The 54,737-nt window shown below is 74.9% G+C and carries 56 protein-coding genes (2 of these 56 only partly in view); 31 read left to right on the top strand and 25 right to left on the bottom strand.

The features are described from left to right. The 4 genes from ACQPYX_RS06905 to ACQPYX_RS06890 all read right to left on the bottom strand — a co-directional run. A protein-coding gene (locus tag ACQPYX_RS06905; RefSeq protein ID WP_433802163.1) for a 3-keto-5-aminohexanoate cleavage protein crosses the window boundary here: on the bottom strand, positions 1–386 show its 5' portion. The gene continues 397 nt to the left of window position 1, outside the view; only the first 386 of its 783 coding nucleotides appear in the window; it begins with the start codon at positions 384–386; its stop codon lies off the left edge, out of view. A 155-nt stretch (positions 387–541) separates the two neighbouring features. Continuing rightward, positions 542–2,239 carry an HD domain-containing protein gene (locus ACQPYX_RS06900; RefSeq protein ID WP_433802162.1) on the bottom strand — a complete coding sequence of 566 codons (1,698 nt, stop codon included), beginning with the start codon at positions 2,237–2,239 and terminating at the stop codon, positions 542–544. 94 nt (positions 2,240–2,333) lie between these two features. Beyond that, positions 2,334–2,672, bottom strand: a complete 339-nt coding sequence (locus tag ACQPYX_RS06895; RefSeq protein ID WP_433802161.1) for a P-II family nitrogen regulator — start codon at positions 2,670–2,672, stop codon at positions 2,334–2,336. A gap of 7 nt (positions 2,673–2,679) precedes the next feature. Next, positions 2,680–3,966, bottom strand: coding sequence for an ammonium transporter (locus ACQPYX_RS06890; protein ID WP_433803686.1), 1,287 nt, complete (start codon positions 3,964–3,966; stop codon positions 2,680–2,682). Positions 3,967–4,182: 216 nt separating this feature from the next. On the opposite strand from ACQPYX_RS06890, the gene ACQPYX_RS06885 reads away from it, so the two are divergent. Both ACQPYX_RS06885 and ilvD read left to right on the top strand, forming a co-directional pair. After that, positions 4,183–4,902, top strand: a complete 720-nt coding sequence (locus tag ACQPYX_RS06885) for a DUF1990 family protein (RefSeq protein ID WP_433802160.1) — start codon at positions 4,183–4,185, stop codon at positions 4,900–4,902. A gap of 19 nt (positions 4,903–4,921) precedes the next feature. Beyond that, a complete protein-coding gene (ilvD, locus tag ACQPYX_RS06880; protein ID WP_433802159.1) occupies positions 4,922–6,655 on the top strand; it encodes a dihydroxy-acid dehydratase in 1,734 nt (577 codons plus the stop codon). Between the two features lie 196 nt (positions 6,656–6,851). Here the strand turns inward: ilvD and ACQPYX_RS06875 are convergent, their stop codons facing one another. Beyond that, positions 6,852–7,160 carry a hypothetical protein gene (locus ACQPYX_RS06875; protein WP_433802158.1) on the bottom strand — a complete coding sequence of 103 codons (309 nt, stop codon included), beginning with the start codon at positions 7,158–7,160 and terminating at the stop codon, positions 6,852–6,854. A gap of 22 nt (positions 7,161–7,182) precedes the next feature. Continuing rightward, on the bottom strand, positions 7,183–8,304 hold the full coding sequence (locus ACQPYX_RS06870) for a hypothetical protein (protein WP_433802157.1): 1,122 nt from the start codon (positions 8,302–8,304) through the stop codon (positions 7,183–7,185). A 213-nt stretch (positions 8,305–8,517) separates the two neighbouring features. Between ACQPYX_RS06870 and ACQPYX_RS06865 the strand changes: the two genes are divergently transcribed. Next, a complete protein-coding gene (locus ACQPYX_RS06865) occupies positions 8,518–8,820 on the top strand; it encodes a hypothetical protein (protein ID WP_433802156.1) in 303 nt (100 codons plus the stop codon). 125 nt (positions 8,821–8,945) lie between these two features. On the opposite strand, the gene ACQPYX_RS06860 is transcribed toward ACQPYX_RS06865, so the two are convergent. Further along, on the bottom strand, positions 8,946–9,116 hold the full coding sequence (locus tag ACQPYX_RS06860) for a hypothetical protein (RefSeq protein WP_433802155.1): 171 nt from the start codon (positions 9,114–9,116) through the stop codon (positions 8,946–8,948). A gap of 127 nt (positions 9,117–9,243) precedes the next feature. Between ACQPYX_RS06860 and ACQPYX_RS06855 the strand changes: the two genes are divergently transcribed. Continuing rightward, complete coding sequence (locus tag ACQPYX_RS06855; RefSeq protein ID WP_433802154.1) at positions 9,244–9,807, top strand: hypothetical protein; 564 nt, start codon at positions 9,244–9,246, stop codon at positions 9,805–9,807. On the opposite strand, the gene ACQPYX_RS06850 is transcribed toward ACQPYX_RS06855, so the two are convergent. Further along, positions 9,779–11,215 carry an alpha,alpha-trehalose-phosphate synthase (UDP-forming) gene (locus tag ACQPYX_RS06850; protein WP_433802153.1) on the bottom strand — a complete coding sequence of 479 codons (1,437 nt, stop codon included), beginning with the start codon at positions 11,213–11,215 and terminating at the stop codon, positions 9,779–9,781. The genes ACQPYX_RS06855 and ACQPYX_RS06850 overlap by 29 nt on opposite strands. Positions 11,216–11,333: 118 nt before the next feature. Between ACQPYX_RS06850 and ACQPYX_RS06845 the strand changes: the two genes are divergently transcribed. From ACQPYX_RS06845 to ACQPYX_RS06815, 7 genes are all read left to right on the top strand, one after another. Beyond that, on the top strand, positions 11,334–11,969 hold the full coding sequence (locus ACQPYX_RS06845; RefSeq protein ID WP_433802152.1) for a protein-L-isoaspartate(D-aspartate) O-methyltransferase: 636 nt from the start codon (positions 11,334–11,336) through the stop codon (positions 11,967–11,969). Continuing rightward, positions 11,966–12,778 carry an MBL fold metallo-hydrolase gene (locus tag ACQPYX_RS06840; RefSeq protein WP_433802151.1) on the top strand — a complete coding sequence of 271 codons (813 nt, stop codon included), beginning with the start codon at positions 11,966–11,968 and terminating at the stop codon, positions 12,776–12,778. The genes ACQPYX_RS06845 and ACQPYX_RS06840 overlap by 4 nt, the downstream gene beginning before the upstream one ends. Before the next feature lie 42 nt (positions 12,779–12,820). Next, positions 12,821–13,996, top strand: a complete 1,176-nt coding sequence (locus ACQPYX_RS06835) for a zinc-dependent alcohol dehydrogenase (protein WP_433802150.1) — start codon at positions 12,821–12,823, stop codon at positions 13,994–13,996. 94 nt (positions 13,997–14,090) lie between these two features. After that, positions 14,091–15,044, top strand: coding sequence for an acyl-CoA dehydrogenase family protein (locus ACQPYX_RS06830; protein ID WP_433802149.1), 954 nt, complete (start codon positions 14,091–14,093; stop codon positions 15,042–15,044). Continuing rightward, positions 15,041–15,772, top strand: coding sequence for a PIG-L deacetylase family protein (locus ACQPYX_RS06825; RefSeq protein ID WP_433802148.1), 732 nt, complete (start codon positions 15,041–15,043; stop codon positions 15,770–15,772). The genes ACQPYX_RS06830 and ACQPYX_RS06825 overlap by 4 nt, the downstream gene beginning before the upstream one ends. A gap of 5 nt (positions 15,773–15,777) precedes the next feature. Then, on the top strand, positions 15,778–16,383 hold the full coding sequence (locus tag ACQPYX_RS06820; RefSeq protein ID WP_433802147.1) for a class I SAM-dependent DNA methyltransferase: 606 nt from the start codon (positions 15,778–15,780) through the stop codon (positions 16,381–16,383). Then, positions 16,380–17,054, top strand: a complete 675-nt coding sequence (locus ACQPYX_RS06815) for a glycosyltransferase (RefSeq protein ID WP_433802146.1) — start codon at positions 16,380–16,382, stop codon at positions 17,052–17,054. Before ACQPYX_RS06820 ends, ACQPYX_RS06815 begins: the two co-directional genes overlap by 4 nt. A gap of 118 nt (positions 17,055–17,172) precedes the next feature. Here the strand turns inward: ACQPYX_RS06815 and ACQPYX_RS06810 are convergent, their stop codons facing one another. Beyond that, complete coding sequence (locus ACQPYX_RS06810) at positions 17,173–17,661, bottom strand: nuclear transport factor 2 family protein (protein ID WP_433802145.1); 489 nt, start codon at positions 17,659–17,661, stop codon at positions 17,173–17,175. Positions 17,662–17,813: 152 nt separating this feature from the next. On the opposite strand from ACQPYX_RS06810, the gene ACQPYX_RS06805 reads away from it, so the two are divergent. Beyond that, complete coding sequence (locus ACQPYX_RS06805; protein WP_433802144.1) at positions 17,814–18,848, top strand: NAD-dependent formate dehydrogenase; 1,035 nt, start codon at positions 17,814–17,816, stop codon at positions 18,846–18,848. 50 nt (positions 18,849–18,898) lie between these two features. Here ACQPYX_RS06805 and ACQPYX_RS06800 read toward each other — a convergent pair whose 3' ends face one another. After that, the gene (locus ACQPYX_RS06800; protein WP_433802143.1) at positions 18,899–19,648 is read right to left on the bottom strand and encodes an SDR family oxidoreductase; all 750 of its coding nucleotides are present in this window, start codon (positions 19,646–19,648) and stop codon (positions 18,899–18,901) included. Between the two features lie 67 nt (positions 19,649–19,715). Here ACQPYX_RS06800 and ACQPYX_RS06795 point away from each other — a divergent pair, with 67 nt between their 5' ends. Continuing rightward, the gene (locus ACQPYX_RS06795) at positions 19,716–20,144 is read left to right on the top strand and encodes an AAA family ATPase (protein ID WP_433802142.1); all 429 of its coding nucleotides are present in this window, start codon (positions 19,716–19,718) and stop codon (positions 20,142–20,144) included. A 1,108-nt stretch (positions 20,145–21,252) separates the two neighbouring features. Here ACQPYX_RS06795 and ACQPYX_RS06790 read toward each other — a convergent pair. After that, entirely contained in the window at positions 21,253–22,092 is an 840-nt protein-coding gene (locus tag ACQPYX_RS06790; protein ID WP_433802141.1) for a manganese catalase family protein, read from the bottom strand. Positions 22,093–22,294: 202 nt separating this feature from the next. On the opposite strand from ACQPYX_RS06790, the gene ACQPYX_RS06785 reads away from it, so the two are divergent. The 5 genes from ACQPYX_RS06785 to ACQPYX_RS06765 all read left to right on the top strand — a co-directional run bounded on the left by ACQPYX_RS06785 (position 22,295) and on the right by ACQPYX_RS06765 (position 27,125). After that, entirely contained in the window at positions 22,295–23,038 is a 744-nt protein-coding gene (locus ACQPYX_RS06785) for an AfsR/SARP family transcriptional regulator (RefSeq protein WP_433802140.1), read from the top strand. A gap of 44 nt (positions 23,039–23,082) precedes the next feature. Next, the gene (locus ACQPYX_RS06780) at positions 23,083–23,316 is read left to right on the top strand and encodes an acyl carrier protein (RefSeq protein ID WP_433802139.1); all 234 of its coding nucleotides are present in this window, start codon (positions 23,083–23,085) and stop codon (positions 23,314–23,316) included. Next, positions 23,313–24,713 carry a cytochrome P450 gene (locus ACQPYX_RS06775; RefSeq protein WP_433802138.1) on the top strand — a complete coding sequence of 467 codons (1,401 nt, stop codon included), beginning with the start codon at positions 23,313–23,315 and terminating at the stop codon, positions 24,711–24,713. Before ACQPYX_RS06780 ends, ACQPYX_RS06775 begins: the two co-directional genes overlap by 4 nt. Further along, positions 24,710–26,344 (top strand): phytoene desaturase family protein, encoded by a 1,635-nt coding sequence (locus ACQPYX_RS06770; protein WP_433802137.1) that lies wholly within the window; start codon positions 24,710–24,712, stop codon positions 26,342–26,344. The genes ACQPYX_RS06775 and ACQPYX_RS06770 overlap by 4 nt, the downstream gene beginning before the upstream one ends. Positions 26,345–26,531: 187 nt before the next feature. Continuing rightward, a complete protein-coding gene (locus ACQPYX_RS06765) occupies positions 26,532–27,125 on the top strand; it encodes a hypothetical protein (protein WP_433802136.1) in 594 nt (197 codons plus the stop codon). Between the two features lie 89 nt (positions 27,126–27,214). Here ACQPYX_RS06765 and ACQPYX_RS06760 read toward each other — a convergent pair whose 3' ends face one another. Continuing rightward, complete coding sequence (locus tag ACQPYX_RS06760; protein ID WP_433802135.1) at positions 27,215–28,159, bottom strand: SDR family NAD(P)-dependent oxidoreductase; 945 nt, start codon at positions 28,157–28,159, stop codon at positions 27,215–27,217. A 130-nt stretch (positions 28,160–28,289) separates the two neighbouring features. On the opposite strand from ACQPYX_RS06760, the gene ACQPYX_RS06755 reads away from it, so the two are divergent. Continuing rightward, the gene (locus tag ACQPYX_RS06755; protein WP_433802134.1) at positions 28,290–29,063 is read left to right on the top strand and encodes an esterase/lipase family protein; all 774 of its coding nucleotides are present in this window, start codon (positions 28,290–28,292) and stop codon (positions 29,061–29,063) included. Here ACQPYX_RS06755 and ACQPYX_RS06750 read toward each other — a convergent pair. The 4 genes from ACQPYX_RS06750 to fdh all read right to left on the bottom strand — a co-directional run bounded on the left by ACQPYX_RS06750 (position 29,030) and on the right by fdh (position 34,581). Beyond that, entirely contained in the window at positions 29,030–29,683 is a 654-nt protein-coding gene (locus ACQPYX_RS06750) for a hypothetical protein (protein ID WP_433802133.1), read from the bottom strand. The genes ACQPYX_RS06755 and ACQPYX_RS06750 overlap by 34 nt on opposite strands. A 12-nt stretch (positions 29,684–29,695) precedes the next feature. Continuing rightward, the gene (locus ACQPYX_RS06745; protein ID WP_433802132.1) at positions 29,696–30,577 is read right to left on the bottom strand and encodes a Rieske 2Fe-2S domain-containing protein; all 882 of its coding nucleotides are present in this window, start codon (positions 30,575–30,577) and stop codon (positions 29,696–29,698) included. 75 nt (positions 30,578–30,652) lie between these two features. Further along, complete coding sequence (locus ACQPYX_RS06740) at positions 30,653–31,273, bottom strand: DUF4383 domain-containing protein (RefSeq protein WP_433802131.1); 621 nt, start codon at positions 31,271–31,273, stop codon at positions 30,653–30,655. Positions 31,274–31,314: 41 nt separating this feature from the next. After that, positions 31,315–34,581, bottom strand: coding sequence for a formate dehydrogenase (fdh, locus tag ACQPYX_RS06735; RefSeq protein ID WP_433802130.1), 3,267 nt, complete (start codon positions 34,579–34,581; stop codon positions 31,315–31,317). A 209-nt stretch (positions 34,582–34,790) separates the two neighbouring features. Between fdh and ACQPYX_RS06730 the strand changes: the two genes are divergently transcribed. Then, on the top strand, positions 34,791–35,153 hold the full coding sequence (locus ACQPYX_RS06730; protein ID WP_433802129.1) for an STAS domain-containing protein: 363 nt from the start codon (positions 34,791–34,793) through the stop codon (positions 35,151–35,153). On the opposite strand, the gene ACQPYX_RS06725 is transcribed toward ACQPYX_RS06730, so the two are convergent. After that, positions 35,080–35,904, bottom strand: a complete 825-nt coding sequence (locus ACQPYX_RS06725; RefSeq protein ID WP_433802128.1) for an LLM class flavin-dependent oxidoreductase — start codon at positions 35,902–35,904, stop codon at positions 35,080–35,082. The genes ACQPYX_RS06730 and ACQPYX_RS06725 overlap by 74 nt on opposite strands. Positions 35,905–36,049: 145 nt before the next feature. On the opposite strand from ACQPYX_RS06725, the gene ACQPYX_RS06720 reads away from it, so the two are divergent. Continuing rightward, positions 36,050–36,409 carry a hypothetical protein gene (locus ACQPYX_RS06720; RefSeq protein ID WP_433802127.1) on the top strand — a complete coding sequence of 120 codons (360 nt, stop codon included), beginning with the start codon at positions 36,050–36,052 and terminating at the stop codon, positions 36,407–36,409. Positions 36,410–36,480: 71 nt separating this feature from the next. On the opposite strand, the gene ACQPYX_RS06715 is transcribed toward ACQPYX_RS06720, so the two are convergent. The 3 genes from ACQPYX_RS06715 to ACQPYX_RS06705 are packed head-to-tail and all read right to left on the bottom strand — an operon-like array spanning position 36,481 to position 39,116. Further along, positions 36,481–37,254, bottom strand: a complete 774-nt coding sequence (locus ACQPYX_RS06715; RefSeq protein WP_433802126.1) for an ABC transporter permease — start codon at positions 37,252–37,254, stop codon at positions 36,481–36,483. After that, entirely contained in the window at positions 37,251–37,925 is a 675-nt protein-coding gene (locus ACQPYX_RS06710) for an ABC transporter ATP-binding protein (protein ID WP_433802125.1), read from the bottom strand. The genes ACQPYX_RS06715 and ACQPYX_RS06710 overlap by 4 nt, the downstream gene beginning before the upstream one ends. Positions 37,926–37,934: 9 nt before the next feature. Further along, positions 37,935–39,116: an MFS transporter gene (locus ACQPYX_RS06705; RefSeq protein ID WP_433802124.1), complete on the bottom strand. Its 1,182-nt coding sequence runs from the start codon at positions 39,114–39,116 to the stop codon at positions 37,935–37,937. 97 nt (positions 39,117–39,213) lie between these two features. Between ACQPYX_RS06705 and ACQPYX_RS06700 the strand changes: the two genes are divergently transcribed. Next, complete coding sequence (locus ACQPYX_RS06700; RefSeq protein WP_433802123.1) at positions 39,214–40,863, top strand: Na+/H+ antiporter; 1,650 nt, start codon at positions 39,214–39,216, stop codon at positions 40,861–40,863. Positions 40,864–40,896: 33 nt separating this feature from the next. Here ACQPYX_RS06700 and treS read toward each other — a convergent pair whose 3' ends face one another. Then, positions 40,897–43,143: a maltose alpha-D-glucosyltransferase gene (treS, locus tag ACQPYX_RS06695; protein WP_433802122.1), complete on the bottom strand. Its 2,247-nt coding sequence runs from the start codon at positions 43,141–43,143 to the stop codon at positions 40,897–40,899. 219 nt (positions 43,144–43,362) lie between these two features. Here treS and ACQPYX_RS06690 point away from each other — a divergent pair, with 219 nt between their 5' ends. Next, positions 43,363–44,982: an adenylate/guanylate cyclase domain-containing protein gene (locus ACQPYX_RS06690; RefSeq protein WP_433802120.1), complete on the top strand. Its 1,620-nt coding sequence runs from the start codon at positions 43,363–43,365 to the stop codon at positions 44,980–44,982. 206 nt (positions 44,983–45,188) lie between these two features. Continuing rightward, on the top strand, positions 45,189–45,983 hold the full coding sequence (locus ACQPYX_RS06685; protein WP_433802119.1) for an enoyl-CoA hydratase-related protein: 795 nt from the start codon (positions 45,189–45,191) through the stop codon (positions 45,981–45,983). A 3-nt stretch (positions 45,984–45,986) separates the two neighbouring features. Here ACQPYX_RS06685 and ACQPYX_RS06680 read toward each other — a convergent pair whose 3' ends face one another. From ACQPYX_RS06680 to ACQPYX_RS06670, 3 genes are read right to left on the bottom strand one after another with little or no spacing between them, the layout of a single operon-like run. Further along, a complete protein-coding gene (locus tag ACQPYX_RS06680; RefSeq protein ID WP_433802118.1) occupies positions 45,987–47,369 on the bottom strand; it encodes an ABC transporter substrate-binding protein in 1,383 nt (460 codons plus the stop codon). A 10-nt stretch (positions 47,370–47,379) separates the two neighbouring features. Next, the gene (locus ACQPYX_RS06675) at positions 47,380–48,213 is read right to left on the bottom strand and encodes a carbohydrate ABC transporter permease (RefSeq protein ID WP_433802117.1); all 834 of its coding nucleotides are present in this window, start codon (positions 48,211–48,213) and stop codon (positions 47,380–47,382) included. Beyond that, positions 48,210–49,154: a carbohydrate ABC transporter permease gene (locus ACQPYX_RS06670; protein ID WP_433802116.1), complete on the bottom strand. Its 945-nt coding sequence runs from the start codon at positions 49,152–49,154 to the stop codon at positions 48,210–48,212. The genes ACQPYX_RS06675 and ACQPYX_RS06670 overlap by 4 nt, the downstream gene beginning before the upstream one ends. Before the next feature lie 160 nt (positions 49,155–49,314). Between ACQPYX_RS06670 and ACQPYX_RS06665 the strand changes: the two genes are divergently transcribed. Further along, positions 49,315–50,361: an ABC transporter ATP-binding protein gene (locus tag ACQPYX_RS06665; RefSeq protein ID WP_433802115.1), complete on the top strand. Its 1,047-nt coding sequence runs from the start codon at positions 49,315–49,317 to the stop codon at positions 50,359–50,361. Here ACQPYX_RS06665 and ACQPYX_RS06660 read toward each other — a convergent pair. Further along, positions 50,354–50,797, bottom strand: coding sequence for an ATP-binding protein (locus ACQPYX_RS06660; RefSeq protein WP_433802114.1), 444 nt, complete (start codon positions 50,795–50,797; stop codon positions 50,354–50,356). The two genes, ACQPYX_RS06665 and ACQPYX_RS06660, sit on opposite strands and share 8 nt — an antisense overlap. Positions 50,798–50,983: 186 nt before the next feature. Between ACQPYX_RS06660 and ACQPYX_RS06655 the strand changes: the two genes are divergently transcribed. The 6 genes from ACQPYX_RS06655 to ACQPYX_RS06630 all read left to right on the top strand — a co-directional run. Beyond that, positions 50,984–51,688, top strand: coding sequence for an RraA family protein (locus tag ACQPYX_RS06655; RefSeq protein ID WP_433802113.1), 705 nt, complete (start codon positions 50,984–50,986; stop codon positions 51,686–51,688). A gap of 41 nt (positions 51,689–51,729) precedes the next feature. Further along, on the top strand, positions 51,730–52,032 hold the full coding sequence (locus ACQPYX_RS06650) for a hypothetical protein (RefSeq protein WP_433802112.1): 303 nt from the start codon (positions 51,730–51,732) through the stop codon (positions 52,030–52,032). A 91-nt stretch (positions 52,033–52,123) separates the two neighbouring features. Further along, positions 52,124–52,600, top strand: a complete 477-nt coding sequence (locus tag ACQPYX_RS06645; protein ID WP_433802111.1) for a hypothetical protein — start codon at positions 52,124–52,126, stop codon at positions 52,598–52,600. A gap of 43 nt (positions 52,601–52,643) precedes the next feature. Then, on the top strand, positions 52,644–54,110 hold the full coding sequence (locus ACQPYX_RS06640) for a class I SAM-dependent methyltransferase (protein ID WP_433802110.1): 1,467 nt from the start codon (positions 52,644–52,646) through the stop codon (positions 54,108–54,110). 111 nt (positions 54,111–54,221) lie between these two features. Beyond that, positions 54,222–54,629, top strand: coding sequence for a DUF6153 family protein (locus ACQPYX_RS06635; RefSeq protein WP_433802109.1), 408 nt, complete (start codon positions 54,222–54,224; stop codon positions 54,627–54,629). Between the two features lie 47 nt (positions 54,630–54,676). After that, positions 54,677–54,737: the beginning of a DUF305 domain-containing protein gene (locus ACQPYX_RS06630; RefSeq protein WP_433802108.1), read on the top strand. The gene runs 491 nt beyond the window's last position; the window shows 61 of its 552 coding nt (coding positions 1–61); the start codon lies at positions 54,677–54,679; its stop codon lies off the right edge, out of view.

The following is a 54,737-nucleotide window of genomic DNA, read 5'->3' as shown; positions in this document are numbered from 1 at the left end:
ACCGCGTCACCGGTGGTCCACACGCCCAGCTCGATCCCCAGCCCGACGGAGGCCACCGCCTCGCACACGGTCTCCCACCCGCGCTCGTGCACGCTGACGGCCAGGACGTCCGGCCGCCGGTCGCGCGGGAGCTGCGCCCACTCCTGGGCGATCTCGGTGCGGCGGAACGCGTTCGGCTCCACCCACCGCGCCAGCGGGACGCCGATCTCGAGCGACGGGGCCGCCCGGCGGACGACCCCGACGGTCTCGGCGACCACCCGCGGGTCGAGGCTCTCGCGGCCCTGCTCGTCGCGCGGGTGGACGTGGAAGCTCCGGACGCCGAGTGCGGCCACCGCCGCGGCGTCGCGGGCGAGGTCCTCGGGGGTGGCGGGCAGGGCCGGCGTCACGCCCCCCGGGCGCGCCCCGTTGGGGCAGCACTGCAGCACCTCGACCCCCCTCCACGGTCGTCCCGGCCCATCGTGGCACCGCGCGGACGCATGTGCCGATGCACGACGCGAGCGGTTCGTCCGGATCGGTGACAGGTGCCCCGGGCCGGGATCGATCAGCGCCGCGCGGTCGCCCCGTCGGGCAGCGCCGCCCGGCACCGCGCGACGAGGTCGCCGAGCAGGCGCGCCCGCCACGGGGTCCACACGTCCGGGCCGGTCCCCCGCGCGTCCGCCTCGGCGAAGGCGTGGAGGAGCTCGAGCAGCCGCGGGTCGCCGTCGAGTACGACGAGGACCTGCCGGGCGGTGTCCGGGTCCTCCGGATCCCGGCAGCGGGCGGTGCGGGGCAGCAGGTCCTGGTGGCGCACCGCCGCCGCCAGGAGCCCGACGTCGTCGTCGGGCAGGCCGAGGCGCCGTCCGACGTGTACGGCCAGCGCCGCCGAGACCTCGGTGGGGTCGTCGGCGCGCCCCCGGCCGAGGTCGTGGACGAGCGCCGCGAGCAGCAGCAGGTCGGGCCGCGTGACCCGCCCGGCGAGGCGGGCCGCGTGCCGGGTGACCTCGAGCAGGTGGCGGCCGACGGTCCAGGCGTGCCGGGGTCCCGCCGACCGGAGGTCGCGGACCGCACCCCACTCCGGCAGCAGCCGTCCCCACAGGCCTGCGCGGTCGAGGGCCTCCACGACCTCGACCAGTCCGTCGGCCGCGAGCAGGTCGACCAGCGCGACGCGGGCCGCGTCGGGCCACGGCGACCGCAGCTCCGGCGCGGCGTCGGCCAGGCGACGCAGTGCGGACGGCGCCATCGGGAGCCCGGTGCGGGCCGCGGCGACGGCCAGGCCCAGCACGAGCAGCGGGTCGCGCGCGACGCCCGCCCGGCGCGCGAGCGTCAGCTCGCCGCCGTGGACGACGACGCCCGGGCCGAGGGCGCCGGCCCCGATGTCGCGGGGTCGCGCCCGGGGCCGGAGCGGACGCAGCGCGGCCCCGCTCGCGGCGGCCACGGCGCGGGCGGCACCACCGAGCCGCCGGAGCAGGTCGTGCGGGTCGGGCACGTCGTCGGGCCGCAGGACGTCCTGCGCCCGGCCGGCGTGCCGGTGCAGGTCGGTCCGCAGGTCGAGCAGCACCGGCCGGGCCGCGCGGACCTCCGGCGACGGCCGGTCCGCGGTCCCTGCCGTGACGAGGGCGTCGAGGAGCGTGAGGTCGCGCAACCCACCCCGTCCCGCCACGAGGTCGGGCTCGGCGCGGTGGGCCACGTCCCCCGCGCGACGCCAGCGCGCGTGGGTCAGGGCGACGAGGTCGTCGCCCCGGGTCGCGAGCCCGGCCCGCCAGGCGCGGCGGGCGGTCGCGACGAGCCGGTCCGCCAGCTCGGCGTCGCCGGCGACGAGGCGGGCGTCGAGGAGAGCCAACGCGGACGGGAGGTCGTGCAGCGACGCCTCCACCACCTCGCCGACCGTGCGGACGACGGGGTCGGTCCCCGCCCCCGGGGCCCGCAGCGCGGCGGCGACCCGGGCGAGGTCGAGTGCCGTCGACCGGGTGCCGTCGTGCACCAGGAGCAGGTCGGGCGCGGAGTACGGGGCGAGCTCGCGGCGGCCGAGGGAGCCGATCGCGACGAGGGCCGTCCCCGGCCCCAGGCCCGCGGCCGTCGCGCGGGTCGCGAGCCACAGGTCGTGGAGGTCGACGAGGGCGGCGCGCAGGGCGGGCGGGGCGAGGCGGCGGGCGCCGGGCGGCGGGGCGAGGAGGGAGGCGCGGGCCCGGTACAGGTCGGCCGCGTGGTCCTGGGGGTGGTCGTACGGGTGGTCCTGCGGGACGGGGCCGGCTCCGGCCATCCGGTCCTCTCGTCGGCGTGCCTGCGGGAGGTCGAGCCCCGCGGCCCGGGCCCGTCGTCGGGACGTCCCGACGACGGGCCCGGGGCCGGGCGACTCAGAGCGCGTCGACGCCGCGCTCGCCGGTGCGCACGCGCACCACGGTCTCGATCGGGGTCACCCAGACCTTGCCGTCACCGATCTTGCCGGTGCGGGCGGTCTCGGCGATCACGTCGAGGACCTTCTCCGCGGTCGGGTCGTCGGCGACGACCTCGACGCGGACCTTGGGCACGAAGTCCACCGAGTACTCCGCACCGCGGTAGACCTCGGTGTGGCCCTTCTGGCGGCCGTAGCCCTGGACCTCGCTCACGGTCATCCCGAGGACGCCGAGCTGCTCGAGCGCGGCCTTCACGTCCTCCAGGACGAACGGCTTGACGATCGCCGTCACCATCTTCACGGCGGGCTCAGCGCTCCGCCGGCGCGCTCGCGGGCACCTGCGCGGTGTCCGCCCCGACGCCGACGGGTGAGGACGTGCGGCTCATGAAGCCGGAGTAGTCGTACCCCGACTCCGCGTGCTCGGACTCGTCGATGCCGACGGCCTCCGCCTCGGTCTCGATCCGCAGGCCCATCACCGCCTTGACGATCAGGGCGATGATCGCGGTGACGATGCCGCAGTAGGCCATGACCGCGACCGCCGCGAGCGCCTGGACCCCGAGCTGGCCCCAGCCACCGCCGTAGAACACGCCCCCGGCGCCGGCCGGCGCGCCGTCCCAGGCGAAGAAGCCGATCAGCAGCGTCCCGACCAGGCCACCGACGAGGTGCACGCCGACCACGTCGAACGCGTCGTCGAAGCCGAAGCGGTACTTCAGGCCGACCCCGAAGGCGCAGGCCAGACCGGAGATGAACCCGATGGCCATGGCGCCCAGCGGCGTGACCGCGGCACACGCGGGGGTGATCGCGACGAGGCCCGCGACGATGCCGGACGCGGCGCCCAGCGAGGTGGGCTTGCCGTCCCGGACCTGCTCGATGATCAGCCAGCCGCAGATCGCGGTGCAGGTGGCGACGACGGTGTTGAGGAAGGCGTACGAGGCGGCGTAGCCGGCGACGGCCGCCGAGCCGGCGTTGAACCCGAACCAGCCGAACCACAGCATCCCGGCGCCGAGCATGACCATGGTCAGGTTGTGCGGCCGCGACGTGTCGTTCGGCCAGCCCTTGCGCTTGCCCAGGATGAGGGCGAGCACGAGCGCGGCCATGCCGGCGTTGATGTGGACGGCCGTCCCGCCCGCGAAGTCGACCGCGCCGATGCCGCTGGCGATCCAGCCGGCGTCCAGGTCGAAGACCCAGTGGGCGATCGGGAAGTAGACCAGCAGCGCCCAGAGCAGCGAGAAGACCATCCAGGAGTTGAACTTCATCCGGTTGGCCACCGCGCCGGCGATCAGGCCGACGGTGAGGATCGCGAACATCGCCTGGAAGGCGGCGAACGCGACGTCGGGCAGGCCGTCGGTCTGCACGGTCTCGGACAGCAGGCTCGAGAGCATGAAGTACTGGGCCGGGTTGCCGAACCACCCGCCGACGGTGTTGTCCCCGAAGGCGAGCGAGTAGCCGATGATCACCCACAGGACGCCGACCGTGGCGAACGTTGAGAAGACCATCATCATCATGTTGAGGACGCTCTTGGAGTGCGCCTGCCCGCCGTAGAACAGGGCCAGGCCCGGCACCATGAGCAGGACCAGCGCGGCGCTGGTCAACATCCAGGCGATCGTTCCGCTGTCGAGTTCCACGACCGGCGGCTTCCCTTCCCTAGCCGGACAATTCGGTCGGAACGGTCTCTGTGGGATGTTTCGGATGGTCGTGCCGGCGGAGTCGGGAGTGTTACGTCGTCCCCGGGTGGGTGACGACCTGATGACGCGCGGACCGACGCCCGGACTGCGGGTGTCGACCGGGGCCGTCGTCGGGAAGTCCGGGCCGTGCCTCCGACCCATCCCGACAGCCTCGACGGTCCCCGCCGCGTCCTGCGGTGGGCGGCCGGCATGGGCCTGATGACCGTCAGCTACCTGCGCGACCGCCACCTCGTCGTCCGCTCCGAGGAGCCCGGCGGCGACGCGGACCTCCCGACGTCCGTACCGACCGACCTGAGCGACGACCGCCTGCAGCCGCAGGAGCACGGCCGCGGCCCGCTCTTCCACCGCCGGTTCACGGTGCTGGTCGACGGCGCGACGACCGACGCCGAGGGGCTCATGACGGTGGTGCGGGGCGACCTGGAGAAGCTCCTGCCGAAGGAGGTCGCGGCGGTGACGCCGCACGGCGACGGGACGCCGCCGAAGCCGGGCGACGAGTTCGTCGTGCGGATGCCGGGCCCGTGGGACGGGCCGGTGCGCGTGATCGCCAGCGACGACACGCACCTGCGGCTGACGACGCTCGACGGGCACCTCGAGGCCGGGCAGATCGAGTTCCGCGCCGACGACACCGCGGACGGGCTCCGGTTCACCATCGAGACCTGGGCGCGCCCGGCGACGTGGCTGGTCGACCTGCTGTTCACGCACCTGCGGGTGGCCAAGGAGATGCAGCTGTTCATGTGGGTGCGGGCGTGCCTGGCCGCGACGCGGATCGCGGGGCGCGGGCCGGCCGGCCACGTGTACGCGCACACCCGGCGGGTGCGGGCGTCGGAGGGTCGCGGGGCGGCGTGAGGGACTAGCGTCCGGGGGCATGACGACGGAGACGCAGCGCAGCGGAGCTCGACCCTCCGGCGGCGCCACCACCGAGCACGACGTCAAGCCGCGCAGCCGGGACGTCACCGACGGTCTCGAGCGGGCCGCGGCGCGCGGCATGCTCCGCGCGGTCGGCATGACCGACGACGACTTCTCCAAGCCGCAGATCGGCGTCGCCTCGTCCTGGAACGAGATCACGCCGTGCAACCTGTCGCTGGACCGCCTCGCGGACGCCTCCAAGCAGGGCGTGCACGCGGCGGGCGGGTTCCCGATGGAGTTCGGCACCATCTCGGTGTCCGACGGCATCTCCATGGGCCACGAGGGGATGCACTACTCCCTGGTCTCGCGGGAGATCATCGCCGACTCGGTGGAGACCGTGGTCCAGGCCGAGCGGCTCGACGGGACGATCCTGCTGGCCGGCTGCGACAAGTCGCTGCCCGGGATGCTCATGGCCGCGGCGCGGCTCGACCTCGCGTCGGTCTTCATCTACGCCGGCTCGATCATGCCGGGCCACGTGGACGGCAAGGAGGTGTCGATCATCGACGCCTTCGAGGCCGTCGGGGCGTGCGCCCGCGGGCTGATCACCCGCGAGAAGGTCGACGAGATCGAGCGCGCGATCTGCCCCGGCGAGGGCGCCTGCGGCGGCATGTACACCGCGAACACGATGGCGTCGGCCGCGGAGGCGATGGGCATGTCGCTGCCCGGGTCCGCGTCGCCGCCGTCGGCCGATCGACGGCGCGACGGGTTCGCGCGGGCGTCCGGCGAGGCGGTCGTCGGGATGTTGCAGCGCGGCCACACCGCCCGCGACATCATCACGCGGGAGTCGCTGGAGAACGCGATCGCCGTGGTCATGGCGTTCGGCGGGTCGACGAACGCCGTGCTGCACCTGCTCGCGATCGCCCGCGAGGCCGAGGTGCCGTTGACCCTCGACGACTTCAACCGGATCGGCGACCGGGTCCCGCACCTCGCCGACGTGAAGCCGTTCGGCCGCTGGATGATGAACACGGTCGACCGGGTCGGCGGCGTGCCCGTCGTCATGAAGGCGCTGCTCGACGCCGGGCTGATCCACGGTGACTGCCTGACGGTGACCGGGCGGACGGTGGCCGAGAACCTCGAGGCGCTGGAGCCGGCCGGGCTCGACGGGGAGATCCTGCGGCCGTTGTCGGACCCGATCCACCCGACCGGCGGGCTGACGATCCTGCGCGGGTCGCTCGCACCCGACGGGGCGGTGGTGAAGTCGGCGGGCTTCGACTCGGCGTCGTTCGAGGGCGTCGCGCGCGTGTTCGACGGCGAGGCGGGCGCGATGGAGGCGGTGTCGACGAACGCGCTGAACCCGGGCGACGTGGTGGTGATCCGGCAGGAGGGTCCGCGCGGCGGGCCGGGCATGCGCGAGATGCTCGCGGTCACCGGCGCGATCAAGGGCGCCGGGCTCGGCAAGGACGTCCTGCTGCTGACCGACGGGCGCTTCTCGGGCGGCACGACGGGGCTCTGCGTGGGCCACGTGGCGCCGGAGGCCGACCACGGCGGGCCGATCGCGTTCGTCCGCGAGGGCGACCGGATCCGGCTCGACCTCGCGGCGCGCACGCTGGACCTGCTGGTGTCCGACGAGGAGATGGCGTCCCGCCGCGAGGGCTGGACCGCTCCCCCGCCCAAGCACCGCACGGGTGTGCTCGGCAAGTACTCGCGCCTCGTCGGCTCGGCCGCCGAGGGTGCGGTGGTCGGCTTCGACTGAGCCGTCGGGTCAGGTCGCGCCGGCGGCCGGACGCGTCGGCGCGAGGTGCACGGAGGGCAGGTTCGGCGGCCGCCGGACCTGTCCCACGTGCCCCTCGCCGATGCGTGCGGCGCTCCTGCGTTCGCGAGGGACACACAGCGCAGGGTCCCCGGCCACCGGGGCTGCCTGATGTGCACCTCGCCGCAGAGGTGAGCCCTCAGGTCGCGCCGGCGGGCGGACCGGGCGTGTTCGGGCGGGCCACGGCCCGGGCAGCATCGGCGCCGGCCGTGAGGTGGCGGGCCACGGCGTGCATGCCGTGCTCGACGCTGCCGGTGGGCACGGACTCCAGGTCGACCTGGCGCAGGAGGTCGACCAGGGCGTCGAGCAGGCGGCCGACCTCCCCGGCGACCAGCGGGAGCCCGTCGTCGGGAACGCCTCCGGAGAGTCCCTCGGCGCGTCCCCCGATGCGCAGCGCCTCGCCTGCCTCGCGCAGGGCGGTGACCGCCGTGGTCTGCGTGTCGCTCATACGGTCCGAGTGTCCCACGGCGTCAAGTCCGCTCCTCGGCGTGGGCGTTGGGCTCCTCGTCGTCGATGAGCGCACGCCGCTGCTGCTCCCGCGTGCTGTACGCGGCCTGACGGACCGCCTCCGGGCTGGTCAGGCCGGACCCGAGCGCCCCCGCGACGATGCCCATCGACCCGGAGAGCACCCCCAGCCGCACGTAGATCGGCAGCACCTCGGGAAAGCCGTCCGCGCCGGGCAGCAGCGAGGGCGGGATCACGAGGAGCGCGGCCAGCGTGGTCATCAGGATCAGCAGCGCGGCCATGCACGCCACCCCGAGTCCGATGGTCGCGGCGGTCGCGGCGTTGAACAACGTGGCCTCGGGCCGGTACCGCCGGGCGGCGGCGCGCTCCCACAACCCGTTGTCGACGACGAGCCACGCGGCCATGGCCGTCACGGCCAGGACGGCGACGACGCTGAGGCGCGGCACGGAGAGCGACGCCGCGAGCTGCCAGATGTTGGAGTAGAAGACGCCGAACGCGGCTCCGGCGGAGGCGGCGGCGAGGGCCGGGGAGAGCGACGGCACGAGCCGCCAGGGCCGGTTCGCACGCACGAGCCCGCCGAGCAGACGCACCGTGCCGCGCGTCCCCTGCAGCGCCAGGTGCGAGTCGATCCCGGGCTCCTCGGAGACGACCCGGACGACGGGTGGGGTCAGCCGCAGGTGGCGGGCCGCGCTCACGGGTGGCGCCGTCGGCTGCCCGACGAGCCCCTCGACGAGATCGACCACCGCGCGCCGCAACCGGACCCGCAGCCGGATCGCCCCGAGCGCCGGGAGGGACACGAGCGCGACGCACTCGTCGGAGCCGTAGTCCGAGACGAGCGGTTGGGTGCCCGCGCGGCGCGGCAGGTCCGTGACGAGGACGACCACGTCCCAGCCGTGGTCCCGGCGCAGCGCCGCACCGCGCCGCAGCATCGGCAGCAGCCCCTCGGAATCGAGCCCGACGGGGCCGCGGGCGGTCTCCACCCGCCACCGGTGGTCGGGCAGCGCCGCACCGAGGTCGCCGGGCAGGTCGCCGGCGACGCGGTCGACGAGGTCCGTGGCGAGGCCGGGATCGGCGAGGAGGCCGACGACGAGCTCCGTGGTGTCGGCATCGTCGGAGGAAGTGGTCACGCAGGGCTCCGGAGGGACGCTGGTCCGAAGGACGGCCCGCAGCGTTCTCGACGGGTGGGACCCGACGGGGTCCGGCGCGGGGTGTGCCCTGCGCCCGGGGCGCCGCACACGTCGTGATCCGGCGTGTGAGGCGGCGCACCGCCCGGGTAGGTCCGCGTGTCGGTTGACATCACCCAGCCGTCGGAGAGCGAGACCCGACGACGGGAGTCACCCATGTCGACCGACCACGTCACCGTGCCCCGCGCACATGGCTCCGGCCCGGCGCGCCGCGCGATCGTCCATGCGAGCGACACCGCCGTGCACCTGCTGACCACCGGTCACCCGGGCGAGGTCGGCGAGGACCGAACCCTGCTGGCGGCGCTGTCGCACGCCCGGGCGGCGGCGGAGTCCGGCGAGGACGGCACGGACGGGCACGCCGCCGCGGTGCTGCGCACGGCCAGCGCGCACGTCGCGGCGGGCCAGGTCGAGGAGGCCTTCCTCGCGCTGGACCACGTGCGGAGCCTGTTCCCCCGCTGATCACGGTCGGCCCCCACGGCTGGTGTTCGTCAACCGCGGGAACCTCCGGCGGCGACGCTCCCGGGACCGTCGCCGCCGTAGGCGCAGATACCCGTCGTCCGACGGGCCGCACACGGCCGATCGGCTCACGACGACGTGCAGCGCCGTTCGGTCCGAGCCCGGACGATCTCGTTCCAGGCGTCCGCGTCGACGGGTCCGCCGGCGCGGACCGGGCGGCGGCAGACCGCCTCGCGCCAGTCCTCGGGCGGCGGGACGACCACGTCGACCGTGGGACGGGACTGCTGCTCGGACGCCATGGGACCTCCCGGACGATCACGTCGGGTCGGCGTCAGGGCGTGAGCCGGGTACGGATCCACGGCACCAGAGGACGGTGGCCGGGGTCAACCCCGATTCCGCGACCCGGGAGGTGGGGTACCGGCCCGCATGGACGAGAGGACGGCCCGGCGGGAGGCGCTCAAGCAGGTCGCCGCCGCCCTACGCCGCGGCGCCGTGCCGTTCGCCCTGGCCGGCGGCTACGCCGCCTGGGTCCACGGCGCCCCGGAGCCGGAGCACGACGTGGACCTGATCGTCGCGGCCGCCGACCGGGACGCCGCGCTCGCCGCCGTCGCCGCGGCCGGCCTCGTCGCCGACGAGCCGCCGGAGGACTGGCTGGTCAAGGTGCCGTTCGAGGGTGCCGTGGTCGACGTCCTGCACCGGTTGGCCGGGCACGACATCGGACCCGAGCAGCTCGCGCGGGCCACCGAGCGGGAGGTCCTGTCGGTGCGGATGCCGGTCAGCGACATCACCGACGTCCTGATCGGGAAGCTCTGCGCGCTCACCGAGCAGCGCTGCGACCTCGGCACCGTGCTGCCCGCCGCGCGGGCGGTGCGCGAGCAGATCGACTGGGACCGGGTGGTGGCGGAGACCGCCGGGAACGACGTGGCCGCCGCGTGCCTGTTCCTGCTGGCGCGGCTCGGCGTCATGCCGGCGGACGCCCCAGCGCCCTGAGGAACGCGGTCGACCAGCGCGCCACGTCGTACTCGGCGACCTGCGCGGCGAGCTCCGCCACCCGTCGTCGGGATTCGGACGACCCGAGCCCGGCCACCGCGTCGGCGATGGCCGCGGCGACACCGTCGAGGTCGTGCGGATTGACCAGGCGCGCCGCGGTCAGCTCCTCGGCGGCACCCGTGAACTCGGAGAGCACGAGATCGCCCGAGTCGTCGGCGCGGGTGGCGACGAACTCCTTCGCGACGAGGTTCATGCCGTCGCGCAGCGGGGTCACCAGCGCCACGTCGGCCGCGAGGTAGAGCGCCGCGAGCTCGTCGGGCGGCAGCGAGCGGTGCACGTAGTGGACCGCGGGGCGGCCGATGTCCCCGTGGTCGCCGTTGATCCGCCCGACCGTGCGCTCGACCCGGTCGCGGGTACGGCGGTAGGCGTCGACGCGTTCACGGCTCGGTGTCGCCACCTGCACCAGCACGGTGGTCGACGCGTCGAGGCGGCCGGAGTCGAGCAGTTCGCCGTACGCGTCGAGCCGCACCTCGATGCCCTTGGTGTAGTCGAGGCGGTCGACCCCGAGGAGCACCGTCGCCGGGTCGCCCAGCTCGGCGCGCAGGGCGCGGGCCCGCTCGGCGTTGGCGGGGTCGGCGCCGCGGCGGGCGAAGGCGGCGCTGTCGATGGAGATCGGGAACGCCCCGACGCGGGTGGTGCGGCCGTCGAGGCGGATCTCGCCCGCCGCCGTCCGCAGCCCGATCGGGGCGTCGTCGACCTCGGCGCCGCGGAGGCGCTGCGCGAGCCACCGGAAGTTCGCCGCCCCGCCCGGGGTGTGGAACCCGACGAGGTCGGCGCCGAGCAGGCCGTCGACCACCTCGCGCCGCCACGGGAGCTGCAGGAACAGCTCGACCGGCGGGAACGGGATGTGCAGGAAGAAGCCGATGCACAGGTCCGGGCGCAGCTCGCGCAGCATCCGGGGCACGAGCTGGAGTTGGTAGTCCTGCACCCAGACGGTCGCGCCCTCGGCCGCCACCGCCGCCGCGGCGTCCGCGAACCGCCGGTTGACCGCGCGGTGGGTCTCCCACCAGTCGCGGTCGTAGACCGGGGCCACGACGAGGTCGTGGTAGAGCGGCCAGAGCGTCGCGTTCGCGGCCCCCTCGTAGTGCGCGGCGATCTCGTCGGCGTCGAGCCGGACCGGGTACAGCGTCACGTCCTCGCCCACGGCCTCGTCGGCGAACGGCTCCGGCTCGGCGTCCGGGACCCCGGGCCACCCGACCCAGGCGGCGTGCCGCCCGTCCAGCGTCGGCGCCAGCGCGCTCACCAGCCCGCCCGGGGACGCCTGCCAGCGCTGTCCGCCGTCGTCGTCGGTCACCAGGTCGACGGGCAGGCGGTTGGCGACGACGACGAACTCGACCGGCTCTCCCATGGCGCGCGTCTACCCGTCCCCCGTCCGTGCGGACACGTGTGCACCTCGGGGTCCGGCGGGCACTCCCCGACCGGTTGACCTCGCAGCCGCCTCGTTCCGGACGACGGGTGGTGCTGCGATGTCGAGAGCCGAGGCCCGACGACGACGGATGGTGGACCGCCTGCGCTCGCGCGGCATCACCGACGAGCGCGTGCTCGCCGCCCTGAGGACGGTCCCGCGGGAGCGGTTCCTGCCGTCCGAGTTCGCCGACGTCGCCTACGACGACCACGCGCTGCCCATCGGCGCCGGCCAGACGATCTCCGCCCCGGAGATCGTCGCGCGCATGGCGAGCGCACTGGGGCTGACCGGCGGGGAGCGTGTCCTCGAGATCGGCACCGGCCACGGCTACGCCGCCGCGGTCCTCGCGACCTGCGGGGCGGAGGTGGTGAGCATCGAGTACGACGCCGAGCTCGCCGACGCGGCCCGCCGCTGCCTGCTCGCCGTCGGGGTCGTCGGCGTCGAGGTCCGGCACGGCGACGGCTGGTTCGGGGCACCCGACCGCGCTCCCTTCGACGCCGTGACGATCGCGGCGATGAGCCCGGACGTGCCGCCGGCGGTCCTCGAGCAGCTCCGGCCGGACGGCGTGGTGGTCGCCCCCGTCGGCCACGACACCGACGGCGTCCTCGAGCGGCACCACCGCGGCCGCGTCGAGAACCTGGGCGCGGTGCGGTTCGTGCGGCTGCGCGGCGGCGAACCCGCCCGGCGGGCCTCGTGACCGGCCCCGCCCCGTCGTCGGGAACGCTCTCCTTCGTCGGCACCGCGACCGTGCTGCTCGAGTGCGCGGGCATGCGCGTGCTCACCGACCCGAACTTCCTGCACCGCGGGCAGCGGGCCTGGCTCGGCCACGGCCTCACCTCGAAGCGGCTGACCGAGCCCGCGTGGACGCCGGAGCAGCTGGCGCCGGTCGACGCGGTGGTGCTCTCCCACCTGCACGGCGACCACTGGGACCGCGAGACGCGCCGCCGGTTGCCGCGGAGCACGCCGATCGTCACCACCCGGCACGCGTCGCGACGGCTGCAGACCCGGCACGGGTTCCCGCGGGCGATCGGGCTGGCGACCTGGGAGTCGCACGTGCTCGCCGGGCCCGACGGCGCGACGTGCACCGTCACCGCGCTCCCCGGCCGGCACGCGCCCGGGCCCGTGCAGCGGCTGCTGCCGCCGGTGATGGGCAGCCTGCTGGAGTTCCGCGCACCCGGCGGGCGGCTGGTGCAGACGACGTACCTCTCGGGCGACACGCTGGTGTTCGACGGGCTCCACGCGATCCGCGAGCAGGTCGGGGAGGTGGACCGCGCCGTGCTCCACCTCGGCGGGACCACGCTGCCGGGCGGGATCGTGGTGACGATGGACAGCCGGCAGGGCGCCGACGCGCTGGAGATCGTCGCGCCGCGCCGGGCCACGCCGGTGCACTACGACGACTACACCGTCTTCCGGTCGCCGCTCTCGGACTTCGTCGCCGAGGTCGAGCGGCGCGGCTGGGCGGACCGCGTCGACCTCGTGGCGCGCGGCGACACCATCCCGCTGTAGCCGCCCGTTTCCGGTCGCGGCGCGATCGGGGAGCCGAACGCCATGAAGGCAGTCACCTGGCAGGGCCCGCAGGACGTGCGCGTGGAGCAGGTCCCGGACCCGACGATCCAGCAGCCCACCGACGCGATCGTCCGGATGACCAGCACCGCGATCTGCGGCTCCGACCTGCACCTCTACGAGGTCCTCGGCCCGTTCCTGGACAAGGGCGACATCCTCGGCCACGAGCCGATGGGCGTCGTCGAGGAGGTCGGCTCGGAGACCGGCGACCTGAAGGTCGGCGACCGCGTCGTCATCCCGTTCAACATCTCCTGCGGCCACTGCTGGATGTGCTCGCGCGGGCTCTACGCGCAGTGCGAGACGACGCAGAACCGCGACCAGGGGTGCGGCGCCTCCCTGTTCGGCTACACCAAGCTGTACGGGCAGGTCCCCGGCGGACAGGCCGAGTACCTCCGCGTGCCGCAGGCCCAGTTCGGGCCGATCGTGGTCCCGGAGGGCCCGCCCGACGAGCGCTTCCTCTACCTCTCCGACGTCCTGCCGACGGCCTGGCAGGCGGTGGCGTTCGCCGACGTGCCGGAGGGCGGCAGCGTCGCGGTGTTCGGGCTCGGGCCGATCGGTCAGATGTGCGCGCGGATCGCCAGGCACCTGGGCTTCCGACCGATCGCGGTCGACTCCGTGCCGGAGCGGCTCGCGATGGCGCAGCGCCACGGCATCGAGACGATCAACGGCGCCAACACCGACGTCACCGCGGCGATCCGGGACCGGACGGACGGGCGCGGCACCGACTCGGCGATCGACGCGGTCGGCATGGAGGCCCACGGGTCGCCGATCCCGCAGGCCGTGCAGAAGGTCGCCTCGAAGCTGCCCGACGCGATCTCCGGGCCGCTGATGTCGGTGGCCGGCGTCGACCGGACCGCGGCCCTCGTCGGGTGCATCGATGCGGTGCGCCGCGCCGGCACGGTGTCGCTCTCCGGGGTGTACGGCGGCATGGCCGACCCGCTGCCGATGCTGCGGATGTTCGACAAGGGCATCCGGCTCGCGATGGGGCAGGCGCACGTCAAGCAGTGGGTGCCGGACATCCTGCCGCTGCTCACCGACGACGACCCGCTCGGCGTGCACGACCTGGAGACCCACGCCCTGCCCCTCGACGAGGCCGCGCACGGGTACTCGATCTTCCAGAAGAAGCAGGACGGGGCGATCAAGGTCGTGCTGAAGCCGTAGAGGGGTGGCTCCGCCCCGTGAGTACTCATCCGTGCCCTGACACGGATTAGTACTCACAGGCGCGCAGCGCACCTCAGGCGTTTACGCACCTCCGGTGATCGCCCACCCGTCGGCCGTGCTCGAGGTCCACAGCGTGCCGGTCGGACTGTCCGAGGTGCTCGACGATCTCGCGGCGGCGCCGGACACGCTGGGGACCTGGCGGACCCTCGCCGGGATCGGAGCGCGCGACCTGGTCGCCGCCCGGCTCGCCGAGGCGCACGCCGACGCGCTCGGCATCCTGCGTCAGCTCGGCGGGGAGCCGCCCGCCCCCGGGTCGCTCTGGGGGGTCTGGGCGGCCCGCACCCAGGACGCGGTCGTCACCGCCGAGCACGGCGCCGAGGGCTGGACGCTGCACGGGGCCTCGCCGTGGAGTTCCGGCAGCGACCGGTGCACCGACGCCCTCGTCGCCGCCGGGGACCGGCTCTTCGCCGTCCGGCTCGGCGACCCGTCGGTCGTGCCCGGGGAGGACCCGTGGCGCGGTCTCGGGATGGCCGGGGCCGGCACGACGACCGTGCGCTTCCACGCCACCCCGGCCCGCCCGGTCGGTGGCCCCGGGGACTATCTCGACCGGCCCGGCTTCTGGTGGGGCGCCGCCGGCGTCGCGGCCGTGTGGTTCGGCGGCGCGGTCGGGGCGGCCACGCCGCTGCGCGACCGGATCCGGTCCGGGCGCGGCGACGCGCACGACGCCGCCCACCTCGGCACCGTCGACGCGGCGCTCGGGGCGGCCGCGGCCGTGCTGCGCGAGGCCGCGGCGGCCGCCGACGCGGGTCGCGAGGACACCGACACCGCCCGCCGCCGGGCGCTCGTGGTCCGCGCGACCGTGGAGCACGCCGTCGAGACCACGCTGCGCTCGACCGGCCGGGCGACCGGACCGACCCCGCTCGCCCGCGACGCACGGCACGCCCGGCACGTCGCCGACCTCGAGGTCTACGTCCGCCAGAGCCACGCCGAACGGGACCTCGCGACCCTCGGCGGTCTCGCCGCGACCGCGCCGGCGGTGTCCCTGTGACCCGGCGCGACCTCACGGGCAGCGGCACCACCGAGGCCGAGTGGCAGGCCTCCGGCGTGCTCGCCGCGCTGCCCCGCGTCACGCCGGACGAGGTCCGGCCGCCCGGGCGGGTGGTGGTCGTCGCGCCCCATCCCGACGACGAGACGCTCGGCGCGGGCGCCACGCTCGCGGCCTGGGCGCGGACCGGCACCGCGGTCGTCGTGGTCGCCGTGACCGACGGCGAGGCCAGCCACCCCGGCAGCCCGACGCTCTCCCCCGCGCAGCTCGTCGAGCGGCGCGTCGCCGAACGCACCGCCGCCCTGCGCCGGCTCGGACTGGCGGACGTACCGGTCGTCCGGATCGGTCTCCCCGACGGCGGGGTGGGGCGCTGGCGGTCCGACCTCGCGGCCGCTCTGGCGGACCTCGTCGTGCCCGGCGACACGCTGCTGGCGCCGGTACCGGGCGACGGGCACCCCGACCACGACGCGGTGGCGGACGCGGCGGCCGACCTCGGTGTGCCCGTGCTGGGCTACGCGGTGTGGTGGTGGCACTGGGCCGCCGCCGGGGAGCTGCGTCCGGGCGCCGTCGTCGTCGGTCCCGACGAGGCCGCCCGCGAGGCCAAGCGGGAGGCCGTGGCGTGCTTCCGCACCCAGGTCGAGCCGCTGTCCGACCACCCCGCCGACGCGGCGATCCTGCCGCCGCCGGTCCTGGAGCGCCTGGTGCGCCACGACGAGGTGCTGTGGAGGTGACGCCCGTGGAGACCAGCCTGCCCCGCGAACACTTCGACGACCTGTGGGCCGCCGAGGCCGACCCCTGGGGCCTCGAGTCGTCCTGGTACGAGGACCGCAAGCGCGCCGTGGTGCTCGCTGCCCTGCCGGACGCGGAGTACCGCCGCGCCGCCGAGCCGGGCTGTGCGGGCGGGGCGCTGTCGGTGCTGCTCGCCCCGCGCTGCGCCGAGCTCGTGTGCACCGACGTCAGCGACACGGCCGTCGCGCGGGCCCGCAGCCGCCTGGCGGGCTTCGACCACGTGTCCGTCGAGTGCACCGCGGCGTTCCCGGCGGGCCGCTTCGACCTCGTCGTCGTCTCCGAGCTCGCGTACTACTTCGGCCGTGCCGACCGCGACGCGTTCTGGGCCGGCGTGGTCGACGCCCTCGAGCCGGGCGGGACGCTCGTGGCCGTGCACTGGGTCCGTCCGGCGCCGGAGTACCCGGTGGACGGCCACCGGGTCCACGACGAGCTCGCGGCCATGCCCGGGCTGGCGTTGATCGCCGAGCACCGCGAGGACGACTTCCGGCTCGACGTGTTCGCCCGCACCCCACCCGCCGCCCGCTCGGTCGCGCAGCGCGTGGGCCTGCGGTGACCGTGCTCGGGGTCGTGGTGCCGGTCCACGACGAGGAGGCACTGCTCGGGGGCTGTCTGGAGGCCCTCGACCGGGCGGCGCGGTGGGTGCGTGGGAGCGCGTCGGTCCGCCTGGTCGTCGTGCTCGACTCGTGCCGCGACGCCAGCCGCGACATCACGCGTGAGCACGGCGTGGAGACGGTCGCGGTCGCGGCGCGCAACGTCGGGGTGGCCCGCGACGCCGGGTTCCGGGCGCTGCTCGACGGCCCGGGCGCGGTGCCGGACTGGATCGCGACCACCGACGCCGACTCCCGGGTCCCCCCGGACTGGCTGCTCGCCCAGCTCGCGGCGTACGAGCGCGGGGCGGACGCCCGGGTCGGGGCGGTGTACGTCGACGACTGGGACGGCCACGGCCGGTCGACCCGCGAGTGGTTCCGCACCGTCTACGACGCGGCCGCCGACCCGCACCCGCACGTGCACGGCGCCAACCTCGGGGTGCGGCGCGAGGCCTACGACCGGTGCGGCGGCTTCCAGGGGCTCGCGGTCGGCGAGGACGTCACGCTCGTCGCCGCCCTCGACGCGGACGGCCGGGTGCACCGGTCCCGCCGGAGCCCGGTGCTCACCAGTGGCCGCCGGATCGCGCGGGCCGACGGGGGGTTCGCGGCCCGGTTGGGCGAGCTGGAGGCGGGCTGATCGGCCCCTGACCTGCTCCTGGCCTGCCCCTCACCTGCTCCTGACCTGCACGAACGGCACTCTCGCGCACTCTAGGTGCGCGAGAGTGCCGTTCGCTCGGAACCGGCTCGGGATCGGCTCAGCTCGCCAGCCCCGAGTTCGCCCCGGAGGCCGCCGTGGACTCGTCGAGCATGCCCTCACCGGCCTCCGCGTCGCCGGAGCCGTCGGTGGCCACGGCGCGGGCGGCGGTGGTGTCGAAGTACAGCCGCACCTCGCGGACGGCGTCGCCGTCGAAATCGATCATCGTCGCCCCGACGTAGCGCACCGGCCGGCCGTCGTGGTGGTGCCCCGTCGAGACCCACTCCAGGACGGCCCGCTCGTCGGTCTCGGTCACCGTGGTGAAGTGGCTGGTGATGTCCGCGTAGGCCCGGCGGTAGGCGTCCCAGAACTGCCGCGCACCGTCCGGGCCGGAGGAGCCGTGCGCCGCCCCGGAGCTCGTCCAACGGGTGTCCTCGGTGGCCAGCCCCGCCATCGGCTCGGTGTCCCCGTCCTGCTCGACGGCGCGCAGCGCGTCCACGAACCGGCGGGCGGTGGCCGAGGCCAGCTGCGTCTCGGCGTCCGGTGCCATGAGGTCGTCCTCCCGGTGCTCAGGTGTCACTGACCGGGCCGGATGCGCGCCGACGCGCCGCGGACAAACGTGATGCGACCGCCCGACCCCGCCCCACCCGTCCGGCCCGACGCCCGTGTCCGCCCCGCCGGCCGCCGGGTAGCCGCACGGCCATGAAGGTCGTCTACGTGTCCTACCCCGCCTCCGACCGGGAGCCCGCCGACGGCGGCGTCCCGGCGAGCGCCGACAACGCCCTCGGGCTGCGGGCGCACCTGGAGGACGCGGGCCACACCCTGGTCACCACCAGCGACACCGGCGACGAGCTCGACCACCACCTGGCCGACGCCGACGTCCTCGTCACCACCCCGTTCTGGCCGGTCTACCTCGACGAGGACCGGATGAAGAACACCTCGAACCTCCGCCTCGTCATCACCGCGGGCGTCGGGTCGGACCACACCGACCCCGAGACCGCGAAGCAGCACGGCATCACCGTCGCCGAGGTGACCGGCTCCAACGTCGTGAGCGTCGCCGAGCACAACGTCCTGCAGATCCTCGCGCTCGTGCGCAACTTCGTCCCCGCCCACGCCGAGGCCCGCATGGAAGGGGAGCACGCCGATAGGGGGTGGGACGTCGCGGCGATCTCCGCGCCGGCCCACGACCTCGAGGGCAAGACCGTGGGCATCGTCGGGCTCGGGGCCATCGGCGCGCGGACCGCGCTGCGGCTCAAGGGCTTCGACGTCACGACGCTCTACTACGCCAACCACCGCCGCTCCCCCGCCGAGGAGGAGACGCTCGGGGTCCGGTACGCGCGGCTGGACACGCTGGTCGCGCAGTCCGACGTCATCTGCCTCGCCCTGCCGCTGATGGAGGGCAGCCAGGCGCTGTTCGGGCCCGAGCGGATCCGGGCGATGAAGCAGGGCTCGTGGTTGGTGAACACCGCCCGCGGCGCCATCGTGGACACCGACGCGCTGGTCGAGGCCCTCGAGTCGGGCCACCTCGCGGGCTACGCGGGCGACACCTGGTACCCGCAGCCCGCACCGGCCGACCACCCGTGGCGCTCGATGCCGAACGAGGCCATGACCATCCACTACTCGGGCATGACCCGGGAGGCGCAGGAGCGGATCGCGGAGGGCGTGCGCGAGATGCTCGACGCGTTCGCCGACGGCCGCGAGATGCCGTCGGACTTCCTCATGGTCGCGCCGGACTGACGCCCGGCCTCGTCGTCGGGAAGGCCCTTCCCGACGACGAGCCGGCCGGCTCAGCCGGTCTGCTCGATGGGGCGCACCAGCACCTCGTTGATCGCCGTGCGCGGCGGGCGGGTGACGATGTAGACGATCGCGTCCGCGATGTCCTGCGCCTCCAGCACGCCCAGCTCGGACGCCGACGAGGCGTCGGGAGCGTTCTCCCTGCCGGTGTTGGTCAGCTCGGTGTCGACCAGCCCGGGCTCGACGAGCCCCACCCGCACGTGCTGCGGCGCCAGCTCCTGGCGCAGGGCCTCGGAGAAGGCGTTCACGGCGTGCTTGGTCGCGGCGTAGACGTTGCTGCCGGGGCCGTTGACCTTCCGTCCGGCGACCGAGCTGACGGTGACGACGTCCGCGACACCGCGCTGACCCTGCGCCGCCCGGTTGAGGTGCGCCACGGCGGCGTGGGTGGTGGCGAGGACGCCGTTGAGGTTGACGTCGACCATCGTGCGCCACTCGCCGAGGTCGGCCTCCAGGGCCGGGTCCATCGTGCCGTAGCCCGCGTTGTTGACCAGCACGTCGATGCCGCCCCGGTCCCGGGCGACCCCGTCGATCGCCTCCCGCACGGCGTCGGCGTCGGTGACGTCGACCTCGTGCACCTCGGCGTGGTCGCCGAGCTCCGCGGCGAGATCCTCGAGCTTGTCGCGTCGGCGCGCGAAGAGGGCCACCGTCGCGCCCTCGGCGGCGAGGGCCCGCGCGGTGGCGTTCCCGATCCCGCTCGAGGCGCCGGTGACCACCGCGGTGGTGCCGTCCAGTCGTCCTGTCATGACGGCGGGTCCCCGGGTGGACCGCTCCGCCAACGTCGTTGTGCGTCGACGTGGTGCACTCGTCGGCGTGGCGGAGGTGGTGCTGCTGATCGGGCTGCAGGCGTGCGGGAAGACGACGTTCTACCGGTCGACGCTGGCCGCGACGCACGTCCTCGTGTCGAAGGACGAGATGCCCCGGTCGGCGCGGCGACGCGAGGCGCGGCTGCTGCGGGAGCTCGCCTCGGCTCTGGAGGCGGGCCGCGACGTCTGCGTGGACAACACCCAGCCGTCGGCGGCGGAGCGCGCCGGGGTGATCGCCGTGGCGCGTGCGGCCCGGGCCCGGGTGGTCGGGCACTGGTGGCGGCCGGACCTGCCGCTCTCGCTGTCGCGGAACGCTGCGCGGGCCGAGCCGGTGCCGCTCGTCGGGGTGTACGCGGCGTCAGCGCGGTGGGAGGAACCGCGGCTCGACGAGGGCTTCGACGAGCTCGTGGAGCACGACGGCCGCGAGCAGCCGTGACTGTCGGACCCTCGTACTAGTGTTCGAATCATGCCGCAGGACCTGGTTCCCGACCCCCGCCCCGAGTTCGCGTCGACGCTCGCCGACGCGGGGTTGCCCCTGCTCGCGCGGGCCGTCGCGGCGGGTGCGGTCGGCGGCCCCGGCGTGCGCGCGGTGCTCGACTGCTTGGCTTCCCTGGTCGACGACGGCCACGACGACGCCGCCCTGGCCGAGGCCGAGGAGTTCCTGACCTCCATCGCCGCGGCCGCCGACCCGGCGTACGTCGCGCAGGAGCTGCGTGTGCACTGCGACGAGGTGCTGCGGCCGCGCCTGGCGACGGACGTGGAGGACGGGCTCGACGACGACGCCTGGCTCGACGAGGTGTGGCCCGACGAGGCCCCGCCCGACGTGGCGAGGACCGACGTGGCTGCGAGCGACGACGGCCCGCCCGGCGAGATCGCGAAGGCCACCGGTCCGAGCCCGTCGAGCGAGAGCGCGATCGACGTGATCGCGCCCGACGATGGCCGCAACGGCGAGGTCGGAGCGGCGCGGTCCCCGGTCCGCGGAGTGACGCTGATCGCGACCGCCCGGATCGTCGCGCGACCACTCAGCAGACGGCGCCGCAACGACGACCCGGGATCGCCGCCGCTGCTTTCGCGCGTCGCAGGTCGCACCCCGGCCCGACGCGCCCGCGCCGCTCGTACCGGAAGCGATACCCCGGCCGAACCTGCTCGCGCTGCTCAGTGCCGAGGCCGACATCCGGCCCGACGCGCTCGCGGCGCAGGCCGACCACCGGTCCTACGCGACCGGGCACGGCGTCGCGAACGACCCGTTCCTCCGGCCGCCCGGCACGGCCCTGCATCACGCCGGTTCCCGCCGCCGCCCGGCCACGCCGACCGGCACGGCCGTAGGGGGCGAGCACCCCCTGCGGTGCCCGCCCCCGCACGAGGTCCGCGATCACTCGCGAACCCCCGCCGGTCGACACCGCGTCGACCGGACCGACCGTCCCACCCCTCCGGCACGAGGAGCCGGAGCGACGGCCGCGACCAGGCCTCACCCGGCCACGGTCACCGGTGCGGTCCGGCCGCAGGCCGCCCACAGGAGCGACGGGATGACCCGTCGTCGGGACCTACGAGCCGTTCGGCCCGCCCGGCACGGTCGCGTAGAGGTACGGGTCGGCCGTCGGCGGCGTGGGCTCCGGGGCCAGCGGCTCGGGGCTGTCGAGGTACTCGAAGCTGCCACGTCCGTCCGGGCGCTGCCCGGTGGCCCAGCGGCCCTGCGCGGAGTCGCCGCCGGCGGAGAGGTTCCAGAGCGTGTGGTCGTGCTCCTTGTTCTCCTCGTCGAGGATGCCGGCGGGGATCGGGTCGTACTCCAGGCCCTCGTCCTTGAGCTCCTCGATCGCGGCGAGCCAGATGTTCTGGTGCGCCGTGTCCCGCGCGAGGTTGAACCGCAGCATCTCCTTCACGCCGGGGTCGTCGGTCATGTTGAACACGCGCGCGGCCTGGAGCTTGCTCTGGCCCTCGGCGGCGGCGTTGACGCGGAAGTCGGCCAGGAGGTTGCCACTGGCCACGATCCACTTGCCGCTCCACGGCGTCCCCGCCGAGTCGGCGAGCACCGGACCGCCGCCGGAGACGATCGAGTGCTGCGGGTTCATCCCGCCGACGATCGCCGCGAGCATCGGGTCGTCCTCGCACGCCCGCGCGGTCGCCTCCGCGGGCGCGCCCTCGAGCAGCTTCGCGACCATCGTCGAGAGCATCTCGACGTGCGCGAGCTCCTCCGTGCCGATGTCGAGCAGCAGGTCCTTGTACTTGCCGGGGATGCGGCAGTTCCAGCCCTGGAACAGGTACTGCATCGCCACCGTCATCTCGCCCCAGTGCCCACCGATGAGCTCCTGGAGCTTCATGGCGAAGACCGGGTCGGGGCGCTCGGGCGACGCCTCGAACTGCAGACCCTTGTAGTGGTAGAACACGCGCTCTCCTGACGTGGGTCGGGCCGGAGCGGGGTGCTCCCGACGACACCTGCACGCTCCGCGCCGGTCGTGTCGCAGCCGTGTCGTGCGGCGTGCCCGGCCGCGTCACCGCGGCGTGTTTGCGCGGGTCGCTCCGACGGTCACCTCTCCGGCGGATGGTTCACCTGCGAGCCGACACTTCCCGAGCGAGGTGGAGGCGCGGATGTCCGCCGTGCAGTTGACCGTCATCGGCCGTTTCACCTGCCGCGAGGGCGAGCGGCCGCTGCTGCTCGCCCCACGGGCCGAGCGCCTCATGGCGTTCCTGTCCCTGGCCCGCCGACCGGTGCGCCGCGAGGAGCTCGCCGGCGCGCTGTGGGGCGACCAGCCCGACGAGCGCGCCGCGGGCAACCTCCGCTCGACCCTGTGGCGGCTGCGTCGCCTCGCCGAGCACCCCCTCGTCGAGTCCTCGGACGGCCACGTCGCGGTCGCCGGGCACGTGCGGGTCGACCTCTGGGACGTCGAGGCGGGACCCACACCCGACGTCGAGCAGCGCCTGCTCGCGGGTGAGCTGCTCCCCGGGTGGGACGACGTGTGGGTCGGGGCCGAGCGGGAGCGCTTCCGGCAGCTGCACCTGCACGCCCTCGAGGACCTGTGCGCCGAGCACCGCCGGTCGCGACGCTTCGGCGACGCCCTGCGCCTGGGGCTGGTCGCCGTCGCGTGCGACCCGCTGCGCGAGACCGCGCACCGTGAGGTGATCGAGGTGCACCTCGAGGAGGGCAACGTGGTGGAGGCGCTGCGGCAGTACGACGCGTACCGCCGGCTGCTGCACTCCGAGCTCGACCTGGCGCCCTCCCCCGCCATGCGCGCGGTCATCGACGACTACCTCGACCGCGTGGTCGGCGACGATCCGTCGTTTCGGCCGTCGGCGGCACCGGCCATCCGCGCCGCACGCGGGCCCGTCGGTTGACCTCCCCCAGCCCGGCCCGACACCACACGTCCGGGAGGACCACCATGGCCACTGGCGAGACCGGATTCGACGACGTCAGCTTCGACCTCGTGTCGGTGCAGTACCACGCCCTCAAGGCCGGCCACGACTACGGCCAGTACGTCCGCGACGCCGAGAACGCGGGCCTGAACGACGTGGCCGACTTCTTCCGCGAGGTGATGGAGGCGGACTCGCAGCGCGCCCACCGCTGCCACGAGTTCCTCGCCAAGCTGTCCGGCGCGCAGCCCGCGAACCGATGATCGCGGCGAGCGGCGGCCCGGCTGCGGGCCGCCTGCTCGTCCGCGGGACCGGGTCCGTCCCGCGGGCGACGGCGACCGACACCCTGCGCGTACTCACGCGGGTGCTGGGACCGAACATCGCGCAGGGCGTCATCGCGCGCCGGCCTACCGTCGTGCGCCTGGCGCAGCGGTGCCAGGTCGACGCCGGCGTGGTGCACGAGACGGCGCGGCTCCGCCGTCGGTACGGGCGCGGGCCGCTGCGGCTGCGCGTCCCGGGCCGCGAGCTCGCGCTCGTGCTCGACGCCGAGGACGTGCACCGCGTGCTGGACGGGACCCCGGACCCGTTCACCCCCGCGAACGCCGAGAAGCGCGCGGCGCTGGGCCAGTTCCAGCCGCACGGCGTGCTCGTCTCCCGCGGCTCCGAACGGGCATCCCGACGACGAATCAACGAGCACGCCCTCGACACCGGTCACCCCGTGCACGGCGACGCCGAGGCCATCGTCGCCGCGGTCCACGACGAGGTGGGCGGACTGCTCGCCCGGACCGACGACCTCACCTGGACCGCCGCGCAGCAGGCGTGGCGGCGGGCGGTGCGCCGCGTCGTGCTCGGCGAGCAGGCCCGCGACGACGAGGTCGTCCACACCCTGATGGACCGGCTACGAGGGCGGGCGAACTGGTCGTTCCTCGCGCCGCGCGACCGCCGTTCCCGGGCCGCGCTCCGTGACCGCCTGACGATCCACGTCGACCGCGCCGGACCCGGCAGCCTCGCCGCCCGGCTGCGCTCCACCGGATCCCCCTCCGACGCCGAGGGCGGGATCGACGTGCTCGACCAGATCCCGCAGTGGCTGTTCGCCGCCGACCCCGCGCTGATGGTCGCCCACCGGGCGCTGGCCCTGCTCGCGGTCGACCCCGCCGCACGGGACCGCGCACGGTCGGAGATGACCGAGGTCGCCGACCACACGGCACCGTTGCTGCCGCAGGTCCGGGCGGCCGTGCTGGAGTCGGCCCGCCTGTGGCCCACGACCCCGCTGATCCTGCGCGACACCACCGAGGCCACCACGTGGCCCACCGGCACCGTCCCGGCGGGCGCCGGCCTGCTCGTCGTCACGCCGTACTTCCATCGCGACGAGTCCCGGGAACCGACAGCGCACCGGTTCGCGCCGGAGAACTGGCTCTCCCCCGACGGCCGGTCGCTCGACGAGACCGCGCACGACCACCGCCCGCTGGTCCCCTTCAGCGAGGGACCGGCGTCGTGCCCCGGGCAGGACCTCGTCCTGCTGATGACGAGCACCTGGATCGCCGCGGTGCTCGACCGCCACGAGGTCGAGCCGCGGACCGCGGCGCCGCTCGATCCATCGTCGCTCCCGGCCTCGCTCAGCCCGTTCGACCTGGCGTTCCGGCTACGCTCGCGATCGTGACGGACCCGGTGGCGTCGCCCGTCCGACCGTCGGGCGACGCGGAACGGGTCGACGCCGTCGTGGTCGGCGCGGGACACAACGGGCTGGTCGCGGCCAACCTGCTGGCCGACGCCGGGTGGCGGGTGCTCGTCCTCGAGGCCGCGGCCACACCCGGCGGCTCCACCCGCAGCGCGGAGCTGGCCACGCCCGGGTGGTCCACCGACCTCGGCAGCGCCTTCCACCCGCTGGGCGCGGCGTCGCCCGTGCTGCGCGGGCTGGGACTCGAGCAGTACGGGCTGCGCTGGAGTCACGCCCCGCAGCCGCTCGCCCACGTCCTGCCCGACGACCGCGCCGCCGTGATCTCCCGCGACGTCGACGCGACGGCCGCCTCGGTCGACGCGTTCGCGGCCGGGGACGGCGACGCGTGGCGCCGGTTGGCCGCGCAGTGGCAGGAGCTGCGGGACCCGCTGCTCGGGGCCCTGCTCGCCCCGTTCCCGCCGGTGCGCGGAGCGGCCCGGCTGCTGCGCGACGTCGGGTCGCCGGAGCTGCTGCGGCTGGTGCGGCGGCTGCTGCTGCCCGCGCTGCGGTTCGGCGTCGAGGAGTTCCGCGGCGAGGGCGCGCGGGTGCTGGTGTCGGGCAACGCGATGCACGCGGACGTGCCGCCGACCGGCTCGGGCAGCACCGCGTTCGGCTGGTTGCTCTCGATGCTCGCGCAGGACGTGGGATTCCCCGTCCCCGTGGGCGGCTCGCAGGCGCTGGCCGACGCCCTCGTCACGCGGCTCGAGGCGCGGGGCGGGCGGGTGGACACCGACCGGCCGGTGGTCGACGTGCTCGTCGCCCGGGGCGTCGCGCTCGGGGTGGTCGACGCGGTGGGCGGCACGGTCCGCGCCGACCGCGCGGTGCTGGCCGACGTGCCCGCGCCGGTGCTCTACCGCGACCTCGTCGGGTCCGAGCACCTGCCGGCACGGCTGCGCGCGGACCTCGACCGGTTCCAGTGGGACCACGCGGTGCTCAAGGTCGACTGGGCGCTGTCCGGGCGGGTGCCGTGGACGGCGGCCGGCGCGCGCGGGGCGGGCACGGTGCACGTCGGGGCGGACACCACGGGGCTCGTCGACCTCGGTGGCGACCTCGCGGCCGGCCGGGTGCCGACGACGCCGTACCTGATCCTCGGCCAGCTCACCACGGCCGACCCGACGCGGTCCCCGGCCGGCACCGAGTCGCTGTGGGGCTACACCCGCGTCCCGCACGACGCGCTGCGCGGCCCCGCCGAGGTGGACGCCCACGTGGCGCGGATGGAGGCCGTGCTCGAGCGGCACGCGCCCGGGTTCGCCGACCTGGTGGTGGGCCGGGCCGTCTCCGGTCCCGACGAGCTGCAGCGCCAGAACCCGGGCCTGATCCGCGGCGCGCTCATGGCGGGCACGGCCTCGCCGCACCAGCAGCTGGTGTTCCGCCCGACCCCGGGGCTCGGACGTCCGGACACCGTGGTCGACCGGTTGTTCCTCGCCGGTGCGTCGGCCCACCCGGGTGGGGCGGTGCACGGCGGGCCGGGCGCAGCGGCGGCTCGCGCGGCGCTCGCCCGGGGCGGCCGGCTCGGCCCGGCCTACGCGGCGCTGATCCGCGCGGGCCACCGGGCGGTGCACGGTCGGTCCTGACGCCCGTCCGGGGGGCTCCGAGATCCTGTTGCGCCGAGCGATGTGCCCGCTGAGCGCGCACATCGCTCGGCAGAACACGATCTTGATACGCGCCTCGACGTCCGGTTGCCCCGACCGGGTCGCCGGGTACGCGACCGACGGTTGACCCCTCCAGCCGCGTCCACCCCGCGACGACCGGAGGGTCCCCATGCAGCCGAGCACCGCCGACCAGAGCACCACCCGGCCCGCGCCCGAGTCCGACGGCGAGGACCTCCTGCTGCGGCTGACCCGCGAGCACCGGGACGCGGCCGGGTTGGTCCTGGCCCTGCAGCGCCGGACCGGCTCGGGAGCCGGCGACTCGGTCGACACCGCCCGCGAGCTGATCACCGACCTCGTGCGGCACTCGGTGGGCGAGCGCATCCACCTGCTCCCGCTGGTGCGCCGCTACGTGCCCGACGGCGACGCCGCGGCCAACCGCATCGACGCCGGGCAGCAGAAGCTGGAGGACCAGCTGCAGCAGCTCGAGCGGCTCCCGATGAAGGGCGACTTCTGGATCCACCTCAAGATCGTGGACGCCCTGGTCACGCAGCACGCCGGTGAGCTGGAGAGCCACGTGTTCCCGGCCCTGGCCGAGGCGTGCCCCGCCGAGGAGCTGCGCGACGCCGGGCAGCGCGCGGCGAGGACCGCGCGGACCGCGCCCACCCACCCGCACCCGCATGCTCCGCGCGAGGGCGCGGCACTCGCCGCGGCGGCGCCGGGCGCGGGCCTCGTCGACAAGGTGCGGGACCTGTTCCGCCGCTGAGCGGCGAGGCCCCCCGTTCCGAGCGAGCGGCACTGTCGCGCACATAGATGCTGCGAGCGTGCCGTTCGCTCACGAAGGCGACCGGACGATCACCGGTCCGCCGGCTGGTGGCGCGCCTCCGCCCGCCGGGTCAGCGTGGTCAGGGTCCGGAACCAGGACGGCTGCTCCGGCAGCGTCCACCCCGGGCGCGCCACGCCCTCGTCGTCACCGGAGCCGGGCAGCACCCGGGCGAGCAGACCCGACAAGCGCGTCGTCAGGCCCGGCGCCACCCCGTGCAGCCGGGCGCCGACCATGGCGGCCGGGGTGAGGAACCGCTCGGCGTGGCCGGACAGCGTGGCCGACACGATCGTCCGCGCCGCGTGCGGGGCGGACGTGGACAGGATCGGCAGGCTGTCGAGCGCCGCGAACCAGCGGTACTCGGCCTCCCGCTGTCCGGCCACGAGGGCGTGGCGGGGCGAGCCGGTGCGCAGCAGCCCCGGCAGCACCGTCGTCACCGTGATCCCGTGCGGGGCGAGCTCGGTGCGCAACGCCTCCGAGAACCCGCGCACCGCGAACTTGCCGGCCGTGTAGGGCAGCAGGTGCGGCACCGGCACGGCGCCGCCGACCGAGCTGACGATGCCGATCCGCCCGGCCCCGCGGCGCCGCATCGCGTCGGCCGCGCGCAGCACCGGGTAGGCGACGGGCCTGAACACCGCGTCGTGCAGCCCGACGACCTCCCCGGCGGACAACGCCTCCACCGGGCCGACCCCGATCACGCCGACGCACGCCACCACGACGTCGAGCCCGCCGAGGGCCTCCTCGGCCGCGTCCACGCAGGCCTCGGCCGCGTCGCGTTCCGCGAGGTCGGCCGGGAGGGTCGTGACGCGGGCACCGGTGGCCTCGAGCTCGGGTCGGGCGGCCTCGAGGTCGTCGGCCGAGCGGGCGGCGATCGCCAGGTCGTACCCGGCCCGCCCCAGCTCGCCGGCCACCAGCAGGCCGAGGCCGCGGCTGGCGCCGAGGACGAGGGCCCCGGGCTTCGGACGTGCAGCAGTCATCGCTGCGGGTGGACGGGCCTCTCGCGCCGCCAAACGTCCGGCGTCCCACGCGCCGGGCCCGGACCGGCGCGGGTACCACCGGGCCCCGGTTGAGCCCGCCAGCCGTCCGCCGACGGATCGGGTGAGGTCGATGACGAGCGTGCAGGCGTGGACGCACCGCACGGTGCGGACCGGGATGGAGTGGGCGGGCGGCCTCGTCATGGACCGCCTCGCCACCGAGCCGGTGGCGGTCCCGCGGGCCGCCGCACCGGGGGCGACCGTCGTCCTCGTCGGCGGGGTGGCGGCGACGATGCCGGTGATGGCCCCGACGGCGCGGATGCTCGCCGCGCGCGGGCACCATGTCAGCGTGGTGACCGACGGGATGGGCGTCGGGTGCGCGGGCCGGGCCGCCGAGACGCTCGCCGACCGCGTCGAGACGTGCGCGGAGGAGGCCGGGCGCCCGGTCCACCTCGTCGGGCACAGCCGCGGCGGTCAGTTCGCCCGGGTGGCGGCCACGCACGCCCCGCGCGCCGTCGCCTCCCTGACGACCCTCGGCTCGCCGCTGGCGATGTACGGCCTCGCCCCGGTCGCCCTCGGGCTCGGCGCGATGGTGACGCTCGGCGGCACCCTGGGCGTCCCCGGGCTCGCCACCGTCGCGTGCCTGCTGGGCGCGTGCTGCCGGGACTACCGCGCAGCGCTGGGCACGGACTGGACCGTGGGCATCCCGTTCACCAGCATCGTCGGCGCGGCGGACCGCACGGTGCCCGGACCGGCGAACCGCGTCCCGGGCGCCCGCGAGGTGGTCGTCGAGGGCGACCACCTGCAGCTCCTGACGACGGGCCCGGCCCACCTCGCGCTCGCGGAGGCGCTCGACCGCGCCGACCGCTCCGATCAGGACGCCGCCCGCTCCCGGATCTCGGCGTAGGCCCCGTCCCGGTCGAGCCGGGCGAGCGCCCCGGCGAGGCGGCGCAGCCCGTCCGGCCCGTCCGCGCGAGCGGCGAGCCCGGCGGTGTCGTCGGCGACGCCCAGCTCCCGGGCCGCCCGCAGGGCGGTCCCGCCCGCGTAGGGCTGGAGTTCCGGCCACCGCACCGCCACCTCGCGGACGAACGCCTCCGCGGCCGCGTCGTCGACGCCGGGCAGGTCCGCCAGCCGCGCGGCGAGCGCGTCGGGATCGCCGTCCGCGTCGCCGCGCAGGCGGGCGAGGTCGACGTCCCCGAGCGCTGTCGCGAGGTCCTGCAGGGCTCCGGCGAGGTCGGAGGCGCCGTCGTCCACGGCGGAGCCCTCCCCGCCCTCGACCGAGGCGCCGAGGCTCGTCCGGACGTCCGCCGGGTCGGCCGCCGCGAGTTCACGGGCGGACCGCCACCGGCCGAGGACCGACCCGACGGCGTCGGCGGTCGCCGCGGAGTCACCGTGGGCGGTGACCACCACGGCGGCCACGAGCAGCCCGAACAGCTGCGCGGTCTCGTCGCCGCGCTCGGGGAGGGCCGTCGTCGGGACGGCGCCCTCCCGCTCGAGCACGGCCGCCAGCAGGCGCTCGTCGTCCATCGCGGACTCCTCTCAGCCGGCCGGGACGCCCGGCCAGGTCGCGACGCGCAGTTCCAGGCGTCCCTCGCGCACACGGGCCGGGAACACCGCGGCCGGGGCGGTCGCGGGGCCCTGCATGACGCGGCCGTCGTCGAGCCGGAAGACGCTGCCGTGCCACGGGCACTCCAGGCAGTCGTCGCCGTCCCGGTCGGTCAGCTCCCCGTCGGACAGCGGTGCGGACGCGTGCGGGCACCGCTGGCCGAGGGCCCGCACCTCGTTCCCGCGGCGCACCACGACGACCCGGACCTCGCCCACGCGACGCATCGTCGGCTCGCCCTCGGGGAGGTCGTCGAACGCGCCCGCGTCGGTCCAGTCCTCCGGGCCGATGTGCGGGTAGTCCTCGGCGTGGTTCGCGCCGAGTGACTGGTGGTAGCTCAGGTGCCCGCCGAGGGCCGCGCCGGCCGAGCCGACCGCCAGCGCGGTCCAGCCCCACAGGGCGCCGCGCGTGCTGCGGCCGCGCAACCGCGCGCCGAGGGACATCACGTAGCCGGCGAGCATCGTGATGTTCGCGGCGGCGTGCACGATGCCGACGCGCTGCTGTTCCTCATGGGCCTGCGAGTAGTCCGCCCAGCCCGCGGCGGCCGTGGGCACGGCCGTCAGCAGCCCGACACCGATGAGCGCCGTGGCGGGCCGGCGGGTGCGGGGCAGGACGTCGAGCAGGCCCGCGGAGACGAAGCTGCCGAACGAGGCCTGCGCCAGGATCGGGTGCAGCGGGTGCCCGATCGGGACGCCGTGCAGCACGTCGGCGATCTTCTGGTTGGTCAGGACCTTGGTGACGAGGTCCCGCGCGGGTGCGGCGACCCGGTCGAGGGCCTCGGTGGCGGCGATCCGGTCGATGTCGTCGAAGGGGCGCACGGCGTCGCTGCCTCTCGGGCCGGGGGTGGTGGTCGGCGCGGGTGCCCGGCCCCTCACCGGGATCACACCCGCTTCTCAGCCCTGCCCGGGGTGCTCCGCCTCGGCGTCGGGGTCGTCCGTGCGGTTGTTCGGGTAGGGCTCCGAGCCGGGCGGCGGCTCCACGATGCGCGCGCTGAACAGCATCATCATGACGAAGCCGAGCAGGGCCAGCGCGAGGTGCAGGAAGTGGTCGGGGGTGTTGAGCGCGAGCCACCCGGGCTGGTCGGGTCCCCCGCCGGCGGTGAGCCCCATCAGGTAGAGCACCAGGTAGAGCAGGACCTGCAGCACGCACCACCGCCGGACCCAGCGGCGCGCCACGGTCGACGCGGCCCCCAGCACGGCGGTCGCCGCCAGCAGCACCGCGTGCGCCGGGCTGACCGTCAGGTTGAGCACCTGCGCCGGGCTGCCTGACGTCACCAGCCCGACGATCCCCCAGACGGCGAGGACCGCGAGCACCACGCTCTGCCCGAGGAGGATCGAGGTGGCGATCCGCCCGAGGAGCCCCTCGTGGGGCACCGACGGGACCGGGTTGCCCTGCTCGTCGCGACCCGGCTGGACGTACGGGCCGGCGCCCCGCGGCGACTCGTCGTGCACCGACGACCGCCCCGGATCGTCGCTCTGGGAGGCGGGGTCGTAGTCGGTGCGTCCTTCGCTCATGGCCCGGGTAACCCAGTACCCCACACCGACCACACCCGCCGTCAGGAAATACCGATGCCCGCCCGCCGTCGGTACGACTCGACGAACTCCGGCAGCGCCGGACCGCGGGGCCGCCGCCCGGCGACGACCTCGCACGTGCCCGTCTTCGTGTCCATGATGTGGACGTTCGGGTCGAGCGTGATGCCGATCAGCTCGTTGGCCGCGTCGCCGGTGACCAGTCCGTTCGGACCCCAGTGCCAGGGCAGCCCGATCTGGTGCACCGTGCGCCCGTCGATCCGCAGCGGCTTGGCCCGCTCGGTGACGATCACCCGCGCCTCGATCGCCGACCGGGCCGTGACGATCGTGGCCCACCCGGTGTGCTCGAGCCCCCGCTCGGCGGCCAGCGCCGGCGAGACCTCGACGAACATCTCCGGCGCGAGCTCGGCGAGGTAGGGCGTCCACCGGCTCATTCCGCCCGCCGTGTGGTGCTCGGCGATGCGGAAGGTCGTGAACGCGATCGGGTAGACGTCCGACCCGACCTCGCCGTCCGGCGGGTTGTACCGGTTGTCCGGGCGGTCGAACCGCTGCCGCGCCGGGTTCGCCCGGGTGCCCGGGTGCAGCGCGTTGCGGGTCGGCGACTCCTCCGGCTCGTAGTGCACCGGCAACGGGCCGTCCGCGAGGCCGGTCGGGGCGTAGAGCCACGCCCGGCCGTCGGCCTGCATGATGAACGGCTCGTTCCCGCCGATCGCGTCCTGCGCCGTCGCCCCCTCGGGCGGCCGGTAGGACGGCGGCTTGTCCGGCTCGAAGTCGGGGACGTCGTGGCCGGTCCAGCGCTGCGCCTGCTCGTCCCACCAGACGTAGGCCTTGCGCTCGCTCCACGGCCGGCCCTCGGGGTCGGCCGAAGCCCGGTTGTAGAGCACGCGCCGGTTCATCGGCCAGGCCCAGCCCCATTCCAGCGCCGCCGGGCTCTCGCCGCCCGCGGGCTTCCGCCGGGCCGCCTGGTTGACGTCGTCGGCGTACACACCGGAGTAGATCCAGCACCCGCAGGCGGTGGACCCGTCGTCGTGCAGCTGGGTGTAGCCGTCGACCGGGCTGCGGTCGGCGACGCGGTAGCCGGAGATCTCCTTGAGGATGGCGTGCGCATCGGGGTCGCCGTGCGGGCCCTCGGTCGGGTAGTCCCAGGTCAGGTCCAGGACCTGACGGTCGCGCGCGAGGTCGGAGTCCGCGAGGCGGGCCCGGATGCGCCGGCCGAGCTCGTGGACGAACCACAGGTCGCTGCGGGCGTCGCCGGGCGGCTCGACCGCCTGGTGGCGCCACTGCAGCAGTCGCTGGGTGTTGGTGAACGAGCCGGCCTTCTCGATGTGCGTGGCCGCCGGGAGCAGGAACACCTCGGTGTCGACGTCCTCGGTGCGCATCTCGCCGGTCTCGATCTCCGGACCGTTCTTCCAGAACGTCGCGGTCTCGATCTCCTGCAGGTCCCGGACGACGAGCCACCGCAGCGCCGCGAGCCCCTCGCGCTGCTGCTTGGAGTTGGTGGTGCCGACCGCCGGGTTCTCGCCGAGGACGAAGTAACCCTCGCAGTGCCCGTCGATCATGTTGAGCACCGTGGTGAAGGTCGAGTGGTCGTCGTCGATGCGCGGCAGCCGGTCGAAGCAGAAGTCGTTCTCCGGGGTCGCGGCGTCGCCGTACCAGGCCTTGAGCAGGCTGACGACGTACGCGCTCATGTTGCCCCAGAACCCCTTCGTGGCCGAGTCGGCCTCGATGAAGTCCGCGAGGTGCATGCGCGTGTGCTTCGGCGGCATCGGGATGTAGCCGGGCAGCAGGTCGTAGAGGGTCGGGATGTCGGTCGACCCCTGGATCGTCGCGTGCCCGCGCAGCGCCATGATCCCGCCGCCGGGACGGCCGACGTTGCCCAGCAGCGCCTGCAGGATCGAGGCACAGCGGATGTACTGCACGCCGACCGTGTGCTGCGTCCAGCCGACCGAGTACACCCACATCGTGGTGCGCTCGCGGCCGGAGTTGGCGCAGATCGCCTCGGCGACCTGGGTGAACTGCTCCGGGCTCATCCCGCACACCGAGGAGACCATCTCCGGCGTGTACCGGGCGAAGTGACGCTTGAGCACCTGGTAGACGCACCGCGGGTGCTGCAGCGTGTCGTCGCGGACCGGTTCGCCGGAGAACCGGGCCCCGCCGGAGCCGGCCCCCTCGGACTGCCCGAGCAGGTGGGTCTGCCGGTGCGACGCGACCCGTGCCCGCGGGGCGTGCTCGTCGGAGTCCCACTCGTCGCGGTCGCCCGAGGCCGCAGCCACGTCGGCGCCCTCGTACTGCCAGCTCGACGTGTCGTAGCTCAGCGTCTCGGAGTCCCAGCCGGAGAACAGCCCGTCGTCGTCACCCGCGTCGTGGAACTCCTCGCGCGTGAGCATCGGGGCGTTCGTGTAGGCGACGACGTACTCGCGGAAGTCCCGCTCGTGCGAGAGGACGTAGTTGATCAGGCCGCCGAGGAACGCGATGTCCGTGCCCGGGCGGATCGGCACGTGGGTGTCGGCGACGGCCGAGGTGCGGGTGAAGCGCGGGTCGACGTGGATGATCGTCGCGCCGCGGGCCTTGGCCTCCATGACCCACTGGAAGCCCACCGGGTGGGCCTCCGCCATGTTCGAACCCTCCAGGACGACGCAGTCGGCCTGCGCGATGTCCTGCTGGGAGTTGGTGGCGCCGCCGCGCCCGTAGCTGGTCCCCAGACCGGGGACGGTGGAGCTGTGTCAAATGCGCGCCTGGTTCTCCACCTGGACGGCGCCGAGCGCGGTGTAGAGCTTCTTGAGGAGGTAGTTCTCCTCGTTGTCCAGGGTCGCGCCGCCGAGGTGGGCGAAGCCGAGCGTGCGGTTGAGCACGCGCCCCTCGTCGTCGGTGTCCTGCCAGGTCCGCGCCCGGGTGTCGACGACGCGGTCGGCGATCATGTCCATCGCCGTGTCGAGGTCGAGGTCCTCCCAGTCGGTGCCCCCCGGGCGCCGGTAGCGGACCTTCGTGATCCGCGACGGCGAGGTGACCAGGGACAGGCTCGACGAGCCGCGGGGGCAGAGCCGGCCGCGGCTGATCGGCGAGTCGGGGTCGCCCTCGATGTGGGTGACCCGGCCCTCCCGGGAGTAGACCCGCTGCCCGCAGCCGACCGCGCAGAACGGGCAGACCGACCGCGTCACCGTGTCGGCCTCGTCGGTGCGGGGCGTCCAGGGTTCGGGCGCGTTCGAGCGCACGGCCTCGCCGCGACCGAGCGGGTCGGCCCCGGTGAGCTGGCGGACCACCGGCCAGCGACGGACGAGCTTCAGCGGATCCACGGCAGGACCTTCCGACGACGGCGGGTCGGGTCCGGCTGGGTGGGTCAACCGCTCCGATGCAGGGTGCCAGGTGCGCGACCGGGCCGCGCGCCCGGCGCGTGTGCCCGGCGTCCGCGAGGCGGTACACCTCGGGCCGCGATCCGGATACCCTCGGTGCGACTCGGGTTGACGCACGGCAGCTCGCGATGTCTGCCACCCGAGGAGGAACCATGGACGGTGCGAGGCCCCCGGGCCAGGCCCGGGCGACGATCGGCGTGGACGTCCGCCCCCCGGTGGTCCGCGTCCGGATGCACGGGGATCTCGACGCCGAGGCCGCCCCGCGGCTCGACCGCGTGCTCACCGAGGTGATCGGCCAGGCCGCCTACCGCGACCGGCAGCTCGCCACCCACATGACGATCGACCTCGAGGACGTGCACCTGCTCGCGGCCGCCGGGATGACGGTGCTGCTGCGGGCCCACGAGGACGCCGCCCGGCAGGGCGTCGACTGCCTCGTCTGCGTCAGCCCGCGGGGCCGGCGGGCCCTCGCGATGACCGGGCTCGACCGGACGCTGCTGCGCGATCCCCGGTCCTGACGACGCGTCGGTCCAGGAGGGCCCGCACGCGCGCCGGGTCCGGCCCGTCGGGCTCGATCAGCACGATCGCGTCGTCGAATCCGGTCTCGGCGTAGCGCGCGAGGGACTCCCGGGTGGCGCCCAGGTCGGTCGTCGGGACCGCGCAGACGAGGGCCCGGCGCCCGCCCGCGGCCCGGAACCGCCCGTGCGCCGCGACGATCTCGTCGGGCGAGGTGCGGTAGCCGGAGGCGAGCCAGCCGTCGAACCCGGCGGCGGCGCGCTCGACGTTCCTCCCCCACGAGCCCAGCAGGAACGGGACCGGCGCGCCCGCGGGGGCGAGCCGGACGTCGTCGTCACCCCCGGCCGCGACCAGCGCGCGCACCCGCGTGACCTGCTCGCGGAAGACCCGGAAGCGGGCGGTGAAGTCGCGGCCGAGCGCTGCGTGGTCGGTGGCGGTGGAGCCGGGGCTGACGCCGAACGTCAGCCGGTCCCCGCAGATCGCGTGCAGCGAGAGCATGCGGTGTGCGAGCGCGGCGGGGTGGTGCAGCGGGACCTGCACGGTCGCGGTGCCCAGCTCGACGTCCTCGGTGACCCCGGCGGCCACGGCGAGGGCGAGCAGGGGGTCGGGGACCAGTCCCCCACGGCCCACGATCTCGGGCGCCCAGAGGCTCGCGAACCCCTCGCCCGCGAGCCGCCGGGCCCACGCGGCGACGGGGTACGGGTCACCCGGACCGAGGTGGACGAGCGTCGCGCCGAGTCGCACGACGAGCATCCTCGCAGGAGAGTGAGTGCCCGGCCGCCCTTCGCCTGCTGGACACCACGTTCGCCGCCCATCTACCGTGAGCGCCGTCACCGATATCGGGCGGCTTCACACCGCAGGCCGCGGATGCCCTGCAGCCGCGCCTCCGGGAGGTTCCGTGACCGTCGCCCCGCGCCGTACCCGCCGCCCCTCGCCGCCGTCGCCGACCCCGGACGGCCATCTCGGGGCGCTGCGCCGGACGCTGGGCACCGCGATCGGGATGCTGGGCGATCTGCGGACGCTGCACCCCGCGGTGACGTCGGGGCACCTCGAGCGCCACCTGCGCGCCGAGGCCGAACGGGCCGCGCGCGGACCCGGGGACTCCTCCGGGGCGGTCCCGGCCGTGCTGACGGCCTGCGCGCACCTGGCCACCCGCTCCTACGAGGACGCCTACCTCGCGCTGGTCACGGCCTCGAGTCTCCTGCCGCGGGCCCGGCCCCCGCGCGCCGCCACACCGGTCCGCCCCGCGACCCGCTAGGCAGATGATCATGTCGAGCGCGACGGCCGCGACGTCGCGCTCGGCATGATCACCTGCCTACGCCGCCGACCTCAGACCCGCTCGCGGGAGAGGGTCAGCAGCCGGTCGTCCGGGGTGAACAGCCGGCGGACGAGCCCGAGCGCGACCACGCTCGTCGTCGTCGCCGCGGCCGCGAGCACGAGGAACATGACCACGGCCTGCACCAGCACCGCCTGCAGCGGCGGCACGCCCGCCAGGATCAGGCCGGTCATCGCGCCGGGCAGGAAGACCAGGCCGGTCGCCTTCGTCGTCTCGATCTGCGGGCTGAGCGCCGAGCGCAGCACCCCGCGCAGGTAGGGACGGGCGGCGTCCCGGCCGGTCTGGCCGAGGGCGAGCCGGGCCTCGATCTCGGCGCGCTTGTCCGCGAACTCCTCCTGCAGCCGCCGCCCCGCGAGCACCGTCGAGGTCATGGCGTTCCCGACGATGAGGCCCGCCATCGGCACGAGCGTCCGGGAGGTCAGCGGGAACACCCCGAGCCCGAACAGCACGACCAGGCAGACGGTGCCCGCGACGAGGAAGGCCGCCCCGGCGACGGGCAGCAGCCCCGGGACGGAGGGGGCGCGCTGCTTCGCGGTGTACGCGGCGTAGCCCAGCATCGCGGCGACCCAGAGCCACGACCACCACAGCGACACCCCGGGCACGAGCAGCAGCGCGAGCACCCCGCCCACGATCAGCAGCTGCACCAGGGCCCGGGCGGCGGCCCAGACGATGCTGCGCTCGAGCCCCAGGCGCCACGCGAGCGAGATGCCCGCGGCGACCACGACGAGGACGAGCGAGACGGCCAGTCCGGTCCAGCTGATCGTCATGACGACGTCCACCCCCGGGCGAGCTGCCAGTCCCCGTTCTCGACGATCCGGTGGTCGCGAATCTCCAGCACCCGGTCGGCCACGCGCGCCACCTGCTCGTCGTCGTGGGCGACCCAGACCACGGTCAGCTCGCCGGCGTCGACCAGCGCGAGGACGGTGCGCTCGAACTCGCGGGCCGGGGTGGCGTCGAGCGCCGAGGTCGGCTCGTCGAGCAGCAGGGTCCCGGGTGAGGTGATCAGCGTGCGGGCCAGGCACATGCGCTGCAGCTCGCCGCCGGAGAGGGTGTCGGCGTCGCGGTCGAGCAGGTCCGCGGCGAGCGACACCCGCTTCAGGGCCTCCCCCATCCGCACGCGGTCGGCGTCGGGGGCGGCGACGGCGAGGTTGTCCGCCACGGTGCCCGCGAACGGCGTCGCGCGCTGGAACACCATCCCGATGCGGCGCCGGAGCCGGTGCGGGTCGAGGTCGTCGAGACGCTCGCCGTCGTAGGTGATCGAGCCGTCGTCGGGCACGTCGAGGCGGTTGAGCAGCCGCAGCGTCGTCGACTTCCCCGCCCCGGACGGGCCCCAGAGGGCCGTGACGCCCTGCCCGGGGATCTCGGCGTCCACGGCGTCGAGGACCGTCGTCCCGCCCCGACGGACCGTCACCCCCTGCAGGACGAATCCCGCGGTCATCGTTCCTCCTCAGCGGACTCCGACCGGGTCGGCGGTACGTGCCGCCCGGTGGGCCAGCAGCATCCGCCGTCCGACGAGCACCCCGGCCCCCGCGAGGACCATTGCCGCTGCGGCGACGAGCCATGCCGCGGTGAAGGACACGGTCCCGGCGAGCAGGCCGAACCCGACGGGGCCGAGGAAGCCGCCGGCGTAGACGCCGACCTGCACGATCGCGGTCGCCGCGGCGGGTGCCTCCGGGTTGAGCCGGACCACCGCGAACTGCAGCAGCCCGGGCCACGACCAGCCGAGCCCGAACCCCAGGACCACCCCTACGACGAGCGCCACCGGACCGGGCAGGGCCAGCAGCACCAGTCCGAGGGCACCGGTCAGCAGGCAGGTCGCGACGACCGCGACGTGGCCGCCCTCGCGGCGGTCGGCCAGCCAGCCGAGCAGCACCCGCATCACCAGGCCGACGACGCTGCCCATCGTCAGGACGAGGCCGGCGAGGCCCGGGGAGATGCCCCGGTCGACCGCCGAGGCGACGAGGAAGATGCCGAGCCCGGTCGCCGCGGCGGCGCCGAGCCCGGACGCGGCGCCGATGACGGCGAGGGCGGCCGTGGCCCGGTCGGTGTCCCGGGCGGCGTCGTCGGCGCGGGCCGCCGAGCCGCGTGGCGCGACCGCGAAGGCGGCGAGGGCGAGGCCGGCGGCGCCGACGTAGGACCAGCGCCAGCCGACGGTGAGCGCGAGGGCGGGCACGGCGAGCCCGGCGAGCAGGGTCGCCAGCGGGATCGAGGCCTGCTTCACCCCGAACGACAGCCCCATCCGGCGCTGCGGCATCGACCGGGCGAGCGTGAGGTTCGAGGAGAGCTGCCCCATCACGTTGCACCACGCCGAGCACAGCAGGATCACCGCCAGCGCGGTGAGCGACCGGGCGAACGCCGCCGTCGCGAGCAGGCCCGCCGCGGAGCCGAGCACCGCGATCCGGCTGGTGACCCGCGAGCCGAACCGCTCGACGAGCTTCCCGACCGGCAGCGACATCAGGGCCGACACTGCGAAGTAGGCCGCGACGAGCAGGCCCAGCGCCGCCGGGTCGAAACCGAGTTCCGCCCCGACCTGCACCGCCGAGGCCCCGAGCAGGAACACCGGCAGCACGGTCGCGGTGGTGACCGCGACCGCGCCGGCCCCGACCCGCCACGCCGTCTGCTCGCTCATCGTGAGCCACGCTAACGGACATTCCCGGCGTCGGGGGCCGGACGTGATCCGGGTCCTGCGGGCGGTGAGGTCCGCGTCGGCTGGGCACTCCAGGGCAATGGTCCACCTGGTCGCCGCGGTCGTCGGCCTCGTGATCGTCACCGCCCTCGTCCGCGCCGGGGCACGACGCACGGGGGTGCCCGACCCGATCGCGCTGCTGCTCGTCGGGGTCGCCGCGTCCTGGATCCCGGGGTTGCCGGACTACCGGATCGACCCGGACCTCGTGCTCGTGGTGATCCTCCCGGTGCTGCTCTACTGCGCCGGCTTCGCCGCGTCGGTGCCCGCCTTCCGGATCCACCTGCGGCCGATCCTGCTGCTCGCGGTGGGGCTCACGTTGGCCTCGACGCTGGCCGTCGGGGCGGTCGCCGCCGCGCTGGTACCGGGACTGGGGTTCGCGGCGGCCTGCGCGCTCGGGGCGGTCGTCGCCCCGCCGGACGCGGTGGCGGCGACCGCGATCGCCCGCACCATCCGGCTCCCGCGCCGCGTCGTCGCGCTGCTCGAGGGCGAGAGCCTGTTCAACGACGCCGCCGCCCTGACCGCCCTGACGGTCGCCGTCGCCGCGGTCACGGGGGCGACGTCGTTCGCCGGGGCGGCCGGCGAGTTCCTCCTGGTGGCGCTGGGCGGGGTCGCGGTCGGGGCGGTCGTCGGGCTCGCCATCGGCTGGGTACGACGACGCGTGCTGCACCCCTACACCGACGTCGTCGTCTTCCTCGTCGCGCCGTTCGTGGTCTACCTGCCGGCCGAGGAGCTCGGCGTCTCCGGCCTCGTCGCCGTGGTGGTCGCCGGGCTCTACCTCGGCCACCGCGCGACGACGATCATGGAGCCGGGCGCGCGGGTCGTCACCGGCGCCGTGCGGACCGCCGTCTCCTGGCTGCTCGAGGGCATGGTGTTCCTGCTCGTCGGCCTGCAGCTGCGCACCGTGGTCACCGGGATCTCGGGGCTGCCGCCGCTCGCGGTGGCCGGGGTGACCGTCGCGGTCGTCGGGACCCTCGTGGTGGTCCGGTTCGCGTGGGTGGTGCTCGCCGAGCAGGTGGCGGGGACCGCGCTGGGCAAGCGGCACGCCTCGTGGTCGGAGTCGATCCTGACCTCCTGGGCCGGGATGCGCGGCGCCGTCTCGCTGGCGGCCGTGCTGACCCTGCCGGTCGCCTTCCCGCAGCGTGACCTGATCGTCTTCGTCACCTTCGTCGTCATCCTGGTGACGCTGCTGGGGCAGGGGCTCTCCCTGCCGGCCCTGGCCCGCCGCCTCCCGAGCGCCCGCAACGAGGCCGGTGAGGAGGCCCAGGAGGAGGCGCGGGCGCGTCGACTCGCCGCCGACGCCGCGCTGGAGTGCCTCGAAGAGATCGAGCGGGAGAACCCGGGCCGTGAGCCGGTCGTCGAGCAGTTGCGGCGCCGGGTGAACAACCGGATGGAGGCCGCGTCCGAGGCGCTCGAGGCCGCCTCCGACGCGTTCGACCCGGAGGGCGGCGCCGAGGCCGCGGGCCGCGGGGGCGCCGTCGAGTCGGTCGCGGAGCCCGAGGAGGAGTCCGACGAGACCGCCCGGTCCCACGAGGGCGTGCGCGACACCTACCGGCGCTACGGGCAGGCGATGCTCGTGGCCGAACGCTCGCGCCTGCTGGCCCTGCGCGACGCCGGGACGCTCGGTGAGGAGGCGTTCGTGCGCCTGCAGCACGAGCTCGACCTGGAGCAGGCGGCGCTCACGGTGCGGTGAGCGCCCTCCCGACCGCCACCGCGCACCTCGTCGTCAGGAAGGCTCCACCAGCAACGCCATGCCGCGGCGGGCGGGCAGGTCGACCGCGAACGCGTGCAGGTCGTCGACGAAGCCCAGCGGCTCCTGGGTGAACATGTCGAGCACCGCCCCGCCGGGTGAGAGCGCCTCGGAGCGCACCGTCCCGCGCACCGGCTCGGCGCCGAAGTTCAGCACGGTCAGCGCGTGCGTACTCGTCCCTTCCCCGTCGCTGCGCTCGCCCCGGAAGTCCAGCTCGTGCACCAGGACGAGCAGCCCGGCGTGCGAGACGTCGGGGATGTCGACCTGGCGCGAGGTGGCGATGCCGTAGTGCTTGCGCACCGCGAGGATCGCCTGGAGCTGGCGTGCGAAGCTGGTCTCGTCGGCGAGCTGGTCGGGCAGCGTGCCGTAGAGACTGCGTCCGCGCGGCATGCCCTCGGCGGAGCGGTCGGCGTCCGGGGCGAAGCCCATGAGGTCGTGCGCGCCGCGGTGGATCCAGCGGGTGTCGCCCTCGGCGACCAGCGCCGCGACGTCGTCGACCGGCAGCGTCAGCATCCCGGTGAGGTCCCAGCCGGACAGCGCGAAGACGCCCGGCTGCATCGCGTTGAACATCGCGAGCATGAGGTGGACGGCGCGGATCTCCTCGACCTCGGCGGGGCCGATGGTGTCGAGGTCTCCGATGCCGATCGACGCGGCGACGACGGTTGCGGTGGTCGAGGCGATGCCGTTCGTGGTGAACACCAGGTTGAACGGGTGCTCCGGGCCGGCGAGCGCGGCGAGCAGCTCGCCACGGACGGTCTCCGCGAGCTGCGCCCCGGTGACCTCCTCCCCGCGGAAGACGACCGTCTCGTCGCGGTGCCCGGCGGCCCAGTGGACGAGCTCGTAGGTCATCTCGTCGTGGTTCTGCAGCGCGTGGACCAGCGACGCGGGGTCGATCCCGAGGTCGCGGGCGGTACGCAGGCCCAGGCGGAGGAACTCGGCGTCGCCGGTGGCGAGGGCGTGGTGGTAGCCGGGGCGGTTGACGAAGTCGTACGACAGGTCCGCGCCGGCCCGCCCGACCTCGCGGATGTCGTCCATCGTCAGGTTCAGTTCCTGGAAGGTGAACCCGCCGACCTTGCGGACCATGCTGGCGATGAGGTGGTTCGCGGCACCGGACAGCGGGTGTCCCTCGGACCACGCCGGCCCGCCCAGGGCGCTCTTCTCCACGCCGAGGAAGCCGTTGGCGTCGAGGCGCAGCGCCCCGGAGCCGAGGTCGGCCAGCGAGTGCAGCGCGTCGCCGATCGTCAGGCGCATCCCCGCGAACGACGGGTCGAGCCAGTTGATCGAGGGCTGCCCCTCCTTGAAGTAGTGCAGGTACACCCAGCGCCGGGCCACGCCGTCCACCCCGACGACGGCCTTCGTCGCGCTCCAGTTGGTCTCCTTGACCCCGGGCGCGTGGAAGATGACGCGCTGCAGCGCGCCGATGATGTACCCGGCCTTCTCCAGGCGCTCCTCGGTGGCGACGTCGAGGTTCACCGAGTCGCGGCCCGGCGGCACCACGGGCAGCTCCGACCAGTCCTCCGGGTCGATCTCCACCATGTGGAAGATGCCGGGGTAGTCGGCGTAGCCCATCTCGGCGAGGCGGAAGTCGGCGCCCTTGCCGGTGTGGCCGGGCACCACGTCGTCGATCACCGTGCCGCCGTGGAAGGTCGCCATGCCGCACATCGCGCGGAAGTCGGCCTCCGAGCCGAAGGCCGGGTCGATCACCGTCGAGATGCGGTCGAAGTGGCCGTCGACGCTCGGGGTGTGCTCCCACCCGGAGATCCCGCCCGCGCGCTTGACCGGGCCGGTGTGCACCCCCTCCACGCCGATCGCCGCGAACGCCCGCCACAGCTCCTCCTCGGCCATGGCGGCGAGGAACGGCTGGCCCGGGCGGGTCATGAACGACAGCGGGTAGGCCGTGAACCACACGCTCGCCGTCTCCACCGCACCGCGCGGGTCCGGGTCGGCGAACGGGTTCTGCCACATCGTGCCGCGGCCGGAGAACTGCCGGGCGATGGTGTCGGCGTCGGCCAGCATGGACTGCCCGCGCAGCCACGCGACGTACGCCGGGTTGGTGCCGGTCGGCTCGCCGTCCCGGCCCGCCGCGCGCCGCTCGAACGGCGAGCGCACCTTCGGGCGGTGGCGCAGGGCGCGCGGCCGGGCGGGATGGAAGTGTTCGGCGTAGGTCAGCTCGATCGGCCCCGTGTCCTCGCCCGACATCCCGCTGCCCGCCCCGTCCGCCACCGACGCCCCTCTTCTCTCGCGCGTAACGACGCGACATGGTCACACGCGGGTCGGGTCGCCGCGTCGTCGGGCTCGGTGCCCGTTCAGGGGTGTCGCGAGCTGACTCGATCCAGGTGGGCTCCGCCCCTGTGAGTAGTCATCCGTGCTCTGACACGGATTACTACTCACAGGCGCGCAGCGCACCCGGCCCGCTATCTTTCCCGGTACCAGTGGTACCGGATGGAGGACCCCGTGGCCCGTCGTCGTTCCCGCCGCACCGGGCCGCCCATCCAGGCGCGCGCCGGCGACCGCGGGCTGTCCGCCGGCACCCGGGCACTGCTCGTGCTGGTGGTGGTGCTGCCGAACGTGGTCGGCGCCGGCGTGGTGCTCGTACTCGCCGCGTGGGTCCTGCCGCACGACCTCGTCGACGCACCCACCCTGCTCCTGCGCAACCTGATCGTCTTCGCGGGCTACGTCGTGCTCGCCGTCGCGGTCGGGGCCGGGTGGGGGCACCTGCTCATGCGCGTCCGCCCGCTGCGGGTCGACGCCGACGAGCGGCAGCGCCGCGGGTGGGAGCGCCGGTTCCGGCGGGTGGTGCTCGGCGGCCCGGTGCGGCTCGCGGCGGTGCAGACGACGCTCTGGGGTGTCGCGTCGGCGGTGTTCCTGCTGCTCAACGTGTTCGACTCCTGGCGGATCGCCCTGCAGGTCGCGGCCACCGTGCTCCTGGGCGGCCTGGCGACGGTGTCGCTCACGTACCGGCTGGTGGAGGTCGTGCTGCGAGGCGCCGCCCGGCGGGTGCTGGAGGCGCGGCCGCCGTCGGGGTCGGCCCTGCCGGGTGTGCTGATGCGGACGCTGGGCGGCTGGGTGTTCGGGACGGCGGTCCCGCTGCTCGGGGTCGTGCTGGCGGCGGTCGCCGCGCTCGCGCTGGGCACCTACGACGTGACGCGGCTGGCGGTCGTGGTGGTGGTGCTCGGTGGGGTGGCGTTGGTGCTGGGCGGGGCGGTGATCACCCTGACCGCCCTGTCCACCGCCGCCCCCGTCCTCGCCGTGCGCCGGGCGCTGAAGAAGGTCGAACGCGGCGACTACGACGTCGACGTCCCCGTCTTCGACACCACCGAACTCGGCCTGCTCCAGGCCGGGTTCAACACCATGGTCTCCGGCCTGCGCGAACGCGAACGCGTCCGCGACCTGTTCGGCCGCCAGGTCGGCGAGGACGTCGCCCGCCACGCCCTGGAGAACGACGTCGAACTCGGCGGCGAGGTCCGCGAGGTCGCCGTGCTGTTCGTCGACCTCGTCGGGTCGACCACCCTGGCCGCCACCCGACCCCCGCACGAGGTCGTCGAACTGCTCAACTCCTTCTTCGCCGTCGTCATCGACGTCGTCGAGCACCACGGCGGGTGGATCAACAAGTTCGAGGGCGACGCCGCCCTGGCCGTGTTCGGCGCCCCCACCGACATGACCGACGCCGCCGGATGCGCGCTGGCCGCCGGGCGGGTGATGGCCGCCCGACTGGCCGAGGAGGTGTTCTCCGGCTCCACCGACCTCGGCGCCGGGATCGGCATCTCCGCCGGCGAGGCAGTGGCCGGGAACATCGGCGACCGACGCCGCTACGAGTACACCGTGATCGGCGACCCGGTGAACGAGGCCGCCCGCCTGTGCGACCTGGCCAAGGACGTCGACGGCGGCGTCGTCGGCTCCGGCGCCGCGCTGGAGCGCGCCGGTGACGAAGCCTCACGGTGGACCTCGGTCGGCTCCCGCACCCTGCGCGGCCGCACCACCGAGACCGAGCTGCACGCCCCGGTGGACCGGGTCGATCGCGAGGCCGAGTCCGCGGGGTCGGGCGCCGGTCTGACGTCCTGACTCGAGCTACAAGATCCCGTTCTGCGGAGCGTGTGCGCGCTGAGCGAGCACATCGCGCGGCTCGTCGCGATCTTGACCCGCCTGGACGACCACGCGCCCCGTCGTCGGGAACCCCTCGCGCGAGATGCACGCCAGGCAGCCCGCGAGGCCCGCGAGGCTGCCTGGCGTCCCCCTCGCGGAACGCCCCCGACCGTAGGGTCACCACCGTGACCTACCCCTGGCCCGAACAGCCCGAGCCGACCGCCGAGGAGGTCGCCGCACGGGTGCGGACCGAGCAACACGGCAGCGTGCTGCTGATCCGGATGACCCGCCCGGAGAAGCACAACGCCGTCGACGCGGCGATGACGCGGGGACTGGACGCCGCGCTGAACCGGCTCGACGACGATTGGGCCCTGCGCTGCGGCGTGCTCGTCGGCGGGGAGCGGGCGTTCTGCGCGGGCACGGACGTGGCGGTCGGCCCCGGGCCGGCCACACCGCGGGGCGGGAACTACGGCGTGGTCGCCCGACGACGCCGGACCCCGCTGGTCGCGGCCGTCGAGGGCGTGGCGTTCGGCGGCGGGTTCGAGATCGCCCTGGCGTGCGACCTCGTCGTGGCGGCGCGGACCGCCCGTTTCGCGCTGCCCGAGGTGGGACTCGGACTCGTCGCGAACTGCGGCGCCCTGTTCCGGACCCCGCGGGCCCTCCCACCCGCCGTCGCGAAGCGGCTGCTGCTCACCGGCGACCCGATCGACGCCGGGCGGGCGTACGAGCTGGGGCTGGTCACCGACCTGGTCGAGCCGGGCGAGGCCGAGGCGACCGCGCTCGCCGTCGCGCAACGGATCGCCGAGCGCTCCCCCGCCGCCGTCTCCGCGACCCTCGCCGCCGTCGACTCCGCCGTGCTCGAGGCCGACGCCCGGGGCTGGGCCGACACCGACGCGGCCGTCGCGGCGATCATCGACGGCCCCGAGCGGGCGGAGGGACTGGCGGCGTTCGCGGAGAAGCGCCCGCCGAGGTGGAGGTGAGCGTCAGCCGCCCAGCGACTTCGTGTACTCCGCGATCTGACCGTTGGCCTGGTCCTGGGCGGTGGTCAGCGCGGTCCGGGCGTCCTGGTTCTGCAGGATCGCCGCCTGCATCGCGTTCTCCACGTCCTTGCGCACCTGCGGCATCACGCCCACCGAGCAGCCCTGGGTGGCCGTGGTCAGCGGGGTCTGCTGGAGCTGGGTGATCGCCGTCTGGAACTGCGGGCGCTGCGCGACCCAGGCCTGGTCGGTGGGGTCGGACAGGGCCGCCTTCGAGATCGGGAAGTATCCGGTCGAGGTGTGCCAGGCGACCTGCGCGGGCGTCGAGGCGAGGAACTTCGTGAACTCCCACGACGCCCGCTGCTGGGCCGGGGTCTTGTCCTTCCCGACGATCCACAGCGACGCGCCGCCGATGATCGGGCCGCCGGTGTTCGACGCGTCGACCTTCGGGTACGGCCCGGTGCCGACCTCGAACCGGCCCTGGGCGGCCTTGACGAACCCGCCGAGCGACCCGGTCGACTCCAGGGACATCGCGGCCACGCCGGAGGTGAAGGCGTTGTCGCCGTTGTCGGTGTTCGAGTCCAGCTTCATCGCGAGGCCGTCGCGGACCATGCCCTGCCACCACGACAGCAGGGCGACGTTCGTGTCGGAGGCGAGGTTCATCGCCGTGGCCCGGCCGTCGTGCCCGTTCCCCGCGTTGCACAGCTCCTGGCCGGCGCTCGCGGTGAACTGCTCGAGGAACCAGCCGTAGAGGCTCGCGCCGAACGGGAACTGCACGCCGGGCGCCGGGTTCGCCTTGATCCGCTCCGCGGCGGCGCGGATGTCGGCGAGCGTGCGGGGCGGGTTGTTCGGGTCGAGGCCGGCCTGCGTGAACGCCGCCTTGTTGAAGTAGAACAGCGGCATCGAGGTGTTGAACGGCATCGACTGCAGCTTGCCGTCGACGGTGTAGTAGCCGGCGATGTTCGGCTGGATCTGGCTGAGGTCGTACTTGTCGACGTCGACGAAGCCCTGCACCGGGGCGATCGCGCCGGAGTCGATCATGAAGCGGGTGCCGATGTCGTACATCTGGACGACGTCGGGGAGCTGGCTCGAGGCGATGCCGGCCTTGTAGGCGGCCAGGGTGTCGTCGTACTTGCCCTTGAAGGCGAGGTTGACGTGGATGCGGCCGGCGTTCTGCTGGTTGAACTGGTCGGTCAGCCGGGTGAGCGCGTCGCCGTTCGCCCCGGTCATGCCGTGCCAGAACGTCAGCTCGACCTGCGGCTGGCCGTTCAGGGCGTCCGCGCCGGGCGCCGGGGCCTGCGCGGTCCCACCCCCGCCGCCCGCCGCCGCGGAACAGGAACTCAGCGCGATCACCGCCAGCAGGGCGACGAGGGCGTGGCGCAGCTTCACGAGGACTCCCCTACTTGACGGCGCCCGCGGTGAACCCGCGGACGAGGAAGCGTTGACCGAGGACGACGAGCAGGAGCGTCGGGACGAGCGTGATCGTGATGCCGGCGAGCAGCAGGCCGGGGTCGGCCGACTCGTTCGACTTCAGCGCGAACACCGCGGTCTGCAGCGTGTTCAGCGAGTTGTTCGTCGAGGAGATGATCAGCGGCCAGAAGTACATGTTCCAGCCCTGCAGGAACGACCACACCGCCAGCGCGGTCAGCGACGGACGGACCAGCGGGAGCAGGATCGTCGTCAGGAACCGCAGGTGGGAGCAGCCGTCGACGCGCGCGGCCTGGTGCAGCTCGACCGGGAAGGCCCGGAAGGCCTGGCGCATGAGGAACACGCCGAAGCCGTTGGCGAGGAACGGCAGGACCAGCGCCCACTGGTCGTCCCCGAGGCCCAGCGCGCGGATGAACAGCGCGTTCGGGACGACGATCGCCTCGTACGGGATCATGATCGTCGCGAGGAAGAACCAGAACAGCGGCAGCCGGAACGGCGTGCGCAGGAACACCAGCGCGTACGCCGCGAGCGACGACGTGACCAGGTGCGCCAGCATGATCACGACGCCGACGAACAGCGAGTTGAGGAACGCCGGGACCAGCGGCACCACCTCCTGGCCCCAGGCCCGGACGTAGCTCGCGACGTCGTAGTGCCCGGAGAACAGCCCCGGCGGCCGTGCCACCAGGTAGCGGGACTGCACGAACCCGCCGACCACGGTCAGCAGGACCGGGAACAGCAGGACGACGGCGGCGACGACCAGCCAGACGTAGGTCAGGACGGCGGTCGGACGGCTGGTGCGGTTCACCGGTAGTGCACCCGCCGCTCGATGACGCCGAACTGCACGACGGCGAGCAGCACGCCGACCACCAGCAGGACGAGGCCCTGCGCGCTGGCCGCGCCGTAGTCGGAGTTGCCGTACTGGAAGGCCCGGTTGTAGATCGAGTAGACGAGCGTGGCCGACGTGCCGTTCGGCCCGCCGTCGGTGACCACCTGGACCTGGCCGAGGGCCTGCAGCGCGGTCAGCGTCGTCGTCACGACCACGAAGAACACGCTCGGGGAGATCATCGGCAGCACCACCGAGACGAAGCCCCGCCACCCGGTGGCGCCGTCGAGGCGGGCCGCCTCGAGCACCTCCTCGTCGACCCCGGCGAGGGCGGCCGCGAGGACGAGCAGGTTGAAGCCGGAGACCATCCACAGGGTCACCCAGGCCGTCGTCACGAGCGACCAGCCGGGGCTCGTCGTCCAGCCCGGGGAGCCGACCCCGAGGCCGTCGAGGACCCAGTCGATCGGTGACATCGCCGGGTTGAGCATGAGCAGCCAGACCACGCCCGCCGCGCTCGCGGAGTAGGCGAAGGGCAGCGAGAACAGGGTCCGGAAGAGCCGCATGCCGGGCAGGCGCTGCGCCAGCGGGACCGCCAGGGCCATCGGGATCACCAGGCCGCCGACCACGACGAGCGCGGTGAACACGAACGTCTGCCACAGCAGCTGCCCGAACTCGGGGGTGAGCAGCGCGGCGAAGTTGGCCAGGCCGACCGAGCGGCTCGGGTTCCCGACGATGTCCGTGCCCCGGGTGGAGAGGAACACCGCCTGGAAGAGCGGGAAGACCACGAAGACCCCGAGCCCGGCCAGCGCCGGCGCGAGGAACACGAGCCCGACGACGACGTCGCGGGGCCGGCGCCGCGAGGGCACGGGACCGGGCGTCGGCGCCGCGTCCTCGGCGGCGTCGGCGGTCAGCAGGTCACTCACGGCGAGCCCCGAGCCCGACACGCTGGGTGGTCACGGCGTGGCACGTTAGTGTGCCTCACACAACGTTCACAAGGATGAAGTCGGACGATCACGTGAGCGGTGGGTGAACGGGTCGCGACGACCGTTGCCGCTGGTCACGATCGGTCAGGAGGGTGCACCCATGGCATCGGTGACCTATCGGAGCGCCTCCCGGATCTTCCCCGGCACGCCGCCGGTCCGGGCGGTGGACGACCTCGACCTCGACGTGGCGGACGGCGAGTTCCTCGTCCTCGTCGGCGCGTCCGGCTCGGGCAAGTCGACCGCGCTGCGGATGCTCGCGGGCCTCGAGGACGTCGACGAGGGCACCGTCGAGATCGCCGGCGAGGACGTCTCCGGGGTGGAGCCGGCGAAGCGCGACATCGCGATGGTCTTCCAGTCCTACGCGCTCTACCCGCACATGACGGTGGCCGCGAACATGGCGTTCTCGCTGCGGCTGCGCGGTGGCTCGAAGGACGACGTCCGCCGCCGCGTCGAGGAGGCGGCGGCGATGCTCGACCTCACCCCCTACCTCGACCGCAAGCCCCGCGCGCTGTCCGGCGGGCAGCGGCAGCGGGTCGCGATGGGCCGCGCGATCGTCCGCGAACCCGCGGTCTTCCTCATGGACGAGCCGCTGTCCAACCTCGACGCCAAGCTCCGCGTCGAGACCCGGGCGAACCTGGCCGCCCTGCAGCGCCGGCTCGGCACCACCACGCTCTACGTGACGCACGACCAGGTCGAGGCCATGACGATGGGGCACCGCGTCGCCGTGCTCGCGGAGGGCCGGCTGCAGCAGTGCGACACCCCCCGCGCGCTCTACGAGCGTCCGGCGAACACCTACGTCGCGGGGTTCATCGGCTCCCCCGCGATGACGCTGCTGCCCGCGCGGGCCTGGGGCTCCCTCGTTCCCGACGACCGCTCGGTGCCGGGCGGGACGGTCGGGCTGCGGCCCGAGGCGCTGGTGCCCGGGTCGGGCGGCCCGGACGAGCTCGAGCTGGTCGTCGAGCTGGTCGAGGAGCTCGGCGCCGACGCCTACGTGTACGGCGCGACCGAGGTCGACGGCGAGCACCACCGGGTGGTGACGCGGACCGACGCGCGGTCGACGCCCGCCGTCGGACAGCGCATCCGCGTGGCGCTGCGCTCCCCGGCCGACGTGCACCGGTTCGGCGCCGACGGCCTCCGCGTCAGCTGACCCGGGACTCGGCCCAGCGACTCCGCAGCAGCACCGTGGTGCCGCGGTCGCCGTGCCGGATCGCGACCTCGTCGACCTGTGAGGTCATCAACGTGATCCCGCGGCCGTGCAGGGCGGGACGGCCCACGGCGTCGTGCTCGAGGTCCACGCTCGCGGGTTCGCGCCAGCGGCCGCCGTCGGCGACGGTCACCAGCACCTCGCCGTCCTCGAGCATCACGGTGAGGTCGATGCGGGCGACGCCCTCGCTGCGGTGGGCGTCGTCGTAGGCGTGCACCACGACGTTGTCGATCGCCTCGCTGGCCGCCAGCACCATCCCGTCGACGACGGTGGTCGGGACCGCCGAGGACCGCAGCCACTGGCGCAGGTCCTCCCGGATGCGGGGTCCCTGGTCGACGTCGGCGCTGTACGCGACGCGCTCGAACTCGACGGCGTCCATCCTCGGCCCTTCCGATGCTGCGGGGATCTCGGTCCGGTGGTGGGAAGCCCGGTGCACCGTCCCTCCATGCGCCGATCCGCCCCCGTGCGGTCGACGGCCGCTGAGGCGCGATCGTCGGGATTTCCCGACGGCGGGAGCGTCGAGCGGGGGTGCGCGCGCGGAGCGTCTGCGGAAGGGTCCCCGGACGTGAGCAAGGCGCACCCGCAGCAGTGGACGATCGACGACGCCGACCACCGGCCCGACCCGGCGGCGGTCGCGGCCCTGGCCGCCTTCCCGACGACGCAGATCGCCGACTCCGGCGGCCCGGTGTCGGTGGTCGGGCCCGGGATCGTCCGCCAGGCCGGCGGCACGGGGTTCTGCGGGCCGGCGCTCACGGTGTGGACGAAGCCCGGCGACATCCTCTTCCTGCTCAAGGCCCCGGACCTCGCGCGGACGGGCGACGTGCTGGTCGTCGACGGCGGCGGGCGCACCGACGCCGCGGTCCTCGGCGACATCATGAGCGGGGCCCTCGCGCGGATCGGCGCGGTCGGCGTCGTGATCGACGGCGTCATCCGCGACGCCGACGGCATCGACGAGATCGGGCTGCCGGTCTTCGCCCGCGGGGTCTACCCGACGACGGCCTCCAACGAGGGACCGGGCGCGATCAACGTCGACGTCGTCCTCGGCGGCGTGGCGGTGCGCCCCGGCGACGTGGTCCGCGGCGACGCGAGCGGCGTCGTCGTCGTGCCGCGCGAGCACGTCGGGGAGGTGGTCCGCCTGACACAGGCGGTCGAGGACCGGGAACGGGTCTGGCTGGACGCGATGGCGCAGGGCGCCGGGCTCGCCGAGGCCACCGGGGTCGACGACGTGATCCGCGCCCGGCGCGAGGCGGTCGGGATTCACCTGCCCTGAGGAGGGCATTCCTCCCGCGAGCCCGCGAGAGGGAGAACGAGATGACCCGCGAGAGCCCCGTCCGGCCCCAGCCCGACACGCCTCGGCAGTACCGCCCGGAGGGCGGCCCGACGGCCGGCGACCCCGTCGGCCGCCCCGACGACGCCTGGCTGCTCGAGGACGACGAGTTCCGCTACGCCGGGCGGCTCGACGACCCGGCGCCCGCCGACGGCGCGGAGGTCGAGGCCGACGGACGCACGTGGTCGGTCGAGGGCGACGCGTCGGTGATCGGTGAGCAGGGGAAGGTGCTCGAGCCGGAACCCGACCCGTCGTCGGGCGAGCGGTTGACCGTCACCGAGCCCTGACGGGCGCCACGCCGCGCGCCCGTCACCCGGCCCCGGGCGCGTCCCCGGGGCGCCTCGATCGCGCCGGAGGCCGTTGCTACGGTTCGCCGCCATGCGGGGCGCCGGAATGACACCGAGGGGATTCAGCGCCGTCGTGGTGCTGGTCACCGCGGTCGCGTTCGACGTCCTCGCCCGGGCCGACGGCGCCCACGTCCTCGGCGTCGCGCTCGCGGCCGGCACGGTCGGGGCGACCCGCGTGTGCCTGCCCCACCGGGCGTGGGGCACGTTCGCGCTGCTGAACCTGGCCGTCCTTGCCCAGCCCGCCGCCCTCGCGGTCGCCGCGCTGGCGCCGCAGGCCACCGGGATGCCGCCGCTCGCGCTGCAGCTCGCGGTGACGCTGCTGGTGGTGACGGCGGCCGCGAGCGAGCCGCTGCTCGCGGCGGTCGAGGTGCCGTCGCTGGCCCGTCTGCTGACCGTTCTCGTCCCCGACGGGCCCCGACCCGTCGCGGTGGTGGCACCCGCCGTCGGGACCCTGGTCGGCGCCGATCTCGCGCGGCGTCTGCCGCGCCGGGGTCCGCCGCGCCCCTGAGCACGTCCGCGCCCGCCCCGTCGACTCCCCCGTGCGAGGTCTCGTGACGCTCTCCCCTGCCCTGCCTACCGTCCGCCCGACCGTCGGCCCGGCGCTGCGCTGCCCCGACTGCGGCGCCCACCCGGTCCTCACCCCGACCCCGTCCCAGCCGCTGCCGGGCGGGACCTTCGGGCTGCTGCGCTGCGCGTGCACCACCTACCCGCAGATCGACGACATCCCGGTCCTGCGGCGGGGCCGCATCGACTCGCAGGACCACCTGACCGGTCGCTGCGAGGTCGCCGGCCCCACCGCCGACGAGCTCGTCGCCCTGCTCGCGGCCGACCGCCCGCTCGACGCGCTCGTCGCCCTGCTCGCCTTCCCGCCGCCGGCGCCGTCGTCGCGCCCCGGGCTCCGGCTGCCGTTCACCCGCGGCCCGTGGCCACGGGTCGCGCTCGCCGCCCGGCGCGCCGAGGTCCGCGCGATGCTCGCCGAGCACGACCGGCTCACCGCGCAGGACTGGATGGAGCTCGCCTATGCGCGCTCCAGCGACCGCATCGACGACGAGCTGCTGCCCTACTTCCTCGCCCGCTTCGGGCAGCCGCGCTTCCTCGCGACGATGTCGCTGCTGCAGGCCCTTCCTTCCCTTCCCGACGACGCCTCGCGGCCGGTCCTCGACCTGGCCTGCGGGTTCGGGCACGTGGCGCACCACCTGGCGGCGCGGCGGGACCCGCGGGCCGTGGTCGGCGTGGACCGGAACTTCCTGCAGCTGTGGGTGGCGCGGCGCTACGTCGCGCCGTCGCAGCGGTTCGTGTGCGCCGACCGGGTGGACGCGCTGCCCTTCGACGACGACGCCTTCGCCGCCTCGGTGTGCTCCGACGCGTTCCACTACTTCGACGTCCAGCAGGGTGCGCTCGACGAGCTCCGCCGCGTAGCCGTGGCGGACACCGTGCTGCTCGACCGGCTGGGCAACGTCCGGCTCGCCCCGACCGACGGGCCGCTCGAGCGCGACGCGGCCGGCTACGTGCGGCTGCTGCGGGGGGCGCCCTGGCGGCTGACCTGCGAGGACGAGCTGCTCGCCGACTACCTCGCCGGGTACGGGCCGCAGCTCGCGTCCCCCCGGCACCCGGCCGAGCTCGACGCCGCGAAGTGGCTGATGCTCGTCACCTCCACCGACCCGCGGGTGTTCGCCGACCACGGCGCCTTCGCGGAGCCGCCGCACGCCGCGGGCCGTCCGACGCTCAACCCGGTGTTCGAGGTGACCCCCGACGACGACGGGGTGGAGCTCGCGTTCCGGTTCCCGTCGACCTGGTACGCGTTCGAGAACGCCGCCATGCGCGGGTACACCTCGGCGGGCGAACGGCTCGACGCCTCGACCTACGCGGCGCTGCTCGCCGGGCGGCCGAGCGAGCGCACCGCCGACCTGCTGCGCGGTTTCGTGCTCCTCGGCATGCCGGAGCGCTACCGCCGCCCGCCGGGTGGGAGCGGGCCGTCGGTGGTGCGGGGCCTCGCTCGGGGTCTGCTGCGGCGCTGACCCTGCGTCCCGGCTATCGCCAACCCGAGCGAGCGGCACTGTCGCGCACATAGATGCTGCGACAGTGCCGCTCGTTCGGATCGTGCGGCCGGCAGCCGCCCGGGATGCCTGGTGCGCACCTCGGCACGCAAGATCACCGGTATCGTCGAGCTCGTGGTCGAGCAGCGCAGCACACCGGCATGGGCGCGCGCCCTGCTGGTGCTGGCCCTGCTGGCCGGGCTCGTCGGGATGCACCAGCTCATCGCGCCGACCGTGCACCACGCGGCGTCGAGCGTCGTCGCCGAGCACGCCCCGGACCACGGCCACGAGATGCCCGCCGGGCACGCGACGATGCTCGAGCACCTCTGCGTCGCCGTGCTCGTCGCCCTCGCGACCCTGCTCGCCGCCGCGGTCCTCGTCCTCGTCGGCACCCCGGCCCGCCGTCCGGGGCTCGCCCGCGGCCCCACCCCGGTCCTCGCCGGGCCCGCCCCGGTCCCCGTCCCCCGACGGCTCGCCGCCCTCCAGGTCCTCCGGCTCTAGGCCGGGACGCCACGACCGCGTCCCGACACCCGACCGGAGGAAGTTCCATGCGTTCCCGTCTTCTCGGCGGCCTGCTGACGGCCGTCGCCCTCGTCCTGCTCGGCGCCT

Source organism: Actinomycetospora sp. CA-084318, assembly GCF_050955885.1.
In the GTDB taxonomy this organism is placed as follows: Bacteria; Actinomycetota; Actinomycetes; order Mycobacteriales; family Pseudonocardiaceae; genus Actinomycetospora.
This window is presented reverse-complemented; position numbering and strand designations above follow the sequence as displayed.

What these genes read in the sequence shown, in the direction of transcription:
- ACQPYX_RS06900 (WP_433802162.1), bottom strand. Translation starts at nt 2,239, where the DNA reads ATGGCCGGAGCCGGCCCCGTCCCGCAGGACCACCCGTACGACCACCCC.
- ACQPYX_RS06890 (WP_433803686.1), bottom strand. Translation starts at nt 3,966, where the DNA reads ATGTTGACCAGCGCCGCGCTGGTCCTGCTCATGGTGCCGGGCCTGGCC.
- ilvD (WP_433802159.1), top strand. Translation starts at nt 4,922, where the DNA reads ATGACGACGGAGACGCAGCGCAGCGGAGCTCGACCCTCCGGCGGCGCC.
- ACQPYX_RS06875 (WP_433802158.1), bottom strand. Translation starts at nt 7,160, where the DNA reads ATGAGCGACACGCAGACCACGGCGGTCACCGCCCTGCGCGAGGCAGGC.
- ACQPYX_RS06865 (WP_433802156.1), top strand. Translation starts at nt 8,518, where the DNA reads ATGTCGACCGACCACGTCACCGTGCCCCGCGCACATGGCTCCGGCCCG.
- ACQPYX_RS06860 (WP_433802155.1), bottom strand. Translation starts at nt 9,116, where the DNA reads ATGGCGTCCGAGCAGCAGTCCCGTCCCACGGTCGACGTGGTCGTCCCG.
- ACQPYX_RS06855 (WP_433802154.1), top strand. Translation starts at nt 9,244, where the DNA reads ATGGACGAGAGGACGGCCCGGCGGGAGGCGCTCAAGCAGGTCGCCGCC.
- ACQPYX_RS06850 (WP_433802153.1), bottom strand. Translation starts at nt 11,215, where the DNA reads ATGGGAGAGCCGGTCGAGTTCGTCGTCGTCGCCAACCGCCTGCCCGTC.
- ACQPYX_RS06845 (WP_433802152.1), top strand. Translation starts at nt 11,334, where the DNA reads ATGTCGAGAGCCGAGGCCCGACGACGACGGATGGTGGACCGCCTGCGC.
- ACQPYX_RS06835 (WP_433802150.1), top strand. Translation starts at nt 12,821, where the DNA reads ATGAAGGCAGTCACCTGGCAGGGCCCGCAGGACGTGCGCGTGGAGCAG.
- ACQPYX_RS06810 (WP_433802145.1), bottom strand. Translation starts at nt 17,661, where the DNA reads ATGGCACCGGACGCCGAGACGCAGCTGGCCTCGGCCACCGCCCGCCGG.
- ACQPYX_RS06805 (WP_433802144.1), top strand. Translation starts at nt 17,814, where the DNA reads ATGAAGGTCGTCTACGTGTCCTACCCCGCCTCCGACCGGGAGCCCGCC.
- ACQPYX_RS06800 (WP_433802143.1), bottom strand. Translation starts at nt 19,648, where the DNA reads ATGACAGGACGACTGGACGGCACCACCGCGGTGGTCACCGGCGCCTCG.
- ACQPYX_RS06785 (WP_433802140.1), top strand. Translation starts at nt 22,295, where the DNA reads ATGTCCGCCGTGCAGTTGACCGTCATCGGCCGTTTCACCTGCCGCGAG.
- ACQPYX_RS06780 (WP_433802139.1), top strand. Translation starts at nt 23,083, where the DNA reads ATGGCCACTGGCGAGACCGGATTCGACGACGTCAGCTTCGACCTCGTG.
- ACQPYX_RS06775 (WP_433802138.1), top strand. Translation starts at nt 23,313, where the DNA reads ATGATCGCGGCGAGCGGCGGCCCGGCTGCGGGCCGCCTGCTCGTCCGC.
- ACQPYX_RS06765 (WP_433802136.1), top strand. Translation starts at nt 26,532, where the DNA reads ATGCAGCCGAGCACCGCCGACCAGAGCACCACCCGGCCCGCGCCCGAG.
- ACQPYX_RS06760 (WP_433802135.1), bottom strand. Translation starts at nt 28,159, where the DNA reads ATGACTGCTGCACGTCCGAAGCCCGGGGCCCTCGTCCTCGGCGCCAGC.
- ACQPYX_RS06755 (WP_433802134.1), top strand. Translation starts at nt 28,290, where the DNA reads ATGACGAGCGTGCAGGCGTGGACGCACCGCACGGTGCGGACCGGGATG.
- ACQPYX_RS06750 (WP_433802133.1), bottom strand. Translation starts at nt 29,683, where the DNA reads ATGGACGACGAGCGCCTGCTGGCGGCCGTGCTCGAGCGGGAGGGCGCC.
- ACQPYX_RS06740 (WP_433802131.1), bottom strand. Translation starts at nt 31,273, where the DNA reads ATGAGCGAAGGACGCACCGACTACGACCCCGCCTCCCAGAGCGACGAT.
- ACQPYX_RS06730 (WP_433802129.1), top strand. Translation starts at nt 34,791, where the DNA reads ATGGACGGTGCGAGGCCCCCGGGCCAGGCCCGGGCGACGATCGGCGTG.
- ACQPYX_RS06725 (WP_433802128.1), bottom strand. Translation starts at nt 35,904, where the DNA reads ATGCTCGTCGTGCGACTCGGCGCGACGCTCGTCCACCTCGGTCCGGGT.
- ACQPYX_RS06715 (WP_433802126.1), bottom strand. Translation starts at nt 37,254, where the DNA reads ATGACGATCAGCTGGACCGGACTGGCCGTCTCGCTCGTCCTCGTCGTG.
- ACQPYX_RS06710 (WP_433802125.1), bottom strand. Translation starts at nt 37,925, where the DNA reads ATGACCGCGGGATTCGTCCTGCAGGGGGTGACGGTCCGTCGGGGCGGG.
- ACQPYX_RS06705 (WP_433802124.1), bottom strand. Translation starts at nt 39,116, where the DNA reads ATGAGCGAGCAGACGGCGTGGCGGGTCGGGGCCGGCGCGGTCGCGGTC.
- ACQPYX_RS06700 (WP_433802123.1), top strand. Translation starts at nt 39,214, where the DNA reads ATGGTCCACCTGGTCGCCGCGGTCGTCGGCCTCGTGATCGTCACCGCC.
- ACQPYX_RS06690 (WP_433802120.1), top strand. Translation starts at nt 43,363, where the DNA reads ATGGAGGACCCCGTGGCCCGTCGTCGTTCCCGCCGCACCGGGCCGCCC.
- ACQPYX_RS06665 (WP_433802115.1), top strand. Translation starts at nt 49,315, where the DNA reads ATGGCATCGGTGACCTATCGGAGCGCCTCCCGGATCTTCCCCGGCACG.
- ACQPYX_RS06660 (WP_433802114.1), bottom strand. Translation starts at nt 50,797, where the DNA reads ATGGACGCCGTCGAGTTCGAGCGCGTCGCGTACAGCGCCGACGTCGAC.
- ACQPYX_RS06650 (WP_433802112.1), top strand. Translation starts at nt 51,730, where the DNA reads ATGACCCGCGAGAGCCCCGTCCGGCCCCAGCCCGACACGCCTCGGCAG.
- ACQPYX_RS06645 (WP_433802111.1), top strand. Translation starts at nt 52,124, where the DNA reads ATGCGGGGCGCCGGAATGACACCGAGGGGATTCAGCGCCGTCGTGGTG.